The organism is Streptomyces virginiae (assembly GCF_040638905.1).
GTDB classification, from domain to species: Bacteria; Actinomycetota; Actinomycetes; order Streptomycetales; family Streptomycetaceae; genus Streptomyces; species Streptomyces virginiae_B.
In genome coordinates this window covers 1-55,617 of record NZ_JBEZYV010000014.1, presented here as the reverse complement: position 1 = coordinate 55,617, position 55,617 = coordinate 1, and the positions used below count along the sequence as shown (strand labels likewise).

The window sequence follows — 55,617 nt, the reverse complement described above, 5'->3', positions numbered from 1 at the left end:
CGCGGGGACCCGATCCCTACGCGCCGACGGTGCCGAAGGAGGCCCGTCCGGTCGGCCGGTAGGTGTGGATGGCCGTCCCGACGGGCGTCGTGCGGGAGGCCGTCAGCGCGTAGGCGGTCGGCAGCCCGCCGGTGGGGAACAGCCGGCGCCCGGCTCCCAGCACCACGGGGAAGACCAGCAGGTTGATCTCGTCGACGAGGTCCCGGGCGAGCAGCCACTGCGCGAGCTGCCCGCTGCCGTGCACCTGGAGCTCTCCGCCCCCGTCCAGCGCATCCTTGACCCGGACGATCTCGCTCTGCAGGTGCTCCCCGTCGATCACGGTGGCCGGCCCCCAGGCCGGCTCCTCGAGGGTGGTCGAGGCCACGTACTTCGGCAGCCGGTTCAGCCCGCCCGCCACGGGGTCGGCGGGGTCGTCGTGCTCCGGCCAGTAGCCCGCGAAGATCTCGTACGTCTTCCGCCCGAGCAGGAACGCCCCGGCCCGGCCGAACACCTCGGTGATGAACTCCCCCATCCCCTCGTCGACGTACGGCGCGGCCCACCCGCCGTACTCGAACCCGTCGCTCCGGTCCTCGTCCGGTCCGCCGGGCGCCTGCATCACGCCGTCCAGCGTCACGAAGGTGGTCAGTGTCAGCTCGGCCATACCTCTGCGCTCCTGTCTCAACGGTCTACGGGTTCAGACTCCCGCCCCCACCACAACTCATCGCGCCGCCACGCATGACCCCCACCCCGTTTGTGTGCCGGGGAGCGCCGGGTCGGATTCCTGCCAGCGGTGGAGGACTGGGGGCTATTTGATTGAACCGGCAACCAAACGATGCGAGGACGTGGAACATGGACAGGAACGCGGTGGCGCTGGTGACCGGGGGGAGCCGGGGGATCGGGGCGGCCGTCGCCGTGCGGCTCGCCGAGGACGGGGCGGATGTCGCTATCACGTACGTCAGCGATGCCGCGGCCGCGGCGCGGGTGGTCAAGGCGGTGGAAGCGCTCGGGCGGCGGGGCGTCGCGCTGCGGGCCGACGCGGGGGACGCGGCGGAGGTCGCGAACGCCGTCGGGGAGACCGTACGGCGGTTCGGGCGGCTCGACGTGCTCGTGAACAACGCCGGGGTCGGGGCCGTCGGACCCCTGGAGGCCGTCGAGTTGACCGATGTCGACCGGGTGCTGGGCGTCAATGTGCGGGGCGCGTTCCTCGCGGCCCAGGCCGCCGCGGCGCGCATGCGGGAGGGCGGGCGGATCATCACCATCGGCAGCTGCATGGCGCAGCGGGTGCCCGGGCCGGGCGGGGTGCTGTACGCGATGAGCAAGGCGGCGACGGTCGGGCTGACGAAGGCCCTGGCGCGGGAACTCGGCGGGCGCGGGATCACCGCGAACCTGGTGCATCCGGGGCCCGTCGACACCGACATGAATCCGGCCGACGGGCCGTACGCGGGCCCGCAGGCGGCGATGACGGCGCTGGGCCGGTTCGGTGAGGCGGGGGAGGTCGCGGACGTGGTGGCGTTCCTCGCGGGGCCGGGCGCGGGCTACGTCACGGGTGCGGAGTTCGCGGTGGACGGCGGCCACGCCGCGTAGCCCTCGCCGGGCGTGCGGGCGGATCCGGGCCGGGGGGTCCGGGGGGCCGGGGGGCCGGGGTGAAACCCCGGACCCGGGGCGAGCCCGGACCCCCGGGGTGATCCCCGGTCTCCGGGAGCCCGCACCGGGTGGTCCCCACACCCGGACACCTCGCGCCGGTGGGCCCTGAGCCCCTGAGCGGTCCCGGACCGCAAGGGTGCCCTCCCGGGCCAATGCAATTGCCTTGCGGCCGAGTCCCACAGCTACTGGGCTGTCTCGGTCAACCGCTGGCTCCGACGAAGTTCGTTCACCGCATCTGCCGCTTCCCTGCGGACCTCGGCATGGGGGTGGCGAAGGAACCGCTCGACGATCGGCAGTGCTGCCTGGTCGTGAGTCGAACCGAGGACTGCCAGGACGTAGGCCAGGAGCAAGGGTTCGAAGTTGTCCGCACCGACGGCGAGCGGCTCCACCACCCGGTAGGGAATCTCGTAGTGCGTGGAGGCGGTGCAGGCTGCGTGCAGCGCGGACTCCCGCACCGGGTAGCCCTCATCAGACAGCGCGACCGCGACCAGGCGCTCGACGGCCCCCTCGGCGTCATCCGGCGTCAGGCGGCCCGTCTCCAGGACGTCGCTGACGAGATCGAGGCAAAGGTCCCGACGGCCCGCATCGGAGCCGTTCAGCTCCGCCCAGGCCGATTCGACCAATGCCGTCAGGCCCTGGTTTCCGTCCACGGTCAGAGCATAGGAGACGGTCGCCACCCGGTCTCAGGAACAAATGACGGGTCAGGGCGGTGAAGCGGCCGCGACGTGCGGGCCCCGGGGGTGTCGGCCCCCGGGGCGGTCACGGTGCGGGTCAGCCGCCCAGTTCCTGGTGGCGGGCGGTCAGCGCGGCCGCGCCGGCCTCCGTCAGGGAACCGAAGAGGCGCAGGCGGGAGAAGCCGCCGTCCGGGTAGATGTCGATGCGCACGTGCGTGCCCACCGCCGGGGTGTCCAGCACGAACCGGTGGTTGGTGTCGGGCTGCAGGCGGGTGCGCGGCAGGAACTCCTGCCACTCGCCCTCCTCGCCCGTCTTCACCGACAGCGAGGCCCAGCCGGCCGAGTTGCCCTTGAGGTAGGCGGTGTCGATCTCGACGGCGCGGATCTCGGACTCGGTGACGAGCTGGTAGCGGATCCAGTCGTTGCCGTTGTCGCGGCGGCGGGCGGTCTCCCAGCCGTCGTCCATCTTGCGGGAGCGGCCCGGGTTGATGGTGTTGGTCGGCGGGGAGTAGAAGCGGTTGGAGGCGTCCTGGACGGAGCCGCCGTTCTCCAGGGCCACCACGTCGAAGGAGCCGAGCGCGGCGAGCCACTTGGGGTCGGGCAGGACCTCGCCGTGGACGCGCAGGCGGGCGATGCCGCCGTCGGGGTGCTGGTTGACGCGCAGGTGGGTGAAGCGCTGCTCGACGTCGACCTCGAAGCCGTTGGCGGCGTGGCCGCCGACCGCCGTGCGGGGTACGAGGGTCGTCCACTTCACGTCGTCGCCCTGGAGCTCCTCCGGGGTCGGCGCGAGCGCGCCCTCCCAGTTGGTGGCCTCGATGGAGACGGCCTGCGGCATGTTGCCGCGGAAGTGGGCGGTGTCGACGACGATGCCGCGGATGACGCCGGGGGCGCCGAGGCGTACGAGGGCCCAGTCGTGGTCCTCGGGGGTGGGCCAGGGCTGGGTGGCGCAGACGCCGCGGCGGCGGCGGGTCTCCCAGCCGTCCATGACCTTGCCCTTGTGGCCGAAGTCCTCGGGGTCGAAGTGCGCGGCCTCGGAGATCAGCAGGTTCTCCCGCTGGGCGAAGAACTCGTCGTTGGCGGCGATGACACCGGCGCCCAGCTCACGGGCGGCGAGGTTCGCGTACTGCGTGAAGGGGAAGTCCGCGGTGCGGTAGTCCGCGTACGGGTCGCCGCCCCCGTACGGGTTCGCGTTGCCGGTGAAGGATTCAATCGCCACTGGTCAGTTCTGCCTTTCGAGGAGGAGGCCCGTGGGCTCGGTCGGGGTGCCGTGGTCGGCGATCTGCGTGCCGCGCAGCCAGGTGGACTTCACGACGCCGTGCAGGGTCTTGCCCGCGTACGCCGTGACCTGGTTGCGGTGGTGGAGTTCGGCCGGGTCCACAGTGAACGTTTCTTCGGGGGCGAGTACGGCGAAGTCGGCGTCGCGGCCGGCCTCGATCGCGCCCTTCTGCCCCAGCCCGGCGAGGGCGGCCGGGGCGGCGGACATCCAGCGGACGACGTCCTCCAGCGTCCGGCCCCGGCGGCGCGCCTCGGTCCAGATGGCGGGCAGGCCCAGCTGGAGGGAGGAGATGCCGCCCCAGGCGGTGGAGAAGTCGCTGGTCTTCAGGTCCGCGGTGGAGGGCGAGTGGTCGGAGACGATGCAGTCGATGGTGCCGTCCGCGAGCGCGTCCCACAGGAGGTCCTGGTTGGCGGCCTCGCGGATGGGCGGGCAGCACTTGAACTCGCTCGCGCCGTCCGGCACTTCCTCCGCGGTGAGGGTGAGGTAGTGCGGGCAGGACTCGACGGTGATCTTGACGCCCTCGGCCTTGGCGGCGGCGATCAGCGGCAGCGCGTCCGAGGACGACAGGTGCAGTACGTGGACGCGCGCGTCCAGCCGCTTCGCCTGGGCGATCAGGTTGCCGATGGCGGTGTTCTCGGCGTCGCGCGGCCGGGAGGCCAGGAAGTCGGCGTACTTGGGGCCCGGGACCACGGGGGCGGCGTCGAGGTGGTGCGGGTCCTCGGCGTGCACGATCAGCAGGCCGCCGAAGCCGGTGATCTCGGCCAGCGAGGTGGCGAGCTGCTCCTGGTCGAGCTCGGGGAACTCGTCCACGCCCGAGGGCGAAAGGAAGCACTTGAAGCCGTAGACGCCCGCGTCGTGCAGCGGGGCCAGGTCCTTGACGTTGTCCGGGAGGGCGCCGCCCCAGAAGCCGACGTCCACGTGCGCCTTGGCACGGGCGACCTCCTGCTTGACGCGCAGGTTGTCGACGGTGGTGGTCGGCGGGAGGGAGTTGAGCGGCATGTCGAGGATGGTGGTGATGCCGCCGGCCGCGGCGGCGCGGGTCGCCGTCCAGAAGCCCTCCCACTCGGTGCGGCCCGGGTCGTTCACGTGGACGTGGGTGTCGACCAGTCCGGGGAGCAGGACGTCGTCGCCGAAGTCCTCCAGCCGGGCTCCGGCCGGTACCTCGGCGTCGTGTGCCAGCACAGCCGCGATCTTCCCGCCGGCGACGGCGACCGAGGCGGCGCGCGTCCCCTCGGGGGTGATGACGCGCGTCGAGCGCAGTACCAGTTCCACAGCCGCGTCGGCCACCGGAACCTCCCCATCTACTTCCACAGAGCGAAATTCAACGTTCTGTTGACGGAGTCTTCACGGCGATCCGTACCCAGTCAAGAGCGCCCGGACGGACCGCTGACACACCGCCACCGCAATTGGAGGTTTCCACAGGATGGAATTAAGATTTCGCCATACAGAATGTAACTACCACCACCGGGACGTGGGCGGATAACTTCCGGAGGACGTCCACCACCAGGACAAACCACCTCTGACCGGCGGCGACGGCCCCGACCCCAGCACTAGGGCCGACGCCGGCCGCCGGGTAGGCTGCTCCCTTGCCTGCCAGCACCGAAAGGACCGCGCCGTGCCGACGTCCAGCGCCAGCACCACCGACGCTTCCTCAAAGACCCCTGCCGCCAGCGGTGGCGTCCAGTCCCTTGAGCGCGCCTTCGATCTGCTCGAACGTATGGCCGACGCGGGGGGCGAGGTCGGCCTGAGCGAACTCTCCGCCGCCAGCGGTCTGCCTCTGCCCACGATCCACCGCCTGATGCGCACGCTGGTGGCCTGCGGGTACGTACGCCAGCAGCCCAACCGACGGTACTCCCTCGGCCCCCGCCTGATCCGCCTCGGCGAGTCCGCGTCGCGCCTCCTGGGGACCTGGGCCCGCCCCTACCTCGCCCGTCTGGTCGAGGAGACCGGCGAGACGGCGAACATGGCCCTGCTCGACGGGGACGAGATCGTCTACGTCGCCCAGGTGCCGTCGAAGCACTCGATGCGCATGTTCACCGAAGTCGGCCGCCGGGTGCTGCCGCACTCCACCGGTGTGGGCAAGGCCCTGCTCGCCCACACCCCGGCCGACGAGGTACGGGCCCTCCTCGCGCGCACCGGCATGCCGGCGGCGACCGAGAAGACCATCACCACGCCCGAGGGCTTCCTGGAGGCGCTGGAGCAGGTCCGCAGGGTGGGCTACGCGGTCGACGACAACGAGCAGGAGATAGGAGTCCGCTGCCTCGCCGTGTCGGTGCCGAACTCGCCGACCGCCGCCGCGATCTCCATCTCCGGCCCGGCCGGCCGCGTCACCGAGGCCGTGGCCGAGTCCTTCGTCCCGATCCTCAAGAACGTCGCCGACGAGCTGTCGGTGGCGCTGGCCAACCAGAGCCCGGCGTAGGCAGTACGACGCAAGCAGGCCAAAGGCACGAAAGGCCCCGGTGTCCCTCGGAGCGAGGGAGACCGGGGCCTTGCCGTGCCCGCGGCGGGCCTTCCCGTGCCCGCGGCGAAGCCTGGCCGTACCCGCGGCGGCCCTTGCCCGCCCGCCGATCAGGGCGTCCGCAGCACCCCCCGGGCCGTCAGCCGGCCGTCGGCCATCGTCACCGTACGGTCCATCCGCTCCAGGTGGGCGTGGTCGTGGGTGACCAGCACGGTGGCCGTGGACCGCTCGCGCGTCAGGGTGACCAGCAGGTCCAGCACGGCCGCGCCGCGCTCGTGGTCGAGGGCGCTGGTGGGCTCGTCGACCAGCAGTACGGCGGGCTCGTTCATCAGCGCCCGGGCGATGTTGACGCGCTGACGCTGGCCGCCGGATAGCTGGTGGGGACGCTTGTCGGCCTTGTCGGCCAGCCCCACCGCGTCCAGCAGCTCCAGCGCCCGCCGGCGCAGGGCCTTCGCGCGCCGGCCCGCGACGTGCGCCATGACCTGGAGCTGCTCGGCGGCGGTCAGCGAGGCCAGCAGGTTCGGCTGCTGGAAGACGATGCCGATCTTGTCCCGCCGCAGGGCCGACTTCTCTGCGGGGCCGAGCCGCGTGGTGTCCTCACCCGCGACGACGACCCGGCCCCGGTCCGGGGTGACGAGGGTGGCGGCCACCGCGAGCAGGGAGGACTTGCCGGAGCCGGAGGGGCCGATGACCGCCGTCAGGGTTCCGGCGGGCACCTCCAGGCCGACCGCGTCCAGGGCGGTGAGCCGGCCCTCCCCGTCGGGGTAGGTGAGCGTGGCGTCGTGGACGAGGAGGGTCATGGGGCGCTCCCGAGGGCGGTCAGGGGGTCGACGGCGGTGATCCGCCGGATGGACAGGGCCGCACCCAGCGCACCGAGCGCGATCATGATCGCGGCGGGGACGAGCACCGTGGCGGTGTCGAGGACGAAGGGCACGTCGCCGCCGATTCCGCCGCCGACCAGCGCGCCGAGGCCGGCGGCGAGCGCGGTGCCCAGCCCGGTGCCGATGGCGAGCATCACCACGGCCTGCCCGAGGGCGTCGCGCAGCAGGTACGGGGTGGAGGCGCCCAGGGCCTTCAGGACGGCGATGTCCGCGCTGCGCTGGATGGTCCACACCGTGAAGAAGGCCCCTATGACCAGGGCCGAGATGGCGAAGAGGAAGCCGCGCATCAGCTGGAGCGAGCCGTTCTCGGCCTGGTAGGAGCCTATGGCGCCCAAGGCCTCGTCGACGGTCTGCGCCCGGGTGGCCGCGGCCCGGTCGGCGGCGGCGAGGTCCAGGCCGCTGCCGGAGACGGCGACGACGGTGGCGAGGGTGTCGACGCCGGTGCCGGGGTTGCCGATGCGCTGCCAGTCGTCGAGGTCCATCCAGACGACCGGGGTGTGGCTGTGGGCGGCGGTGCCGGCGACGGCGGCGACGGTCAGCTCCAGCGGGCCGATCCTGAGCCCGGCTCCGGCGGTGAGCCCGCCCAGCTCCTTCGCCGCCTTCTCGGCGAGGACCACCCGGCCCTGTGCGAGGCCGGCGTCCCTCGGGGCGAGCCCGCCGGCCGGGTCCACGCCGAAGGCCGAGACCGCCGCGGTGCGCTCACCCGAGACGGCGTTGGTGGTGCGGATGCCGAGGGGCTCCGCCGACCGCACCCCGGGCTGCGCCCGCCAGGCCAGCCACGCGGACCGGGGCACCTGCGAGTCGGTGAAGGACACCTTCTGGTCCCCGGCGGGCGCGGCGAAGGCCAGGTGCGAGGCGGGCAGGCCGGTGACGGCCGAGACGTTCTCCCGGGCCAGGCCGGCGGTGAGCCCTGACAGCAGGCCGACCAGCAGCGTGATCAGCAGCACGACCGAGCCCATCAGGGCGAAGCGGCCCTTGGCGAACCGTAGATCTCTCCATGCGACGAACATGCCCCCACCTTGGTCTTTGCCGTGCACAGAGGGCATCGCGCCGCAGGATGGACCCTCGTGTCGAAGGGCGGACCCGGACATCGAACTTTCGATTGACCGGGGCCGTCCCGGACCGCTCTACGCTGGTCGGAACATGACTGCTGCCGCTCCCCCCGCCCCGCCCGGCTCCTGCGCGCCCCCTGCCCCGCCCGCCGCCGCCCGGTCCCTGACTCCCGTGTCGAAGGTCCTGAAGCTGTGCCTGCACGCCCTGTTCCTCGGGCTGCTCGCACTGTCCGCCGGCCGGGCCGTCGCCGATGCCGCGCCCCGGGCCGGCTGGGTGGTCGCCGCCTGCGCCCTGCTCGTAGCCGTGTACGCGGCCGGCGTACGGGCGCCCGCCGTGCACCGCTCGCAGCGGGCGGGCGCGCTGTGGCTGGCCGGGCTCGGCGCGGCCTGGGCCGGGCTGCTGGCGGTCTCCCCCGACGGGCTGTGGACCGCGTTCCCGCTGTATTTCCTGGAACTGCACCTGCTGCGGCTGCGCTGGGGTGTCGCGGCCGTCGCGGTGACGGCCTGCGCCGCCATCGGCGGCTTCCTGGCGCACAGCGGCGCGGTGACCCCGGGGGCCTTCCTGGGGCCGCTGCTGGGCGGGGCCGTGGCCGTCGCGACCGTTCTGGGCTACCAGGCGCTGTACCGCGAGAGCGAACGCCGCCGGGAGCTGATCGAGGAACTCATCACGACGCGGGCCGAGCTGGCCGCGGCCGAACGCGGCGCCGGGATCCTGGCCGAGCGGGAGCGCCTGGCCCGGGAGATCCACGACACGCTCGCGCAGGGCCTGTCCTCCATCCAGTTGCTGCTGCGGGCCGCCGAGCGGGCGCTGCCCGAGGGGGCCCCGGCCCTGCCGCACATCGCGCGGGCCCGGGAGGCCGCGCAGGACAACCTCGCCGAGGCGCGTCGCTTCGTACGGGCCCTCACGCCGCCGGACCTGGAGCACGGCTCGCTCGCCGCGGCGCTGGAGCGGCTGTGCGCGGCGGTGCCGGGGCCGCGGGTCCGGTTCTCGCTGAGCGGCCGGCCCCGGGTTCTGCCCACACCGTACGAGGTGGCGCTGCTGCGGATCGCCCAGTCGGCGCTGGCCAACGTGGTGCGGCACGCCCGGGCCGGGCGCGCCGAGATCACGCTGACCTTCATGGACGCCTCGGTGACACTGGACGTGGTCGACGACGGCGACGGCTTCGACCCGTCGTCGGGGGCGCCGGGTTCCGGCTCCGCCGACGGGGGCTTCGGGCTGCCGGCGATGCGCTCGCGCGCGGAGACGCTGGGCGGGCTGTTCACCGTGGAGTCCGGCCCGGGCCAGGGCACCGCCGTGGCCGTGACCCTGCCGCTGCCGCTGGAACACCTGGAGTACACGGAAGCCGTGGAGGCCCTGTGACCGTCCGTCTCCTGCTCGCCGACGACCACCCCGTGGTCCGGGCGGGCCTGCGCGCGGTGCTGGACACCGAAGCGGACTTCGCGGTGGTGGCCGAGGCGGCGACCGCCGAGCGGGCGGTGGAGCTGGCCGCCGAGGAACCGGTGGACGTGGTGCTGATGGACCTGCAGTTCGGGACCGGTATGCACGGCTCCGAGGCGACGGCCCTGATCACGGCCCGCACCGGCGCCCCCCGGGTGCTGGTACTGACCACCTACGACACGGACGCGGACATCCTCGCGGCGGTGGAGGCGGGCGCCTCGGGCTACCTGCTGAAGGACGCTCCGCCGGAGGAGCTGGCGGCGGCCGTGCGCACGGCCGCCGCGGGCCGGTCGGCACTGGCCCCGGCGGTGGCCCTGCGCCTGATGGACCGGATGCGGACGCCGGCGGAGGCGCTGACGAAGCGGGAGCTGGAGGTGCTGCAGCTGGTGGCGGACGGCCTGTCGAACCAGCAGATCGCCAAGCGGCTCTTCCTCAGCCAGGCCACGGTCAAGTCCCACCTGGTCCACGTCTACGCGAAGCTGGGCGTCGAATCCCGCACGGCGGCGGTGGCGGCGGCCGCCACCCGCCGCCTGATCCGTACGCCGTGACGCGGCCGGGGAGGCCTGACGTCCCGTGCCGGCGGGACGGCGCCGCCTCGGTGCTGGACACGGAGCACCGCGGTCCGCTCTTCGGGCTCCTGCCCGGGCCCGAGTACGGGACCGCGACCACGGACCTCCGCCCGGGTGACCTCCTGCTGCTCTACACGGACGGCATGGTGGAGCGCCGGGGCGAGGACATCGCCGACAGCGTCGACAGCTTGCGCAAGGTGCTGGCGCGGTGCGACGGGTTCGGTCCGCAGGACACCCTTGCTCGGATCCTGGACGCGTACGCGTACGCGTCCGACGAGCACGAGGACGACACCTGCCTGGTGGCCCTCGGCGTCGGCTGACAGGCCGGCCGCCGCGGGACCGGCGGGACGGGCGCCAAGGGCTGTCCCGGGACAGCCCTTGGGTCGTGTCGTCAAAGTCCCGCCTGGCGGGCGGGGCCTGGCACGCACGCCCCGCCCTTCGGGCGGCCGACGCCACTCCCTAGGCCACCCAGTACGGCCGGTCCACCGACGGGGGCAGCGGGACGCCGTCGTGGAAGGCGGTCGCGAGGCGGCGTACGCCCTCGTCCAGGCGGTCGGCGGGGAGGGTGTACGGGATGCGGAGGCGGTGTTCGAAGGTGCCCGGGTCCACGCCGAAGCGGGCGCCGCGGCCGATGTGCACTCCGGCGGCCGCGGCCCGTTCGGCCAGGGCGGAGCTGACCGGTTCCCCGAGGTCGACCCAGAGCGAGAGGCCGCCCGGCGGTATCTGCCAGGTCCATTCGGGCGTGTGCCGCTGGAGGGAGGCCACCAGGGCCGCGCGCCGGCTCCGCAGCTCGGCGAGCCGTGCGGGCAGGGTGCGTTCCATGCCGTCCAGCAGCGGGAGCGCGACGAGCTGGTCGAGGACGGAGCCGGTCATGTCGGCGGAGACCCGTACGGCCGTCAGCTCGGTGATCATCTTCGCGGTGGCACGGACCCAGCCGACGCGCAGGCCGCCCCAGTGGGTCTTGCTGAGCGAGCCGATGGTCACCACGTGGTCCGCGCCGCCGCGCGGGGCCAGGGATGCAAGGGGGGCGGGGGCGGGGACGTCCAGGGCTATGTCGGCGATGGTCTCGTCGACGACCAGCCAGGTTCCGGTGCGCCGGGTCGCCGCGAGCAGCCGCAGCCGCTCCTCGTCGGGCATGAGCGCGCCCGTCGGGTTGTGGAAGTCGGGGATCACGTACGCCAGCCTCGGCACGGTCTGGCGCAGTGTGGACTCGGCGATCTCCATGTCCCACCCGGTGTCGGAGACGGCGATCGACCCGGTGCGCAGGCGGGCGTGGCGCAGGGCGTCCAAGGCGTTGGCGTAGGTGGGGTTCTCGGTGACGACCCGGTCGCCGGCGCGGCAGAGCAGGCTGACGACCAGGGCGAAGGCCTGCTGGGCGCCGGAGGTGACGAGGATCTGCTCGGGGCGGGTGGGCAGGCCTCGCCGGGTGAAGCGTTCGGCGACGGCGGTGCGCAGGTCCGGCAGGCCGAACGGGTGGTAGCCGGGGGTGCGGGCGGCGTCGGGCAGCCGTGGTGCGGCCCAGGTGAGGGCGTCGGCGAGGGTGCCGTCGGGGGCGCCCATGGCGGCGATGGCCAGGTCGATGCCGGGATCGCCGTCGGCGCTGTAGCCGCCGGCGCCGAGGAGGGCGTGGGCGCCGACGGGGCGGTGGCCTTCGGGAAGCTCGGTCCAGGTGCCGGAGCCGCGCCGGCTGCGGACGTAGCCGCTCTCACGCAGCAGGTCGTAGGCGCCGGTGACGGTGGCCCGGCTGGCACCGACGGCTTCGGCGAGTTCGCGTTCGGCGGGCAGCCGCACGTGCAGGGCTATCCGGCCGTCGAGGATCAGGGTGCGGACGGCGTCGGCGAGCGCCCGGTAGCCGGGGCGGGCCAGCACCTCGGCAGGGAGCAGCGCGGCGAGCTGGCGGCTGCCGATGGTTCTGTCCGCTGTCTGGACCACTCGCCCGTTCGCCATGCCAACCTCCCCTGATTGGCTCTGACGGCCAGACCAATCGAGGACCAGACTCGCGGTATTGGCCCCCGATTGGCAAGGAGACGCCGAGATGCTGACCGACCGTGACGAACGTGCCCTGCTGGCCGCCGCCGAGAACCGGATCGCCCGTCCGCTGCGGATCGGGGCGGCGCTGGCCTCCGTACGGCGCACCCTGGCGCGGCGGCCGCAGGACCGCACGCAGGAGCGAGAATCGGTGGCATGCCGGCCAACACGCACTCCGACGACCCGCACTCCGATTCACCCGTGATCGCGGGACTGCTCCTGGCCGCCGGCGGCGGCCGCCGGCTGGGCGGCCGGCCCAAGGCACTGCTGCCCTACCGCGGCCGCCCGCTGGTGGAGAACGCCGTGCGGGTGCTGCGGGAGGCGGGCTGCGGTCCGGTGCACGTGGTCCTCGGCGCCTCGGCGGCCGAGGTCCGCGAGCGCGCCGATCTGAGCGGCTGCGTGGTCGTGGACAACCCGGACTGGGCTGAGGGGATGGGTTCCTCGCTGAGGGTCGGCCTCGCCTCCCTGGCCGGCACGGGCGCGGGTGCGGCCCTGGTCTCCCTGGTGGACCAACCGGGCATCGGCCCGGCGGCGGTGGCCCGGGTCCGGGAGGCCTACCGCTCCCGCGCGAGCCTGGTGGCGGCGGCGTACGGCGGGGAGCGCGGGCATCCGGTGCTGTTCGGCGCGGACCGGTGGGAGGACATCGCGGCGACGTCGACCGGCGACAAGGGCGCGCGGGTCCACCTGGCGCGCCACGCCGGAGAGCTCATGCTGGTGGAGTGCTCGGACGTCGCGGAGGCCTTCGACATCGACACGCCGCCCGACCTGGCACGACTCGTCTGAGCACCGCGTGACGGCAGTGGCACTGAGGGCCACCGAAAAGTGGAATCTGTCGACTCAGAGAATCTCGACGTCAACAAACCATTGAACTTCCACCATGAGGAAATTACTATCCACTGGTCAGAAGCGCCCTGAACCCACAGACGGCGCCCGCGACCGTATTTCGGAACTCTCCACACCCGACGGCACTGCGTGCCGTCTCGCGCGAGCATTCCCCGCGGCCGCCAGGCACCGCCGCTGAAGGAGTGACAGTTATGTCCGCACCAGCGCCGTCCCCGCTGGCCATCGTCGATGCCGAGCCCCTGCCGCGGCAGGACGAAGTCCTCACCGAAGCGGCCCTCGCCTTCGTGGCCGAGCTCCACCGGCGGTTCGCCCCCCGCCGCGCCGAGCTCCTCGCCCGCCGCGGCGAGCGCCGTGCCGAGATCGCCCGGACCTCCACCCTCGACTTCCTCCCGGACACCGCACAGGTCCGCGAGGGCGACTGGAAGGTGGCGCCGGCCCCGGCCGCGCTGAACGACCGCCGTGTGGAGATCACCGGTCCGACGGACCGGAAGATGACCATCAACGCCCTGAACTCGGGCGCCAAGGTCTGGCTCGCCGACTTCGAGGACGCCTCGGCTCCCACCTGGGAGAACGTCGTCCTCGGCCAGCTCAACCTGATCGACGCCTACGAGCGCCGCATCGACTTCACCGACGCCCGCACCGGCAAGTCGTACGCCCTCAAGGCCGCCGAGGAGCTCGCGACCGTCGTCATGCGCCCGCGCGGCTGGCACCTGGAGGAGCGCCACCTGCAGTTCGAGGGCGGCCCGGCCTCCGGCTCGCTCGTCGACTTCGGCCTGTACTTCTTCCACAACGCCAAGCGCCTGATCGACCTCGGCAAGGGCCCGTACTTCTACCTCCCGAAGACGGAGTCGCACCTGGAGGCGCGCCTCTGGAACGACATCTTCGTCTTCGCCCAGGACTACGTCGGCATCCCGCAGGGCAGCGTCCGCGCGACCGTCCTGATCGAGACGATCACCGCCGCGTACGAGATGGACGAGATCCTCTACGAGCTGCGCGACCACGCGGCGGGCCTGAACGCGGGCCGCTGGGACTACCTCTTCTCCATCGTGAAGAACTTCCGCGACGGCGGCGAGAAGTTCGTCCTGCCGGACCGCAACGCGGTGACGATGACCGCGCCCTTCATGCGGGCCTACACCGAACTGCTGGTCCGCACCTGCCACAAGCGCGGCGCCCACGCCATCGGCGGCATGGCGGCCTTCATCCCGTCCCGCAAGGACGCCGAGGCCAACAAGGTCGCCTTCGCGAAGGTCAAGGCCGACAAGGACCGCGAGGCGGGCGACGGCTTCGACGGCTCCTGGGTCGCCCACCCCGACCTCGTCCCGATCGCCATGGCCTCCTTCGACGCCGTCCTCGGCGACAAGCCCAACCAGAAGGACCGGCTGCGCGAGGACGTCTCGGTGGCCCCGGGCGAGCTCATCGCGATCGACTCCCTCGACGCGAAGCCGACGTACGAGGGCCTGCGCAACGCGGTCCAGGTCGGCATCCGCTACATCGAGGCCTGGCTGCGCGGCCTCGGCGCCGTCGGCATCTTCGGCCTGATGGAGGACGCGGCCACCGCCGAGATCTCCCGCTCTCAGATCTGGCAGTGGATCAACGCCGGCGTCGTCTTCGAGAACGGCGAGAGGGCCACCGCCGAGCTGACCCGCGAGATGGCGGCCGAGGAACTGACCGCCCTGCGCGCCGAGGTCGGCGAGGAGGCCTTCGCGGCCGGCAAGTGGCAGCAGGCCCACGACCTCTTCCTCAAGGTCTCCCTGGACGCCGACTACGCGGACTTCCTCACGCTCCCCGCATACGACCAGCTCGTCGGCTGACACCCCGGATCCGGCCGACACGCACAGCGGCCCGACCCGGCCGGCTCCGCCCCCGCTGCCCACGGCACGGGGGCGGAGCCGTGTCCGCCACCCCCGCCACCCTCACCACCCTCGCCACCCTCGGTCAGCGCTTGCGCTTCACACGCAGCCGCGCGTTCTCGATGAGCGCCCGGGCGTGATCCGGCGGCCGCCGGTTCGGGATCCAGCCCCGGTCGAGGGCGGCTTCGAGGGGCTCCAGCTGCGCGAGGGCTCCACCGCCCCGTCGTACTCCAGCAGTACGGCGCCCAGCAGAAGGCACGCCTCCAGCGTCTCCGGGGCCTGCGCGCCGAGCAGGTCCGTACGTCCGGCCACCACCCCGCGCAGCAGCGGGGCCGCCACCTCCCCGGTGCCTGCGCTCGCCCGGAAGAGTGGTCATCGTTCCACAGGGTGCACAATCTGCGGACTGCCCGTCAGCTGAGCGGCACAGAAGGCGAGTTGGCCTGCACACAAGGGGCTGGGGCCCGAACGACCGATCGGTTGTTACTGGTTCGTAACTTGCACGTACCTAGCGGTAACAAGCGGGCCCGTGTCACCTTTCCGATGCCACCGGCCGGCGGTACCCCCACTTCCCAGCCACACGAACGGCAACGCGGGCGATGCGCTCGTTGCCGACTTCGGCGTGGCCGAACGCAGGAGTTCCGCAGTGATCGGATTCCGCAACGTCAGCAAGGACCGGGACGCCAGCCGGGTGCGACGACTGGCCTGTGCCGCCGTGACCGTGCCGCTCGCCGCCGGCGCGCTGCTGGCCGGCGGCCCCGGGACCGCCGCCGCCGCCCCCGGGACCGGGCCCACCGCCGTGGTGTCCATGGGCGACAGCTACATCTCCGGTGAGGGCGGGCGCTGGAAGGGCAACAGCCTGACCAACACCGGCAGCCGCAACGGCACCGACCGGGGCTGGGTCAGCGGCAGCACCTACGACCCCGCCAAGGTCTACGGGGCCACGGCCGGAGGCTGCCACCGGTCCGACTCGGCCGAGGTGCGCAGCGCCGGGGCGATCGCCGACGTCGCAGTGAACCTCGCCTGTTCCGGGGCCGTCTCGCAGAATGTGTTCCGCGCCTCCAACGGCGGCGTCTCCTACAAGGGCGAAGCCCCACAGGCCGATCAGCTGGCCGCGGTGGCCGCGAGCCACAACGTCAAGGTCATCGCCCTGTCCATCGGCGGCAACGACCTGGGCTTCGCCGACATCATCAAGGACTGCGCCCTCGACTTCGTCATCTGGAACTCGTACTGCTACGACGACCAGCAGTACGGCGTCGACCAGAAGATCGACGCCGTCATGGCGGACGTCGGCAAGTCGGTCGACGAGGTCCGGGCCGTGATGCGTGCGGCCGGCTACGCCGACTCCTCCTACCGGATCGTGCTCCAGTCCTACCCGTCGCCGATCCCGCGCGGCGCCGAGAACCGGTACACGCAGAGCGACTGGAGCCGGCTCAACACGGGCGGCTGCCCCTTCTGGAACCGGGACTCGGACTGGGCGCGCGACTCCCTCGTGCCGCAGATCGCGAACCGCATCAAGGGGGTCGCCGCCGCCAAGGGCGTGCAGTTCCTGGACCTGCGGGACATGCTCCAGGGCCGCGAGGTGTGCGCGAAGTCGAGCAAGCTGGTGAGCTCCACCGTTCCTGCCTCGGCGACGACGAGCGAGTGGGCGCGCTGGATCGACAACAACGAGTCGCAGGGACTGGTCCAGGAGTCCATGCACCCCAACTACTACGGCCAGCTGGCCGCCGGCCGCTGCCTGGCCCTGGCCGTGGCGCAGCCCGCGGCCTCCGCCTCCAGCTGCAAGAACTCGGCGGGCGGCGATCACACCGGCATGTTCCTGACCTCCGCGCCCTGACCTCCGCGCTCTGAGGTCCGCGCCCTTGAGGTCCGCGCTCCAAGGGCCCGGCCGCGAAAACCGGATGATCGACAGCGGTACGGGCTGGCATGCTCTCGCGCATGGCAGCCCGCACCGTACGTCCCAGCCTCTACATCTCCGTCGACATCGAGGCCGACGGACCCATTCCAGGACCGTATTCGATGATCAGCTTCGGGGCCGCGGTCGCCGGCCGGCAGGACGGGCACGCGTATACCGCCGCCGACCCGGAAGAACTCACCTTCTACCGGGAGTTGCGGCCGATCAGCGACGCCTACGTGCCCGAGGCGCTGGCCGTCAGCGGGCTCGACCGCGACCGGCTGGTCCGGGAGGGCGCCGATCCGGTCGCGGCGATGGACGAGTTCCGGGCGTGGGTGCGGAAGGTGTCCGAGGGTGCCCAGCCGGTGATGTGCGGCTACCCGGCGTCCTTCGACTGGACGTTCCTGTACTGGTACCTCATCCGGTTCGGCGGGGACAGCCCCTTCGGCCACTCCGGCTGCCTCGACATGAAGACCCTCTACGCGACGAAGGCGCGGGTGCCGCTGCGGGCAGCCGTCAAGGGGCGGATGCCCCGTGAACTGCTGTCCCGGCGGCGCCACACGCACCACGCACTCGACGACGCGATCGAGCAGGCCGACCTGATGAGCAACCTGATGCTCTGGCGGCCCTGACCCGGCACGCCGTCACCGGACGTACGGGCGCACGGCGGTCCGCCCGTACCCGGACACGGCGGTGCGCTCGCCACACCCGCAGTGGGTGGCGAGCCACCGCCGTGCTCCCTCGGGCCGGTCAGTGCACCGGCACCGGTTCGGGTGCGGCCCCCGAGGCCGCGCCCTTCCTGGCTCCGAGGTGGTTGAAGGCCAGGTTCAGCACGATGGCCACCACGCAGCCGGTGCTGATGCCGGAGTCGAGGACGACCAGCAGGTCCTTCGGGAAGGCGTGGTAGAAGTCCGGCGCGGCGATCGGGATCAGGCCGATGCCCACGGAGGCGGCGACGATCAGGGCGTTCTCGCCCTTCTCCATGGCCGCCCCGGCCAGGGTCTGGATGCCGCTGGCGGCCACCGAACCGAACAGGACGATGCCGGCGCCGCCGAGGACGGGCAGCGGGACCACTCCGATGACGGAGGCCGCCATCGGACACAGGCCCAGCAGGATCAGGATGCCGCCGCCCGCGGCGACGACGAAGCGGCTGCGCACCTTGGTCATGGCGACCAGGCCGATGTTCTGGGCGAAGGCGCTGCACATGAACCCGTTGAAGAGCGGGCTGACCGCGCTGCCGAGGGTGTCGGCGCGCAGGCCTCCCGCGATGGCCTTCTCGTCCGCCGGCCGCCCGACGATCTTGCCCAGTGCCAGGATGTCCGCGGTGGACTCGGTCATGCAGACGAGCATGACGATGCACATGGAGATGATCGCGGCGACCTGGAACTGCGGGGCGCCGAAGTGGAACGGGGTGGGGAAGCCCACCAGGGACGCGTTCCTGACGGCGTCGAAGCTCGTCATGCCGAGCGGCAGGGCGATGAGCGTGCCCGCGACCAGGCCGAGCAGGATGGAGATCTGCTGGAGGAAGCCGCGCAGGAACTTGCGCATGAGCAGGACGATCACCAGGGTGACGGCGGCCATGCCGATGTTCTGCATCGAGCCGTAGTCGGCGGCGGTGCGGTTGCCGCCCTGCGACCAGTTGAAGGCGACGGGCAGGAGCGAGACGCCGATCAGGGTGATGACCGTGCCCGTGACGACGGGCGGGAAGAAGCGGACGAGCTTGCCGAAGTACGGGGCGGCCAGGAAGCCGATGACCCCGGCGACGATGATCGCCCCGAAGATGACGGGGAGGGCGTCCGCACCCTCCCCCTTCCCTATCGCGATCATCGGGGTCACTCCGGCGAAGGAAACGCCGTTCACGAAGGGGAGTTTGGCGCCGATCTTCCAGAAGCCGAGGGTCTGGAGGAGGGTGGCCAGGCCGGCCGTGAAGAGCGAGGCGCCCATCAGGAAGGCGGTCTCGGTGGCGGAGAGCCCCACGGCAGGGCCGACGATCATGGGCGGGGCGACGACACCCGCGTACATGGCGGCCACGTGCTGGAGACCGCTGGTGAACATTTTCAGCGGAGGCAGGGTCTCGTCGACCGGGTGTTTCTCCGCGGAGACCTGCGGTACTGCGACTGCGTCTTTGCGAAACCTGGGCATTGCGGCCACGGCTTCCTCCGGTCGGGTAACACGTCGGCAGGGACGTGGGTGTCTTGGAGGTGGTGCGAAAGGAGTGCAAGTCGAGCCTGTATGGAGTTGTGGGTGGTGCGACTGCATGTCCCAAGGGGTGCAGAAACGATTCGCCCAAAACCGGTTCCGCTGTGGTCCCAGCCGTGGGGCTGGAGGTGCAGTGGCCATGGCGCGATGCGCGCGGGAGCGCAGTGGCACGAGTCACCGCCCCCGGGGGCGCCCTCGGATCACCTCGGGCGCTACCCCGGGAACGGCTGCCGCGGACCCCGCTCGGGTCCGCGGCCGCCGGCCGGAGGCCGTCCCCCCCGGCCGGACTTCTGGGGCCCCTCCCAGCGGTGGTGGCTGGGCGGAGATCAGGCCTGCGCGGAGAGCCGCGCGAGGCGCTGGGCCTCTTCCCGCGTGGACACCGCGATGGCGTCCTCGTCGGCGAAGAGCAGCCGGTTGTTCTCCACGATCTGCTTGCCGTTGACGAACGAGGCCGTCACCGGGGCGGCCGCACCGAAGACCAGGGCGGTCACCGGGTCGGCGATCGAGGAGTGCAGGAAGGTGTTCAGGTTCCACAGGACCAGGTCGGCGCACTTGCCGACCTCCAGCGAACCGATGTTGTCGGCGCGGCCGAGGACCTGGGCGCCGCCGTAGGTGCCGAGGCGCAGGGCCTGGCGGGCGTTGAGCGCGGCCTCCCGGTGCACCGGGTTCAGACGGTTGATCAGCAGCGCGTTGCGCAGTTCGGTGTGGAGCTCACCGGACTCGTTGGAGGCGGTGCCGTCCACGCCGAGGCCGACCGGGACGCCGGCGGCCAGCATGTCCGGGACGCGGGCGATGCCGGCGGCCAGACGGGCGTTGGAGGACGGGCAGTGCGCGACACCGGTCCTGGTGCGGGCGAACGCGGCGATGTCGGAGTCGTTCATGTGGACGCTGTGCGCCATCCACACGTCCTCGCCGAGCCAGCCGGTCGACTCGAAGTAGTCGGTGGGGCCCATGCCGAAGAGCTCGTGGCAGAACTTCTCCTCCTCGACGGTCTCGCTGCCGTGGGTGTGCATGCGCACACCGAGGCGGCGGGCCAGCTCGGCGCCCTGCTTGAGCAGCTCGGTGGAGACCGAGAAGGGGGAGCAGGGGGCGACGGCGACCTGGGTCATCGAGTCGAAGGAGGCGTCGTGGAACTTCTTGACCGTCGCCTCGGTGTCGGCCAGCGCGCCTTCGAGGGTCTCGACGGCGTGGTCCGGCGGCAGGCCGCCGTCCTTCTCGCTGCGGTCCATGGAGCCCCGGGCGAGGGTGAAGCGGACGCCCATCTCGGACGCGGCGCGGATGATCGAGCCGGAGAGGTCGCCGGAGCCCTTGGGGAAGACGTAGTGGTGGTCCATCGCGGTGGTCACACCGCCCTTGGCCATCGCGGCGAGGGAGCCCTGCGCGGCCGTGTACGTCATCTGCTCGTCGATGCGCGCCCACGTCGGGTACAGGGCGACGAGCCAGTTGAAGAGGTTGTGGTCGGTGGCCAGGCCACGCGTGATCCACTGGTAGAAGTGGTGGTGCGTGTTGACCAGACCGGGGGTCACGAGGTGCCCGGTGCCGTCGATCCGGCGGACCACGTTCTCGAGGTTCTCGGGGGCCTTGCCCGCACCGATGAACTCGATTTTGTTGCCTGCGACGACGATGTGGCCCGAGGCGTACTCGGTGTCATTGGCGTCGACGGTCGCGATCGCACAGTTCTCGATGACGATGCGCTCGACGGCGCTGTCATGGGCTGCCGATGCTGCCATGGGACTTCCTCGTGCTTTCAGTGGCGGTGCGGGCACGGCAGGACCCAGGGGATTTGAGTGCCGGAGCCGGGGCCTTGGCAGCTGACAGTACTGCCGCCCCGTGTGGTGCGTCCGGGTGCCGATTCAGGAAGTTGGGTCGTGTCGCGCGGTCCCGGGGCCACTGCGGGGAGCCCCGGGACGCGCGTGCCGCGCTCTTAGAGGTTGGTCATGTCCACCGGGATGCGCGCGTCGGCGCCGTCCCGCAGGATCGTGGCCTCGATCAGACCGTACGGACGGTCCGCGGCGAAGTACACCTCGTTGTCGTTCTTGAGGCCGAAGGGCTCCAGGTCGACGAGGAAGTGGTGCTTGTTCGGGAGCGAGAAGCGGACCTCGTCGATCTCCGAACGGTGGTTGATGATGCGCGAACCCATCTGGTACAGCGTCTGCTGCAGCGACAGGGAGTAGGTCTCCGCGAAGGCCTGCAGCATGTGCTTGCGGGTCTCGGCGTAGGACTTCTCCCAGTTGGGCATCCGCTGCTCGTCGTCCGACCAGTTGAAGCGCCAGCGGCTCGACACCTGGGTGGCCAGGATGCGGTCGTAAGCCTCCTGCAGAGTCGTGTACTTGTCCTTCACGTAACCCCAGAACTCGGAGTTCGTGGAGTTCATGACGACCAGGTCCTTGAGGCCGGAGATGACCTCCCAGTTCTGGCCGTCGTACGTGATCTGGGTGACGCGGGTCTCCTGGCCCTGGCGGACGAAGGAGTGCTTCACCTCGTCGGCGCCGATGAACTTGGAGTTGGCGTCGGACGTGGCGATCCGGTCCCAGCCGTACTCCTCGATGCGGATGCGCGCGCGCTGGATCGGCTCCTGGCTGTTCACGAACCAGCGCGCCAGGTGGATGCCGAACTGCTCGGCGGACTCGATGCCGTACTCCTTGGCGAACGCGTACACCGTGTTCTTGGTGGTGTCCGTCGGCAGGACGTTGGCGTTCGAGCCGGAGTAGTGGACGTCGTCCATGTCGCCGGAGAGGGCGACCGAGACGTTCAGGTCCTTGATGTGGTGGGTGTCGCCGTCCCGCGTGATCTTGACGACGCGGTTCTCTGCTTTGCCGTACTGGTTCTGGCCCAGAATCGTGGCCATGCTAGCTCCCTCGGTAAACGGAGTAGCCGAACGGGTTGAGCAGCAGCGGTACGTGGTAGTGCTCGCCCGGGTGCACCGCGAACGTGATGGTGACCTCGGGGAAGAACGTAGCGCTGTCCCTTACGCGGGGGGCGTCCTGCTGCGCCTCGGCTTGCTTCTTTGAGAAGTACGTCTCGGTCTCGAAGTCGAGACGTACGTGGGTGGTGCCCTCCGGCAGCGCCGGCAGGTCCTTGCAGCGCCCGTCCGCATCGGTGGCGGATCCGCCCAGGGCCGCCCACTCCCCGTCGAGTCCCGCACGGGCCGACAGGGAGACGGCGACGCCCTCGGCGGGCTTGCCGATGCTGGTGTCCAGGATGTGCGTGGACACCGACGCGGTGGTCTCGGTGCTCATGGTCGGTCTCACTCTCCTTCTACGAGGCGGGTCAGGCGGATCCGGTTGATCTTGACGAGCTCGCCGCGGGCGGTTTCCCGCTCCTGCTCCGGCGAGTTGCCGATCCGGACCTTGACCGCGTCCCGCATGAACTCACCGGTCGCACCGGTGGCGCAGATGAGGAAGACGTGGCCGAACTTCTCCTGGTAGGCCAGGTTCAGTTCGAGGAGTTCGTTCTTGAGCTCCTCGGAGGCACCGGCCATACCGCGCTGCTCGCGGGCGGAGGTCGGGTCTCCCGGCTTCGGTCGGCCGATCGGCGCGTGGCCTGCCATCGCTTCGGCCAGGTCCTCCGCGGTGAGCTCCGCCATGGCGGTCTCGTTCGCGGCGAACAGGGATTCCGCGGTGGCGAAGGGGCGCTGGGCGAGCATCTTGCTCCCCCACGCCGAGCTGGCGCACACCTCGTGCAGTTCGGCCGTGGCCGCACGGTCTTCCAAGGTGTTGATCCGGGTGAGACCCGGGGTCGGACTCGAAGTCACGGTAGGCCTCCGTGGCCTGTTGTTGCTTTGACGGGCTGCGCATAGCTAACGCTCTCCACCACACGGCGTCAACACTTTGTTGAAACTTCCCGTACACAAAAGCCGCCGCCCGGGTGAATTGGGCGACGGCTCGTCACTGTGGGTCAGAAGATGTTTACGCTTGGCTGTTTTTGCTGGGATTTTCCCTGTTCAGGTAGTTGTAAACCGTGAAGCGGCTGACCCCCAGGGCGCCCGCGACCGTCTCCACACCGTGCCGGACGGAGAAGGCGCCGCGCGCCTCCAGTATCCGCACGACGTCCTGCTTGGACTTCCGGTCGAGCTGTGACAACGGTACGCCGTGCCGGCGCTCCAGCGCGGCGAGGATGTGGTCCAGCGAGTCCGAGAGTTGGGGCAGGCGCACCGCGAGCAGGTCCTGACCCTCCCAGCTGAGCACGACGTCGTCGGGCGTGGCCTGGGCCGGGTCCATCAGTTCGCCGCCCATGGCGTCCACGAGCGGCTTGACCGCGGTGACGAACGGGTGGTCGCGGGGCTCGGTCATGGCGTCTCCTCGCCGATCACGTTGACCTGGAGGGTGACGCGCGTGGCCCCGGCCTCCAGGGAGTCGCGCAGCAGCGCGGTCACCGCGGACAGCACCCGGTCGGCCTCACCCTCCGCCGTGTTGCCGAACGGGCCGACGTCCACCGCCTCCAGCTGGGCCTTCTGGATGACCTCGCGGGCCGCCACGGCGTGGTCGGGGGCCTCTTCGAGATCGAAGGGCTCGGTCGTGAACTCCACTCTCAATCGCACGCGGTCAAGCTACCGCGCTGTCTCGATTTTTCGGGAGTCCGCACTTGACATCCGCGCGGAACCCCATGCAGTCTTCCATCAAGCAGAAAATAACTTCCGCAATACGGAAGGAGCGCACACCCCTCATGGGATACACGGACCAGCGCTTCGATGTGAACCTGTCGATCCTCTTCACGGAACTCCCGCTCCTGGAGCGCCCCGCGGCCGCCGCCGCGGCGGGCTTCACGGCGGTCGAGCTGTGGTGGCCCTGGATCGAGACCCCCACCCCCGCTCAGGAGGAGCTCGACGCCCTCAAGAAAGCCCTTGAGGACGCCGGCACCCAGCTGGTGGGCCTGAACTTCTACGCCGGCCGGCTGCCGGGCCCGGACCGCGGCGCGGTCTCGGTACCCGGTGAGGAGTCGGACCGCTTCAACGCCAACATCAACGTGGCCGCGGACTTCGCCGCCTCGGTCGGCTGCAAGGCGCTGAACGCCCTCTACGGCAACCGCGTCGAAGGCGTGGACCCGGCCGTGCAGGACGAGCTGGCCCTCAAGAACCTGGTCGTGGCCGCACAGGCCGCCGACCGCGTGGGTGCGGTCCTCCTGATCGAGACCCTCAACAAGCCCGAGTCGCCGCTCTACCCGCTGGTGAGCGCCCCGGCCGGCATCGAGGTGGTGGACAAGGTGAACGAGGCCACCGGTCTCGGCAACGCCAAGTTCCTGCTCGACCTGTACCACCTGGCGATGAACGATGAGGACCTCTCCGAGGTCATCGAAAAGTACGCCGCCAAGACCGGGCACGTCCAGATCGCGGACAAGCCGGGACGAGGTGCCCCGGGGACCGGCGAGCTGCCCCTGGAGGAGCTGCTCGACCAGCTGAAGAAGGCCGGATACGAGGGCTACGTAGGCCTCGAGTACAAGGCCGCCGACGCTGCCGCCTCCTTCGCATGGCTGCCGGCCGAGGCCCGCGCCGCCAAGTAGGAGGACCAAGTCCGGGCGATCAGCCAGGCACCTCACGCACTTTTCGTACGAAGCATTAAGAGAAGGACCCTCATCATGAGCAACCCCGCTGCGCTCCCGAAGATTGCCTGGATCGGTCTCGGAATCATGGGCTCCCCCATGGCCGAGAACCTCCTGAAGGCCGGCTACTCGGTCACCGGCTTCACCCTGGAGCAGGACAAGCTTGACCGCCTGGCGGCCGCCGGCGGCAACGCGGCCAACTCGATCGCCGAGGCCGTCAAGGACGCCGACGTGATCATCACGATGGTGCCCGCCTCCCCCCAGGTCGAGGCCATCAACTACGGTCCCGAGGGCATCCTCGAGAACGCCAGGTCCGGCGCGCTGATCGTCGACATGTCCTCGATCACCCCGCAGACCTCCGTGGACCTGGCGAAGAACGCCGCCGAGAAGGGCATCCGCGTCCTCGACGCCCCGGTGTCCGGCGGCGAGGCCGGCGCCATCGAGGCCGTCCTGTCGATCATGGTGGGTGGCGAGAAGGCCGACTTCGACGCGGCCCTGCCGATCCTCGAGGCCCTCGGCAAGACCATCGTCCTGTGCGGCCCGCACGGCTCCGGCCAGACGGTGAAGGCCGCCAACCAGCTCATCGTCGCGGTGAACATCCAGGCGTGCGCCGAGGCCGTCGTCTTCCTCGAGAAGTCGGGCGTGGACCTCCAGGCCGCCCTCGACGTCCTCAATGGCGGTCTGGCCGGCTCCACGGTCCTGACCCGCAAGAAGGACAACTTCCTGAACCGCGACTTCAAGCCCGGCTTCCGGATCGACCTGCACCACAAGGACATGGGCATCGTCACCGACGCCGCCCGCAACGTCGGTGCGGCCCTCCCGGTCGGCGCGGTCGTCGCCCAGCTGGTCGCCTCCCTGCGCGCCCAGGGTGACGGCGGCCTGGACCACTCGGCCCTGCTGCGCGCCGTCGAGCGCCTCTCCGGCGCCCAGGTCTGAGTCCCCCCGCCGGGCCCTCGCAGGGCCCGGCCCGGCCCCTCCCCGAGGGGGCACTGAGTCTCCGGACGGTGCCGGTGCTGACACCTGTCCTGTCGCGCCCAAGCGCCGGCACCGTCCGGGTCATCTCTCCTCACAACTTCGTTCAACAAACTGTTGACGTTTAGTTCTCGCCGAATTTAGGCTGTTCCGCATGACGGAAGACGCTTTCCGTCAGCAGTTACCCGTACGGAAGGTCACCATGTCGAAGCGCACGCTGACGACCGAGTCCGGCGCCCCGGTCGCCGACAACCAGAACTCCGCCACCGCCGGCGTCGGTGGCCCGCTCCTGATCCAGGACCAGCAGCTCCTGGAGAAGCTCGCCCGCTTCAACCGCGAGCGCATCCCGGAGCGCGTGGTGCACGCCCGCGGCTCGGCCGCCTACGGCTACTTCGAGGTGACCGACGACGTCACCGCGTACACCAGCGCCGCCTTCCTGAACACGGTCGGCAAGAAGACCGAGACCTTCCTGCGGTTCTCCACCGTCGCCGACTCCCTCGGCGGCGCGGACGCGGTGCGCGACCCCCGCGGCTTCGCGCTGAAGTTCTACACCGAAGAGGGCAACTACGACCTCGTCGGCAACAACACCCCGGTGTTCTTCATCAAGGACCCGATCAAGTTCCCCGACTTCATCCACTCCCAGAAGCGCGACACCTTCACGGGCAAGCAGGAGCCGGACAACGTCTGGGACTTCTGGGCGCACGCCCCTGAGGCCACGCACCAGATCACCTGGCTGATGGGTGACCGCGGCATCCCGGCGTCGTACCGCCACATGAACGGCTACGGCTCGCACACCTACCAGTGGACGAACGAGCAGGGCGAGGCCTTCTTCGTCAAGTACCACTTCAAGACGAACCAGGGCATCCGCTGCCTGTCGAGCGAGCAGGCCGCCGAGCTCGTCGGCAAGGACGCCAACTCGCACCAGACCGACCTGCTCCAGGCGATCGAGCGCGGTGTGAACCCGAGCTGGACCCTCTACGTCCAGATCATGCCGGCCGCCGAGGCCGCGGACTACCGCTTCAACCCGTTCGACCTCACCAAGGTGTGGCCGCACGCCGACTACCCGCTGCAGCGCGTGGGCCGCCTGGTCCTCGACCGCAACCCGGACAACGTCTTCGCCGAGGTCGAGCAGTCCGCGTTCTCCCCGAACAACTTCGTCCCGGGCATCACCGCCTCGCCGGACAAGATGCTCCAGGGACGCCTGTTCGCCTACGCCGACGCGCAGCGCTACCGCCTCGGTGTGAACCACACCCAGCTGCCGGTCAACGCCCCGAAGGCGACGAAGGCGGACAACTACGGCCGCGACGGCGTCATGGCGCTGCGCAACGGCTCGCGCCACGACAAGAACTACGAGCCCAACTCGTACCAGGGCCCGGCCGAGACCGGTCTGGCGCTGGGCGCCCCGAAGGCCGTCTCCGGCTACACGGGCACCCACGAGGCCCCGGCCCACACCAAGGACGACGACTTCTTCCAGGCCGGTGAGCTCTACCGTCTGATGTCGGAGGCCGAGAAGCAGCGTCTGGTGGCGAACATCGCCGGCGGCCTGTCTCAGGTCACCCTCGAGGACGTCATCGAGAAGAACCTGGCTCACTTCCACGCCGCCGACGCCGACTACGGCCGTCGCGTCGAGGAGGCCGTCCGCGCCCTGCGCGACGCCTGAGCCGCACCGATGTACCGGGGGCCTGACGGGAGGTCAGGCCCCGGGTGCTGAGCCCGACCCGTGGACCCGGATGAGGGGTGGTACGCGGCGAGGGCAGACTGCGCCAGTCCATGCGGCTGGCGCCGCGTGAGGACCGTGGCGAGCGTGCGAGCCAGTGCGGTGGTAATGGGTTCCGAGGCCCGTCTCTTGACCTGAGGGAGACGATGCCGGAGTTCTCGTCGCCCGCCCGCCACGGTCCCCAGCCACTCCTCTTCTCACAGGGGCCACGCACAGAGTCCCCTGCGAGAAGAGGAGACTCCTCCCCACACACTCCGCCCGGCGGTGCGAACGTCCTGTCGCGCCAGCCTCGCACCGTCGGGCGGTAACAACCAGAGCGCCGAGTCACGGACGGTCCCGTGACTCGGCGCTTTGTCGTACCAGGCGGTCAGCGTGCCGGTGGAACGGAGGTGGGCCGCAGTGCGGGCGGCTGGTCGGACTCCCGCCCGAACACCTGGAGGGAAGCGCGCGATCAGCGCACCCTGCATGTGCAGACCATGCCGGGATCGGGCCGCCGACGCACGGAAACGGCCACCGCCGCGGTCCGGGCGTCGGGCACGTCCTCGCGGAAAGCGGGCAGACCGGCGCTCGGGGGGGCGCTGGCGACCTGGTCGGCCGGCTCGGGGGGCGCTGGCGACCTGGTCGGCCGGCTCGCGGCGCACGGCGAGCACCTCGTCGCGGGCGGGCCCCCATCTGTCGGTTCGGAGCCGGGTTCGGTGTCCAGGGCCTCGCGGTCGAACAGCAGGATGCCGAGGAAGAACAGCCCTCCCGGGACGAACAGCGCCAGCAGCGTCCGGGGCTGCGCGCAGACCGCGCCGCGGCCGGCAGTTCGAGGCCGCCGAGGTCGAAGGCTCTCTCCCGGCGGCCCGGCCGGAGGCGCACGGCCAGATGGACCACGGTCGTTGTCCCATGAATGAGGGCCGGCAGACGGCGACGCCGTGATCGGCTCCAGCAGTACCGCGCCGGGCAGCGCGACCGCCGCCACCGGCCCCGGCCCCGGCCGGTGGCGGCCGACGCACGGGAGGGAGCCCCGAACGGACGCGGCGGGCGGGCCCGTACGGCGGCGGAACGCGGAGCGACCCCCGCCCTCCTCGCGGAGGGACGGGGGTCGCTGCGTACGGCCGGGGCCGTGGATCAGACCTGCAGGGCCTTGATCGCGGTGGGGGCGTGACCGGGCTCGGTCGCGAGCTCCTCGAACTCGGTGACGTCGCTCATGTCGACGGTCTTGCTCATCGAGATGTTGGTGACGCGCTCCAGGATGGCCTCGACGACGACCGGGACCTGGAACTCCTGGGCCAGCTTCTTGGCCTGCTCGAAGGCGGCGCCCAGCTCGTTCGGGTCGGTGACGCGGATGGCCTTGACGCCCAGGCCCTCGGCGACCTTGACGTGGTCGACGCCGTAGACGCCGATCTCCGGGGTGTTGATGTTCTCGAATTCGAGGTTGACCTCGAAGTTGATGCCGAGGCCGCCCTGCGCCTGACGGATCAGGCCAAGGTAGGCGTTGTTCACGAGGACGTGGACGTAGGGGACCTTGTGCTGGGCGGCGACCGCCAGCTCCTCGATCATGAACTGGAAGTCGTAGTCGCCCGAGAGCGCGACGATCGGGGTCTCCGGGTCCGCGGTGGCGGCACCGATGGCGGCCGGGATGGTCCAGCCGAGCGGACCGGCCTGGCCGCAGTTGATCCAGTGGCGCGGCTTGTAGACGTGCAGCATCTGCGCGCCGGCGATCTGGGAGAGGCCGATGGTGGTGACGTAGCGGGTCTCGGGGCCGAACGCCTTGTTCATCTCCTCGTAGACGCGCTGCGGCTTCATGGGGATGTTGTCGAAGTGCGTGCGGCGCTGCAGGGTGGCCTTGCGCTCCTGGGCGGAGGCGGCCCAGGCGGAGAAGTCCGGCAGCTTGCCCTCGGCCTTGAGCTCCTTGGCGACCTCGATGAAGAGCTCCAGCGCGGCCTTGGCGTCGGAGGCGATGCCGAAGTCCGGGGCGAAGATCTTGCCGATCTGGGTGGGCTCGATGTCGACGTGGACGAACTTGCGGTCGCCCAGGTACGCGTCCAGGTTGTAACCGGTGTGACGGTTGGCCCAGCGGTTGCCGATGCCGAGGACGACGTCCGACTCCAGGAAGGTCGCGTTGCCGTAGCGGTGCGAGGTCTGGACGCCGACCATGCCGGCCGCCAGCTCGTGGTCGTCCGGGATGACGCCCCAGCCCATGAGGGTAGAGATGACCGGGATGTTGGTCAGCTCGGCGAACTCGACGAGCAGGTCTGAGGCGTCGGCGTTGATGATGCCGCCGCCGGCGACGATCAGCGGGCGCTCGGACTCCAGCAGGAAGCTCAGGGCCTTCTCGGCCTGGGCGCGGCTGGCCTGCGGCTTGTAGACCGGCAGCGGCTGGTAGGTCGCCGGGTCGAACTCGATCTCGGTCAGCTGGACGTCGATCGGCAGGTCGATGAGGACCGGGCCGGGGCGGCCGGAGCGCATGAGGTGGAACGCCTGCTGGAAGACGCCGGGAACCTGCGCCGCCTCCAGGACCGTAGTGGCGGCCTTGGTGACCGGCTTGGCGATCGAGGCGATGTCGACAGCCTGGAAGTCCTCCTTGTGGAGCTTCGAGACCGGAGCCTGACCGGTGATGCACAGGATCGGGATGGAGTCCGCGATGGCGGAGTACAGGCCGGTGATCATGTCGGTGCCGGCCGGGCCCGAGGTACCGATGCAGACGCCGATGTTGCCCGCCTTGGCGCGCGTGTACCCCTCGGCCATGTGCGAGGCGCCCTCGACGTGGCGGGCGAGCGTGTGGTTGATGCCGCCCACGTTCTTGAGCTCGCGGTAGAAGGGGTTGATCGCAGCACCGGGAACACCGAACGCTTGTTCGACACCCTCGAGCTTGAGGATCTCAACTGCAGCAGCGGCGGCTGTCATACGAGGCATCAGGTTCTCCTGCGGGTCTGGCGGTCAGGCTTTTCCGTAATCCGGAAGTTTTGTTCTGCTATACGGAACAAGCTAAGCGGCGTCTTCTTCGGCGTCAAGGCGGTTGCGGACCCCGGAAGCCACCAAAAGCGGCATCTCGCTCGGCGACTTGCACAAATCCCCGATCCGCCCGGCGGGAACGGGGCCGAAATGGCGCGCACCCTCGCCCCGGCGGTCGCCGGTGGTGGAGCATGGACCTACGCAGGGCGACGGAGGGGGTCAGGGGTCATGGCGGAAGCGGTACCGGTGCGCTGCCCGGCATGCCTGCGCGAGAACGGCTACACCGCGCCGGTCTTCCCCTGCGCCTGCGGGAGCCCGGTCAATCCCCCGCTGGACCTGTCGGCGCCACCGGTGCCGCTGACCCACCGCACCTGGTCGGACAGCTGGGTGGCGGTGCGGTGCACGACGTGCGGGCGGGAGAGCGAGTGGCCGCACCCCGAGCTGGGGTGCGGATCGTGCGGCACGGTGGTGCGGCTCCCGGTGCATCCGCCGGAGCGCTCGCAGGCACCGCAGGCCGGTACGGGGCCGGGCGCCGGGCCCGGTGCCGCGGCGGATCCGGCGGACCCGCGCGGCGATGCCCCGGCGGACGTCCGGGCCGATGCCCCGTCCGACGCACGGGCAGAGACTGCGGCGGACGACGCCCCGGACGATCTCCGGGGCGACGGGCGCACGGGCAGGCCCGGGAGCGGCCGCGGCCCGGCGGCGGCGCGGCCCGAGGTGAACCCGGCGCACGTACCGCTGCCGCCGACCGCGGCGGTGCCCCGGCCCGCGTTCCGGCCGGTGACCATCCGTACGGCCCGGGACGCGGTGGCCACCGCCGCGCTGTACCTGCGCTGGCTCGGCTTCCAGGACGTACGCCAGCCCGACGGCCGGCCGATCCCGTCGGCGGCGGTGGACCTGCGGGCTCCGGGGCTGGTGGCGCAGGTGGACCCGACCACCGCGCCGGCCGGGCTGCGGGCGGTGGAGTGCGTCTGGCTCAACGGACTCACCGCTTCCGCGACCAGCGTCTACTTCTCCCTCGCCGGGTACACGGCGGACGCCCGCAACCGCGCGGACGATCTCGGGATACCGCTGTTCGTCATGGACCTCACCGGCATGCCGCAGCCGGTCAACGACCCGGCGGACGAACTGGTCGGATCGGGGGCCTGACCGGCGGGGCACCCCCTGACCACCCTTTAGGCTCGTGGCACTACCCGCTGCCTGCCGAGGAGAGTCCCGTGAGCCTGTACGACATCCCGCTGACCACCCTGTCCGACGAGCCCACCAGCCTGGCGGTGCACAAGGGCAAGGCGATCCTCCTGGTGAACACCGCGTCGCAGTGCGGGCTCACCCCGCAGTACTCGGGACTGGCCCGCCTGCAGTTCAAGTACGAGGAGAAGGGCTTCACGGTCATCGGCGTGCCCTGCAACCAGTTCGGCGGTCAGGAGCCCGGCAACGCCGACGACATCCAGACCTTCTGCGCGGCGGGCTTCGGCGTCACCTTCCCGATGCTGGAGAAGTCCGAGGTCAACGGCGAAAACCGGCACGCCCTGTACCAGGAGCTGGTGAAGACCCCCGACGCGGAGGGCGAGGCGGGGGACATCCAGTGGAACTTCGAGAAGTTCCTGATCTCCCCCGCCGGTGAGGTCGTGGCACGCTTCCGTCCGCGCACCGAGCCGGAGGCGCCGGAGGTCATCGCCGCGATCGAGGCGCACCTGCCCGCGCAAGACGCGTAAGGAGCCGGGCGGGCGCGGGGCGGGCGCGGGGGCGGGCGGCCCGGGGCGGGTGCGGGAGCGCGCGTACGGGCGCCGCGCAGGCCGGCCCCGCCGGCCGGCCGCCTCAGCCCAGGTCGGCCTCCCGGTATTCGGCGGCGGAGCCCGCCGCCGTGAGCTCCCGTAGCTCCACCCGCCGGATCTTGCCGGACACTGTCTTCGGCAGCTCGGCGAACTCGATGCACCGGATCCTCTTGTACGGGGACAGCACGGCGCGGGCGTGCTCGAACAGCACCCGGGCGGTCTCCGGCCCGGGATCCCATCCGGCCGCGAGGGTGACGTACGCCTTCGGTACCGCCAGCCGCAGCTCGTCCGGGGCGGGGACGACGGCGGCCTCGGCGACCGCGTCGTGCTCCAGCAGGGCGCTCTCCAGCTCGAACGGACTGATCTTGTAGTCGGAGGCCTTGAAGACGTCGTCGGAGCGCCCGACGTAGGTGAGGTACCCGTCGGCGTCCCGGGCGGCGATGTCGCCGGTCCGGTAGAGCCCCTCCGCCATGGCCTCGGCGGTGCGCCCCGGGTCGTCCCGGTAGCCGGTCATCACCCCGGCCGGCCGGACGCGCAGGTCCACGCACAGTTCGCCCTCGTCGGCGGACTCCTTGCCGGTGACCGGGTCCAGCAGGACGATCTCGTAGCCGGGCGCCGGCCGGCCCATGGAGCCCGGCTTGACGGGGACACCGGGGAAGTTGCCGACCTGGAGAGTGGTCTCGGTCTGGCCGAAACCGTCGCGGACGGTGACGCCCCAGGCCTCTCGGACCTTCTCGATGACCTCGGGATTGAGCGGCTCGCCGGCGGCGACGGCCTCCCGCGGGGGCCTGGCCAGCCGGGTGAGATCGGACTGGATGAGCATCCGCCACACGGTGGGCGGGGCGCAGAAGGTGGTCACGCCGTGCCGGTCCATCTCGGCCATCAGCCGCTCGGCGTCGAAGCGGGCGTAGTTGTGGACGAAGACGGTCGCGCCGGCATTCCAGGGAGCGAAGAGGTTGGACCAGGCGTGCTTGGCCCAGCCGGGCGAGGCGATGTTGAGGTGCACGTCGCCGGGGCGCAGTCCGAGCCAGTACATGGTGGAGAGGTGCCCGATGGGATACGAGGCGTGGGTGTGCTCGACGAGCTTGGGGCGGTCGGTGGTGCCGGAGGTGAAGTAGAGCATCAGGGGGTCGGTGGCGAGGGTCTCCCCGTCGGGGGTGAAGCCGCCGACGGCGTCCGGGGCGTCGGCGAGCCGCAGCCAGCCGGAGGGGACCTGGTCGACCTGGTCCCCGGCGGCGATCCGGGTGTAGTCGCCCGGCACCTCGTCGAACTTGGCCGTGTCCTCGATCCGCGCGACGACGTGGCGCACGTGGCCGCGCTCGACGCGGTCGCGCAGGTCGGCCGGGCCGAGGAGGGGGGTGGCGGGGATGACGACGGCGCGCAGTTTCATCGCGCCGAGCATCACCTCCCACAGTTCGCGCTGGTTGCCGAGCATGACGAGGATCCGGTCGCCGGGCGCGACGCCCTGGCCGCGCAGCCAGGTGGCGGTCGCGTCGGACCGTACGGCGAGCTGTGCGAAGGAGAGGGCCTCGCTGGTGCCGTCCTCCTCGACGATGCGCAGGGCGTCGGCGTCGTTGCCGGCGGCGATGTGGTCGAACCAGTCGAGGGCCCAGTTGAAGCGGTGGGGGCGGGGCCAGGTGAATCCGGTGCGGGCGGCTTCGTAGTCACCGCGCCGCTCCAGCAGGAAGTCGCGCGCGGCGAGGAACTGGGCGGTGGGGTCGGCGGCGTCGCCGGGGGCGCTGCTGCGGGGGCTTTCGGTCGTCATGGCAGGTATCGTGCCGCGTTCGGTGTACGGACCACCAGGGTGACGTCAGCCGCGAGTTGACCGTTTGCGGGGCCGGGCTGCGGGGCTTGCCCGCGGGTCGGCGGCCCGGCGCGGCTCAGCGGCGGATCGGCGCGAACCGTACGGCGGACTCGGCGGACTCGGCGGACTCGGCAGTCTCGGCGGGCAGCCCGCCCATGTCGGCGATCAGCTTCTCCCCCTCGGCGACGATCTCCTCCCGCGCCGCCTTCGGCACGCTGCCGAACAGCTCCACGGTGAGCACCCCGCCCTCCAGCCTCCACAGCCCGGCCAGGAACCCGTCGACGAGCAGGGTGCAGTGGGCCTGGTTCCCCGTCCAGCTGCGCCCCTTGACCTCGGGCGGGACCACGCGGGTGCGGTCGGCGTGCGACAGCAGGAGGTTGTCGAACTCCGGGAGGAAGCGGGGCGGCGCGGGGGTGCCGGCATCGGGACGGGGCGCGTCGGGCAGGTCGAAGAGCTCCACGCCGTTCTCGTCGCGAAAGACGGCGAGCCCCGGCCGCAGCCGTTCGAAGGCCTCGCGCAGCCGGGTCACCCCGGCCCAGGTCTGCATGTCCTTGACGGAGGCGGGTCCGAACGCGGCGAGGTAGCGCAGCACCACGTCGTCCACGGGCTGCGCCGCCCCGACGGGCTCCCCGAGCCAGTTCTCGACGGTGGTGAGACGTACCTGCCCACTGCGTCCCCACACCCCGCGCGGCGTGACCTGGACCAGCGGCAACAGGCAGCGCGCCGCGACGGAAAGGGACTGCGGGTCGGCGTCGGGCCACTGCTGGAGCAGGTCCTCGCGGATCTCGGCCATGGTGCGCGGCTCGCCCTCGACGAAGGCGCGGGCCCGCTGCGCCAGCCGGTCGAGGTCCACGCCGGCGAGACCCTTGCGGAAATAGTTGACCTCGCGGTCCCGGGCGGGCTGGACGAGGGGACGCAGGGTGAGGGCGTCGTGCGCGGTGTGCGTGTGGATCGTCGACCGCATGGTGACCATCCGTACGACCTCGCGGGACTCCATGAGCCCGGCCAGTTCGGCGGGCTCGAAGCCGGCGAGGCGGGCGTGCAGCTGGAAGTACGGGGGCTTGACGTTCTGCGCCTGCAGCCCGAGGAGATGGGCGACGGCGTCCCCCGCGGACATCTCGGCGCGGCTCAGCAGCAGCTGGCGGGCGAGCGTGGCACGGTTCAGTGCGCGGGTGTCGAGTACGGGATGTGTCGTCCTGGAGGCCATGACAGCAAGCTAGCCCTCCTTGCGGACACCCTCTGTCCGCAACTCCACACCGAAGGTCGGCGGGAACTCGACCGCGCCCGCACCCGTCGCCTTTTCCCCCTATATCCTGCCCCTTGCCCGTAAACACACGTTCGACCGGGAGCTGACCTGCGATGCCGGAGCACCCTCACCGCCGCCCCTCGCCGCCGTCCGGCGCGAAGCGCTCGGGATGGCGGCGCCCCGCCTCCCCGGCCGCGGCGCCGCCCTCCCTACCGCCGTCCGCACCGCGGCCGGCTCCGGCCGCCCCCAACCCCCCGGACCACCGCAGCGTGATCGACTCGGCCGTCTACCGCGACGGCCGCCGGGTCGCCTCCCCGGCCACCCTGGCCGAGACCTTCCGGCAGCTGCGCGAGGAGCCCGACGGGATGGCCTGGATCGGCCTGCACCGGCCGACGGAGCCCGAACTGCACTCTCTCGCGACCGAGTTCAACCTCCACGAACTCGCCGTCGAGGACGCCCTCGAAGCCCACCAGCGCCCCAAGCTGGAGCGCTACGGCGACACCCTCTTCGTCGTCCTGCGCGCCGCCCGCTACCTGGACGCCCAGGAGGAGGTCGAGTTCGCCGAGCTCCACGTCTTCGTCGGCCCCGACTTCCTCATCACGGTCCGCCACGGCAGCGCCCCGGACCTCTCGGCGGTACGCCGCCGCATGGAGGCGAACCCGGGACTGCTCTCCCTGGGCCCGGAGGCCGCCCTGTACGCCATCCTCGACGCGGTGGTCGACGGCTACGCCCCGGTCGTGGAAGGCGTCCAGACGGACATCGACGAGATCGAGACGGAGGTCTTCCGCGGCGACCCGGCGGTCTCCCGCCGCATCTACGAACTCTCCCGCGAGATGGTCGAGTTCCAACGCGCGACCCGCCCCCTGGTCGGCATGCTCCACGGCCTGATGGCGGGCTTCGCGAAGTACGGCACGGACGAGGAACTCCAGCGCTACCTCCGTGACGTGGCGGACCACGTCACGCACACGAGCGAACGCGTCGACGGCTTCCGCCAGGCCCTGACCGAAATCCTCACGGTGAACGCCACCCTGGTCTCCCAGCAACAGAACGCGGAAATGCGCGCCCTGGCCGAAGCCGGCTTCGAGCAGAACGAGGAGATCAAGAAGATCTCCTCCTGGGCCGCCATCCTCTTCGCCCCCACCCTGGTCGGCACGATCTACGGCATGAACTTCGAAACCATGCCGGAACTGAAGTGGGCCGCCGGCTACCCCTTCGCGATCCTCCTCATGGCGGTGGTCTGCACCAGCCTCTATGTGATCTTCAAGAAGCGCGACTGGCTGTAAGCCGGCCTTCGGTCAAGATCAACGCTGGGCTGTCCGCGGTCATTTGTGGGGGATTGCATGGACATAGACATCAAGACGTACGACAAGGTGCGGGTGGTGCCCGCTCGGCCGCCGGCGCGGCGCTGGAGAACCTTCGCCGGTCCCTCGATTCGAGTGACGCGGCAGCCGACGGCCACCATGGCTGGGCCTCCGCGGCAGCGCTGAAGCGGTGCGCGACCGCCTGGGAGGACCACATGGTCGACCTGGGGAAGCAGATGAACACCATGGCCGACAACCTGCACACCACGACGAACGCGTACGACACCACGGACGCCCGAGGGACGCCTTGAACCGGCTCCAGAGCGGCCTCGCCGACTTCGGGAGGAACTGACCCGTGGTCACCTACCACGACCTGTACGCCTCCCGCGTGGACCAGTGGCTGCTCGCGCGGCGGCTGCGCGCCCGGTACGGCCTCCGGCTCGGGGAGACCTGGCCGGGCCTGCTCGCCGGCACCACCGTGTGGTTCAGCGTCCTGGCGATTCCGACGATGGAGCTGATCCAGCTGTACGTCGTCCCCTCGGCCGCCGCGTCGGGGATCAACCTCGGCGACGGGTGTTGACCGAGAGCCGCACCGGGCGGTGTCAGAGCTTGCGGAGGGCGGGGAGCAGGGTCGACTGGGCCCAGGTGAGGAAGGGCCGCTGTTGGTCGCCGCCTATCTGGATCAGGGCGACCTCGGTGAAGCCGGCGTCCGCGTAGCCGCGGACCGCTTCGGTGACGGCCGCCACGTCGTCGCCGCACGGCACGGTTTCCGCGACGTCCTCCGGCCGGACGTGCCGGGTCGCCTCGGCGAACGCGGCCGTATTCGGGAGCTCGGCGTTGACGTGCCAGCCGCCCAGTGCCCAGCGGAACTGTTCGTGCGCCCTGCGTACTGCCGTCTCCCGGTCGGGGTCGTAGCTGATGGGCAGTTGTCCGATGCACGGCTTCCCGGAGCCGCCGTGTTCGCCGAACGCGGTCACCAGGTCGGCTTCCGGCGCGACCGCGACGAGGGCGTCGCCGAGGCGGCCGGCCAGTGCGCAGGAGGCGGGGCCCGACGCCGCGATGCCGATCGGCGGCGGCACGTCGGGCAGGTCCCACAGTCTGGCGTCCTCGACGTCGAAGTGGGTGCCGTGGTGGTTGACGCGGTCGCCGGCCAGGAGGGAGCGGACGATGCCCACCGCCTCTTCGAGCCGTTCCAGGCGTACGTGGGCGGCCGGCCAGCCCGGGCCGACGACGTGCTCGTTCAGGTTCTCGCCGGAGCCGAGCCCGAGCCGGAACCGCCCCTGCGACAGGAGCTGCACCGTGGCGGCCTTCTGCGCGACCACCGCGGGGTGGTAGCGGAACGTCGGGCACGTCACGTACGTCATCAGCGGGATCCGGGTGGTGGCCTGCGCGGCGGCGCCCAGCACGCTCCACGCGTAGGGGGCGTGGCCCTGGGAGTCCAGCCAGGGGAAGTAGTGGTCCGAGACGACAGAGAAGTCGAACCCCGCACGCTCGGCCCCGACCACGTGGTCCACCAGGTCCCGGGGGCCCGCCTGCTCGGTCATCATCGTGTATCCGATGCGCACCATGTCCCGGCGCCTAACCGCTGCCGCCGCGCCGAAACCTGCCGGCTCACGGCGGGCAGGCATGCGGCCGGCGTTCCGGGGGAGCCGCACCGTAGGAAGGCGGTGAGCTGCCATGGCACACGTGAGCGTGGAGGGGGCCGAGGTCGTCGTGCGGCTGGGGCTGCGCGAGGGCCTGGCCGCGCGGCGGCGGCAGGTACGCGTACCCGTGTCGGCGCTGCGGGAGGTACGCGTGGAGAAGAGCTGGTGGCGCGTGCTGCGCGGCCGGGCCGGTCACGGCACGTGGTCCCCGGGACGGTGTTCGGGGATTCGCAGCAGGCCCGACGGCGAGGACTTCGTCGCGGTGAAGGCCAAGAGCACCGTGCTCTGCCTGGAGCTGGACGACGGGGCGCCCTACCGCCGGGTGGCGGTGTCCGTGCCCGATCCGGAGCGGGCCGAGCGGGCGGTGCGCGCGGCCATGCCCGCGGGCGGGCCTGACGAGCCGCCCGACCCGCCGGATCCGCCGGACCCGGCCGACTCCCCGCAGCACCGGCCGCCGCTCCAGCACGAGGGCGGTACGGCCGACGACCACGGCAGGCTCCCGGGAGTCACCTCCCGGACCGGGAGCGGGCCGGGGCAACCGCCGCTCGACGACGAACGGGCACTGCGTGCCAATGCGGACCGGGTGCGGCGGGAGCACGTCGTCCGCCGCCACCGGCCGGACGGCCGCGAAGACGCGTAGTTCACGCCGCCCGGGACGGAGAGGCCAGGGCCTCGGCCAGTTCGGCGCGGGTCATGGTGGAGCGGCCGGGGATGCCGGCGGCCGTCGCCCGCTCGTACAGCTGGGCCTTGGTCAGCGAGTCCAGGGAGTCCTGCGAGTCCCGGGAGTCCTGCGAGTCCAGGGAGTCCCGCGCCTCGCCGGACGTCGGGCCTGCCTTGCGCCGGCCGCCCCCGCGGGCCCGTTCGACGCTCGCCCGCAGGGCCTCCGTGAGGTCGACGACGTTCGTGGCCTCCGCCGCGGGCTCGGCCTTCTCCACGGTCTCCCCCGCCCCCTTGGCCTTGATCAGGGCGGACACCTTGTCCTGGTAGGTGTCGTGGAAGTCCTCGGGCTCCCAGCGCATGCCGAGCGCCGTGATCAGCTGCTCGGCCATCTTCATCTCCTTCGCCCCGGCCCTCGTGCCCGACGCGGCCGGCAGGTCGGGTATCTCCTCGCGCGGGTTCCGGATCTCGTCGGCCCAGTGCAGGGTGTGGAGGGTCAGGATGCCGTCCTCCGCCTTGAGGGCGACGAGGTACTCGCGGCCGCGCATGACGAAGGTGGCGACGCCGGCCCGTTCCGCCTTCGCGAGGGCCCTCTCCAGCAGGGCGTAGACCTTGGTGTACTCCTTGCCCTTGGGACCGACGTAGTAGGTGCGGTCGAAGAAGATCGGGGCGATCTCGGCGAGGTCCACGAAGCCGCTGATCTCCAGGGACTTCGAGCGGCCCGGTGCGATGTCGTCCAGCTCGGCAGGTTCGACCAGGACGTACTCCTCGCCGGTGTCATAGGCCTTGACGATGTCGTCGAGGGCCACCTCCTCGCCGGTGCGCTCGTTGACGCGCCGGTTGCGGATCCGGTCGGAGGTGCCGCGCTGCAGCTGGTGGAAGTGGATGGTGTGGCTGTCGGTCGCGGTGTAGATGCCGATGGGGATGCTCACCAGCCCGAAGCTCAGTACGCCGGTCCACACCGGTCTGGCCATGCTGATCACCGCCTCGGCGCGCCTGGTCCCCCGTCGCCCCCGGGCGCCTGCCCGCAGGGCAGCGCCGGAAACGGCCGCCGCCGCGGCGGCGGCGACCTGCGCGTTTGGGCGGCTCCGGAGGGGTAGCCGCAAGGGCAGGACCGGCACGCACGGAAGGAGTGTGAACGGTCATGATGGGCGGCAGCACAAGGGACGAAGGCATGCAGGACGCGGGCCGTACACCGGGCAGGGAGCGCGACGAGCGCATCCGCGGCCGGTCGCCGGACCCGGAGCGGATGAGGACGGGCGGCCGCCCGCGCACGCCCGACGAGATCGCGCACGAGCGGGGCCGGGAGGACGCGACCATGCGGGACGTGATGCGGGACCTGGACGAGCAGGACCTGGACGACATGCGCGACGACCGCTGACCGTTGCGCCCACGCGGCCCCCGGACCGCGTGGGCGGGCCGTCAGCAGATGCGCGGCAGCTGCTCGCCGATCGGCAGGTCGACGACGCGGGTGCCGCCGAGGGCCGTACGGGCGACCACCAGGCCCGGGTGGGCGTCCACGGCCTCGCCGATCACCGTCGCGCCCCGGCCCAGCGGGTGGGCGCGCATGGCATCCAGTACGGCGTCGGCGTGCTCGCGCGGGACGAACGCGACCAGCTTGCCCTCGTTCGCGACGTACAGCGGGTCGAGGCCGAGGATCGCGCAGGCGTTGGCGACGGCCGCGGGGACCGGGACGCTGCGCTCGTGGATGACGACTCCGGTGCCCGAGGCGGCCGCGATCTCGTTCAGCGAGGCCGCGAGGCCGCCCCGGGTGGGATCGCGCAGGACGTGCAGGTCGGGGGTGACGGCGAGCATGGTCTGTACGAGACCGCCGAGGGCCGCGCAGTCGCTCTCGACGTCCACGCCGAACTCCAGGCCCTCCCGGACGCTCATGATCGCCACTCCGTGGAGTCCGATCCCACCGCTGACGATCACGACGTCGCCCGGCACGACCCGCTGCGGGCGCAGGTCCACTCCGTCGGGGATGATCCCGATGCCGGCCGTGTTGATGTAGACGCCGTCACCGTGGCCCGACTCCACGACCTTGGTGTCGCCGGTCGCGATCTCCACGCCCGCCGTGCGTGCGGCGGCGCCCATGGTCTCGGCGACGCGCGCCACCACGGACATCTCGACGCCCTCCTCCAGGATGAAGCCGCAGGACAGGTACGCCGCGCACGCCCCGCTCATGGCCAGGTCGTTCACGGTGCCGTTGACCGCCAGGTCGCCGATGCCGCCGCCCGGGAAGAACAGCGGGCGCACCACGTAGGAGTCGGTGGAGAAGGCCAGCCGGACGCCGCCGAGGGAGACGGCCGCCGAGTCCCCCAGCTGGGCCAGCACCTCACCGCCGAAGGCCGGGGCGAACAGGTGCTGGACCAGCTCGGCGGAGAGTGCGCCACCGCCTCCGTGGCCCATCACCACGCGCGGGCGGTCGCGCAGCGGCGCCGGGCAGGTCCAGCCCGTGATGTCGAGGGTGGTACCGGCGTCAGACAACGGGGCTCGCCTCCTGCGGGGTGGTCGCGGCGGGTACGGTCTTCAGCTCCAGCCGCCGGTAGAGGTAGTACGCGGCGCAGGCCCCCTCGCTGGAGACCATGGTGGCGCCGAGCGGGCTGCGCGGGGTGCACAGGGTGCCGAAGGCCTCGCACTCGTGCGGTTTCAGCAGCCCCTGGAGCACCTCGCCGCTACGGCACTCCGCGGGCTCCCGGGTGTTGATGCCGCTGACCGAGAAGCGGTGTTCGGCGTCGAAGTCGCGGTAGCGGGCGGACAGCCGCCACCCGCTGTCCGGGATGACGCCGATGCCGCGCCAGGCCCGGTCGGTGACCTCGAAGACGTCCTCCAGCATGGCGAGGGCCGCCGGGTTGCCCTCCGGGCGGACGGCGCGCGCGTAGGCGTTGTCGACGGTGTGCTCGCCGCGTTCCAGCTGCCGCACGGCCCGGCGTACGCCCTCCAGGATGTCCAGCGGTTCGAATCCCGTGACGACGATGGGTACGCGGTGGCGCGCGGCCAGCTCGGGGTACTCGCTCACGCCCATCACGCTGCACACGTGCCCGGCGGCCAGGAAGCCCTGGACGCGGCAGCTCGGCGACCGCATGATCGCCTCGATCGCCGGGGGCACCCGGACGTGGGAGACCAGCAGGCTGAAGTTGTGGATGCCGAGCTTCTTCGCCTGGTGGACGGTCATGGCGTTGGGCGGGGCGGTGGTCTCGAAGCCGATGCCGAAGAACACCACCTGGCGCTGCGGGTTCTCCTGGGCGATCCGCAGGGCGTCGAGCGGGGAGTAGACGACGCGTACGTCGCCGCCCTCGCTGCGCACCTGGAACAGGTCCCGGCCGGTGCCGGGCACCCGCAGCATGTCTCCGAAGGAGCAGAAGATCACGTCGGGGCGGGAGGCGATCTCCAGTGCCTTGTCGATGACCTCCAGCGGGGTGACGCACACCGGGCAGCCCGGCCCGTGGATCAATTCAACCTGTTCGGGGAGGAGTTGGTCGATGCCGTGCCGGATGATCGTGTGGGTCTGGCCGCCGCACACCTCCATCAGCGCCCACGGGCGGGTGACGGTGGCGTGGATGTCGTCGAGCAGCCTGCGCGCGAGGGCGGGGTCCTGGAACTCTTCGATGTACTTCACTGCCGGCCTTCCTGGGCTGTCCGGGCTTCCTGGGGTGCGGTGGCCTCTCCCGCGTCCGGCCCGTCGGCGAACGGCCCGTCGGCGAAGGGCCACGGGGAGTCGGCGCCGGCCTGGGCGGCCGCCTGCTCCCACGGATCGCCGAACTCCTCTTGGAGCATGCCGAGTTCCTCGAAGAGCGCGAGGGTCTGGCGGGCCGACTCCTCGTCGAGGCGCTGGAGGGCGAAACCGACGTGGACGATGGCGTACTCGCCGACCTGGAGGTCCGGCAGGTACTCCAGGCACACCTCCTTCTGCACGCCGCCGAAGTCGACGGTAGCCATGCGGGTGCCGTCCTTCTCCCCGATGTCAAGCACTCTGCCGGGTACCGCCAGGCACATGGGCTTCTCCTTGCTGTGGGTGGTGCTCCGGGGTGGCGGCCGCCGCCACCATGAGCTGGCCGAGGGACAGCCCGCCGTCGTTCGGGGGGACCCGGCCGTGACGCAGGACGGTGAACCCGGCCGCCCGCAGGGTGCGGGCGCACGCCGAGGACAGCAGGGTGTTGGCGAAGACGCCGCCGGTCAGCGCGACGGTGTCCAGGCCGTGCCGCTCTCGCGCGAGCCCGCAGAGCTCAGCGACGAGGGCGGCGACGCAGGTGTGGAAGCCGGCGGCGATCAGCCCCGGGTCGGTGCCCGCGCGTACGTCGGCCACGACGGCCGCGAGCAGCGGCGCCGGATCGGCGACGACCGGTGCGGAGGCGGCCGGTCCTGCGGCGGACGGGCCGGCGGCGGGGTGCGGCGGGACGCGCAGCCCGAAGGCGTAGTCGGGACCGGTTCCGCCCGCGCGGAGGGCCGCCGCCTCCAGTTCGATCGCCGCCTGGGCCTCGTAGCCGGCGTGGTGGCAGACGCCCGCCAGCGAGGAGACGGCGTCGAAGAGCCGCCCCATGCTGGAGGTCGGGACGCAGTTCAGGCCGCGCTCCAATTGCCTCTCCAGGACGCGCAGTTCATCTGCCGGGCAAACTGCGACGCAGGGCAGGTCCGGGGTCCGGTCCAGACCGGCCGCCCGCAGATGGGCCAGGGCCATCCGGTACGGGCGGTGCACGGCGGCGTCACCGCCGGGCAGCGGTACGTAGCCGAGGTGGGCGAACCGGGTGTACCCGGCGTAGTCGGCGAGGAGGACCTCGCCGCCCCACACCGCGCCGTCGTCGCCGTAGCCGGTGCCGTCGAAGGCGACGCCGATCACCGGGCGTTCGCCGTCCAGGCCGTGTTCCGCCATGGCGGAGGCGATGTGCGCGTGGTGGTGCTGGACGCGGACGAGCGGCCGGGATCCGGCGGCGCGCCGCGCCCACTGGGCGGAGCGGTAGCCCGGGTGCCGGTCCGCCGCGAGCAGTCCGGGGCTGACACCGGTGACGGACTCCAGCTGCCGCTCGGCGCGTTCGAGGGCGTACTGGGTGGCGAGGTCGTCCATGTCGCCGATGTGGGCGGACAGCCAGGCCCGGCGGCCCTCGCCGAGGCAGAAGGTGTTCTTCAGGTCGCCGCCCGCGGCGAGGGTCGCGGGGACCGGTACGGGCAGGGTGATCGGCAGCGGGGCGTAGCCGCGGGCGCGGCGTACGGTCAGCGTCTCGCCGTCGCAGACCCGCACCACGGAGTCGTCGCACGGCACGTGGATGGGGCGGTCGTGGGTGAGCCAGGCGTCGGCGAGGCCGGCGAGCCGCTCCAGGGCCTCGTCGTCGTCGGTGACGATGGGCTCTCCCGCGAGGTTCCCGCTGGTCATGACGAGCAGCCGGGGGCCGGGCGGGTCGCCGGGCAGCCCGAGGAGCAGGTGGTGGACGGGGGTGTACGGGAGCATCACGCCGAGGTCGGGACAGCGCGGGGCCACACCGTCGGCGAGTACGGCGCCGGGCGCGCCGGCGGCGGCCGCGGGGGCCGTCCCGTCACGGCCGTCGCGGCGGCGCAGCAGCACGATGGGCCGTACGCCGCACTGCAGCAGGGCGCGTTCCTCGGGGCCGATGTGCGCGAGCCGCTCGGCGTCGCCGATACCGCGGGCCATCAGGGCGAAGGGCTTGTCGCCGCGGGCCTTGCGGCGGCGCAGCTCGGCCACGGCGCCCGGGTGCGTGGCGTCGCAGGCCAGGTGGTAGCCGCCGAGGCCCTTGACGGCGAGGATCGCCCCGGCCGCCAGGAGCCGGCGGGCCGCGGCGATCGGGTCGGTGCCGCCGTCCGGGGTCTCGCGGGGCGGCCGCCCGGTGAGCAGGGCCAGCCGGGGGCCGCAGGCCGGGCAGGCGACCGGCTGCGCGTGGAAGCGCCGGTCTGCGGGATCGGCGTACTCGCGGGCGCAGTCGGGGCACATGGGGAAGCGGGCCATGGTGGTGTGTGCTCGGTCGTACGGCAGCCCGGTGACGATGGTGAACCGCGGTCCGCAGTGGGTGCAGGTGATGAAGGGGTGCCGGTGGCGCCGGTCGGCCGGGTCCGCGAGTTCGGCGAGGCAGTCGGCGCAGGTCGCCACGTCCGGGGAGACGAGCGTCCGGGCGGGGCCGCCGCCCCGCGATGCGGTGATCGTGAATCCGGCGCCGCCCGCGACGGGGACCTCGTGGTGGTCGACGGCGTCCACGACGGCCAGCGGCGGTGCGTCCGCCGCGAGGTGCTCGCAGAACCGCGATACGGCGGCCGGGGCGCCCTCGACCTCGGCGACGACTCCCTCGGGGGTGTTGGTGACGTGCCCGGCGAGGCCGAGTCCGGTGGCGCGCGTGTAGACGTAGGGGCGGAAGCCGACGCCCTGGACCACGCCGCGGACGGTGACCCGGCGGCGCTGCACCGGCTCCATCAGCGGGTCTGGGCGGCGGGCCGGACCTGCGGGTGCCCGTCGTCGTGCCGGTGATCGTGGTCGTGCCGGTGATCGTGGTCGTGATCGGCGCCGTGGGCAGGGGTGTGGTCGCGGGTGTGGCCGGGCCCGTGGTGGTGGTCGGACCCGTGATCGCAACCGTGGTCGTGGCCGTGCAGGTGCCCGTGGCCGTGGTCGTGGCCGTGCACGGATCCGTGGTCGTGGCCGGTCACCTGCTGCCGGCGGGCCATCACCGGGGTGTGCGTCCCGCCTCCCGCCCCCGCCGCCAGCGCCCGGTCCAGCAGGAGGCCCAGGCCCTCGCCTTTGCGGGCCGAGGTCATGACGATCTCCACACCGGGGTTGACCCGTTCGACGTTGGCGCGGAAGGCGGCCTCGTCGAACTCGACGGCCTGCGCGATGTCGGTCTTGGTGACGACCACCAGCTGCGCCAGTCCGAAGGCGGACGGGTACTTGAGCGGCTTGTCCTCGCCCTCGGTCACCGAGGCGAGCACCACCCGCAGCGACTCCCCCAGGTCGTAGCCGGCCGGGCAGACCAGGTTGCCCACGTTCTCCACGAAGAGCAGCCGGGTGTCCTCGGGCAGCCAGCCGTCCAGGTGCCGGCCGAGCATCCCGGCCTCCAGGTGGCACAGCCCGTCCGTGAGCACCTGCTTGACGGGTACGCCCGAACGGGCCAGCCGCAGCGCGTCGTTCTCGGTGGCCAGGTCCGCCGTGAGCGCGGCGACCGGTACCGATCGTTCGCGTGCCAGGAGCAGCTCGCGCTCCAGGAGCGCCGTCTTCCCGCTGCCGGGGCTGGAGAGCAGGTTGACCACCGTCGTCCCGCGGGCGGTGAGTTCCTCGCGCAGGGCTTGGGCGACGCCGTCGTTCTTGGCGAGTACCGCCTGCCGCAGATCGACCACTCGGCACATGGTTCAGGCCTCCTCGGGAATCGGTTCGCGGGTACGGGCGCCGGCGGGGCCGTCTTCCCAGCGGACGCTGAGGATCTCCAGCTCGCGGCCCGACAGCAGTTCCACGTCCGTGGCCCTGCCGCAGGCCGGGCAGCACAGCTCGGGGGGCATCCCGACGGCCCAGGTGCCGGGGCAGGTCCCGCAGCGGGCGCGGGCGGCCAGGGTTTCGGTGACGAGCTCCGCGCCGTCGAGTACGGTCCCGGCACAGGCCAGTTCGAAGCAGAAGGCCAGCGCGTCGGGCACCACGCCCGCCAGCTCTCCCACTTGGAGCCGTACGGACGTGACGGCGTGCGCGCCGCCCGCCCTGGCGGCTTCTTCCACCTGGCCCACGACGGCCATGGCGATCGACATCTCGTGCATCGGACTCCGTCCTGCCGGGGCTCATTACACCGGCGGGACGGGGGTGCGGCGGTCGGGCACGCCGGTGCGCCGCATCCCCCGTACGCCGTTCGGCGGGGGGTGCGGCGGCAGCGGGGTCACATCCGGCGCATGCGCAGGTAGCGCCTGATGTCGGGGGCGACCATGAGCATGACGGCGGTGAGGGCGGCGACGGCGGCCCCGCCGATGATGGCTTTCTTCATGGGGTTCTCCTCAGTTCGCGGCGGGGTGCGCCGGCTTCGTCGGTGGCCGGACGTTCGAGCAGGTCCAGGGCCATGCGGACGGCTTCGGGTACGGCGGCGGCGACGGGGGCGCTCAGTCCGATCCCCTCCTCGACGCAGGCCGGTTCGCAGCCGAGGACCAGCGTGCGCCGCGGCGGGGTGGCGCCGGTTCCGGCGCACAGGGCGTCCAGGAGCGCGAGCACGGTGTCGGGCGACATGTGGTGGCCGTCCAGCACGGGGCCCTCACCGGGGCCGGCGGCGGTCTGTGGGCCGGCGCCCGCACCCGCGGCCGCGCCCGACTCCGCCTCGATGAGGTAGAGCGTGCCCGGTGCGCCGCCGCGGGCGGTGGCGTCGACCAGCACGAGCGTGTCGTAGCCGTCGAGGAGCTGGTAGGCGAGGTGGACCCCGCGCACGCCGAAGTCCACCACCTCGACCCCGTCGGGCAACCGGTGCGCGGACAGGGCCCGTACGGTCTCCACGCCGAAGCCGTCGTCACCGAGAAAGACGTTGCCGATGCCCGCGATCAGGACCTTGGGGTTCACGCGCCCTCCAGCAGGGTGACCTCGTCGGGCTGGAAGTAGAGGAAGCGGCCCTGTTCCCGCCGGATGTCCGCGCCGGGGTCGTCGTCCACCGTGACCGCGAGGTGCACTCCCCCGTCGACGTCGTGGAGCACGGCTTCGACCAGGGCCGCGCGGCCGTGGAGGAAGAGGTCCTGGGCGTCGGTGCGGCGCGGCCCGGGGCGGAGCAGGACGCGACTGCCCGGGCCGACGGGGGCGCCGTCGATGGTGATCCGGTCGCGGGCCGGATCGGCGGTGTCCGCGCCGGCGGGGTCCCACCAGGGTGTGTCCGGCCTGAACACCGCTTCTTCGTCCGGGATTTCGAGGATCTGCTCCGGCCCCTCCGGGCCGGTGACCTCCCGCAGGGAGCGTACGGCGCCGTGCAGGCGCTCCAGCACCTCGGGAGGCAGGGAGTCGGCGAGGTCGATGACGGCGGCCGCCCGGGCGTCGGTGCCGCGCGCCTCGCGCTTCTCCTGGTCGGTCAGGGCCGCCGTGCGCAGGGCGAGGATCTCGTCGATCTCGGTGGCGTCGTACATGGCGCCCGCACTCTCGGGCGCGATGGCCGGGTGGTCCTCCAGGATGATCGGGGAGGACAGGACCACGTCGGCGCGGCCCGCCTCGCCTGCGAGCACCGGCCAGGTGTGGAGGTTCTGGCAGGCGGCGACGGCCTCCCTGCCCCACTCTGGCGGGTCGGTCATGGACAGGAAGGAGCCGGAGTCGAGGCCCAGCAGGAGGTGGGCGGCGACCAGAGAACGGGGCAGGGCCGCCTCCCGGTCGGCGGGGACGGCGTCGGTTACGGGTCCGGCGTCGGCGTCGGCTCCGGGGGCCCACGGGCTGGTGTTCTCCACGACGGCCGTGAGCCTGAACACCCGGTAGGCGCCGTCGAGTTCCACGGCCCGCAGCCGCAACACTCCCTCGATCTCCTCGGTGCGGCGGACCAGCCGGCCCGCCGTCCGCCCGTCGGCGCCGAGGACGGTCTCGATGTCGTCGCGGGCGGGGCGGGTGAACGGGACGGTGATGCCATCACCCGTCAACTCGGCCACCGAAACCTTCAGTTCGACATGCTCCTCGGTCCCTTCGTCCCAGGGGACGAGGACCCGGTCGGCCAGGTGCAGCTCGTCGACCTCGGCGAAGCCCCCGCCGTCCAGGGCCTGCTGGACCGTACGCCGCTGCGCGTGCAGGAAGCGCAGCTCCAGGGCGAGGCTCGCGTCGCCCTTCGGCTCCATCAGGACCTCGGTCTGCTGGAAGGCGTGCTCGCCGTGGGCGGGCCCCCACGCGGGGGGTACCAGGACCCCGAACTGCCAGCGCAGCCGGTTCTTGGCCGCGGAGGCGCGGTACGGGTAGAGGACGTACCCCTCCAGGAGGACGGCGTCCGCCACCTGCCGGGCGGCGGCGAAACGCGGGTCCGCGGTGGCCGTCGCCGCCACGCAGCCGTCGGTCGTGGTCACGGGGCCGTCCTCTCGGTGAGGCGCGGGCGCAGGGCACCCGGCCGGACGGCTCCGGGCGGGGGCGGCTGCGCGGGATCGGACGCGTCCAGCAGGGCGCGTACGGTCGCCTCCCAGGAGGCGAGCGCGTGGCGGGAGCGGTAGGCGAGCAGCTCGGCCATGGTGGCCCGGGGCAGCCGCAGCCAGCCGCAGCCGGGGAAGTGCTGCTCGACCATCTCGCGCCAGACGGCCACGGGCATCCGGTACGAGGCTTCGCGGTCCCAGGGCACCGGCTCGACCCGGAAGCCGGCTTCACCGGTGAAGGCGGTGCCGGAGAACAGCATCAGCAGCGGGACTTCGCCGTCCTCCAGGGCTTCGAAGTAGCGGGTCGCGGCGATGTCCATGTCGTAGGTGCAGGGCACGGCCAAATCCGTCTCGGTCTCCCCGGTGAAGCCGGGCACCATGACCGACACCTGGGCGAACTGCACGGGTTGGAGCGTGGTGCCCCACCGGGAGCGCTCGCCGAACAGGTCCGCGAGGCCCTCCGCCTCGGCGGGGCCGTAAGCACGGCGGGCCGGTTCGATGCGGATCTGGCAGCGCAGGGCGAGGGCGTGCACGCGGGTGTCCGGGTCGGCGGTGACGCGCAGCCGGAAGACGAGGGTGGGGCCGGCGGCGTACGGGTCGGCCCGCACGCCGGTGCAGGTGAAGTCGAAGCCCGTCATGACCGGTCCCCCGTGGGCGCGAGGGGCCTGGCCCGCCGTTCGACATCGTCGAAGAAGGCGCCGAGCGCGGCCCGCGCCTCGGCCCCTCCGTCGAAGCCCTGCCACAGCATCCGCATCCGGCCCACCAGTTCGTAGCAGGCGTCGATCGGCACGAGGTAGCAGCCGGAGCGGCCCTCCCAGCGGTGCACGAGCAGGGCTTCGGTGTCGGGTTCGAGCAGGGCGGCCAACGGCCCGCCGTCGAGGACCTGCTGCCATGTCTGCGGATCGAGTTCGCTCTCCGTCGCCCCGGCCGGGCTGGGGTAGAGCGCGACCAGCCGGTCCAGGGCGGCGTTGCGGAAGAAGAAGGCGACGCCGACGGGGATTTGGAGCCGTTCCCACACCCCGTCGTCGAGCCGGTGCTCCGGGTCGGTCAGGTAGCGGTCGGGGACGGCCCGGTAGCGGCCGGTCCGGGCGCCGGGGCGGTCGAACAGCAGGGAGCAGGCGGTGCAGGCGCAGACCAGCGTCCGCTTCTCGGTCTCCACGAGGTGGCGGTGCCCGGCGGGCACCACCACCCCGCACAGCTCGCAGGTCTCGGGCCGGGGCGGGCGCGGCCCGGCGAACCGGCGCAGCCCGCGCGGGCCCTGCGTACGGGCGGCGGGCCGGCTCACGACACCCGTGCCGGGCTGTGCGGCCGGGTGCCGATCTGCAGCAGCGCGGGCTGCGGGTCCGTGGCGGGCTCCATCTCCACGCTCGTCACCTCGGGGGCGAAGCAGGTCAGGGTGTCCTCCAGCGTGCGCCGGGCGGTTTCCGCCCCGCCGGGCCCGCAGCCGCAGCCGGTGGGGGCGGCCGCGGGGCGCAGCCGCAGGACACCGGTGGCCTCGTCGAAGCCGAGCAGCTCCACCGGGTCGGGGGCGGCGGCCAGGGCGCGGGCGATCCGGGTGTGCACGTCCTCGGGGTGCAGGCCGTGCAGGGAGAGCAGGCTCGCCACGAGCTCGTCGTCCGCGGCCGCCGCCAGCGGGCCGTGCCCCAGCTTCGCCGCGATCCGGGCGAGCCCGGCACCGTAGAACTCCATGAGCACCCGCACGAGTTCCTCGGCGGCCTCGCACGCGGCGCGGTCCCCGGTGGCGGCCAGCCGGTCGAGCACCTCCTCGACGCGGCGGCCCGCCTCCCGGGCGTCGACGGCCGCGCTCATCCGCCCAGTCCGCTCAGGCCGGTGGGGACGTGCATCGTCTTCACGGTCCTGCCGCCGCCGACGTACATGTGGACGCCGCAAGGCAGACAGGGGTCGAAGCTGCGCACGGCGCGCATGATGTCGATGCCCTTGAAGTTCTCCGGGGTGTTCTCCTCGAAGATCGGGGTGTTCTGCACGGCGTCCTCGTACGGTCCGGGCGTGCCGAAGGTGTCGCGGGTGCTGGCGTTCCACGGAGTCGGCGGGTAGGGGTGGTAGTTGGCGATCCTTCCGTCGCGGATGACCATGTGGTGCGAGAGGACGCCCCGTACGGCCTCGGTGAAGCCGACGCCGATGGACTCGTCCGGCACCTCGAACTTCTCCCAGGTCTGGGTGCGGCCCGCGCGGACCTCGGCGAGGCCCTTCTCGGCGCAGTGCAAGGCGATGGCGGCCGCGTACGCCTGGAAGTAGGTGCGGGCGCGGTTGCGTTCCAGCGCGTTGCTCCACTTCGGGATCTTCCACTCGAAGCGGGTCTCGGGTTTGGTCATGGTGCGGGGCAGGTTGATGACGACGCTGTGGCCGGTGGCCTGGACGTAGTCGGTGTGGACGAGGCCGGACAGGGCGGTGGACCACAGGCGGGCGATGGGGCCGCCGCCGGTGTCGAGGGCGAGGTGGTCCTTGCCGTCGAACCAGCGGGGGGACATCACCCAGCTGTACTTGTCGTCGAAGTTGCGCTTCTGCGGGGCGGGGATGGTGTGCTGGTTCCAGGGGTGGCGGGGGTCGACCGGGTTGCCGAGCGGGTCGTGCGTGACGAACTGCTCCTGGCCCTGCCAGTCGTCGTAGTACGAGCTGCCCAGCAGGATGCGGATGCCGAGGTTGATCTCGGTGAGGTCGTTGGTGACCAGCTTGCCGTCCACGATCACGCCCGGGGTGACGAACATCTTCCGTCCCCAGTCGGTCATGTTGGCGTACGTGAAGTCGCAGTACTCGGGGTCGTTGAGCGCGCCCCAGCAGCCCAGCAGCACCCGGCGGCGGCCGACCTCCTCGTACCCGGGCAGGGCCTCGTAGAAGAAGTCGAAGAGGTCGTCGTGGAGCGGGACGACGCGCTTCATGAACTCGACGTACCGCATGAGGCGGCTCATGTAGTCCGTGAAGAGCTGGACGGAGGCGATGGTGCCGACGCCGCCCGGGTAGAGGGTGGAGGGGTGCACGTGGCGGCCCTCCATCAGGCAGAACATCTCGCGCGTGTAGCGGCTGACCTGGAGGGCCTCGCGGTAGAACTCGCCCTCGATGGGGTTCAGGGAGCGCATGATGTCGGCGATGGTCTTGTAGCCGTGGTCACCGGCGTGCGGGGCCTCGGTGCGCTCGGCGAGTTCCAGGACCCCGGGGTTGGTCTCGCGGACCATCTTCTCGCAGTAGTCGACCCCGACCAGGTTCTCCTGGAAGATGTTGTGGTCGAACATGTACTCCGCCGACTCGCCGAGGTTGATGATCCACTCGGCGAGGTGGGGCGGCTTCACCCCGTAGGCCATGTTCTGCGTGTAAACGGAGCAGGTGGCGTGGTTGTCGCCGCAGATCCCGCAGATGCGGCTGGTGATGAAGTGCGCGTCGCGGGGGTCCTTGCCGCGCATGAAGACGCTGTAGCCGCGGAAGACCGACGAGGTGCTGTAGCACTCCGCGACGCGCTTCTGCTTGAAGTCGATCTTCGTGTGGATGCCGAGACTGCCGACGATCCGGGTGATCGGATCCCAGGCCATCTCCACCAGGCCGCTGCCGTCGCCGGCCGCCTTCGTGTTCGGTGCCATCGTGTCTGCCGTGACCCTTCTTCGGTGCGTTCGGTGCGTTCGGGGCGTGTCTGCCGGGGTGTGGGAGGAACGGGGCCGTCACCAGGGCGGGCGGTAGCCCGTGGTCAGGCTGCGGCCGGTCCGCCGCCACTTCGGCTCCTCGTCCACGGTGTGGGCGGTGACCGACCGGAGCTTGCGGACCAGCGCCCCGTACGCTCCGCTGGCGGTGGTGGAGACCTTCGCGCCGGGGGGTTCGTCCATGAAGGGCATGAACTTGTCGGGGAACCCGGGCATGGTGCAGGCGATGCAGATGCCGCCGACGTTGGGACAGCCGCCGATGCCGTTCATCCAGCCGCGCTTGGGGACGTTGCACTTCACGACGGGGCCCCAGCAGCCCAGCTTGACCAGGCACTTCGGGGAGTCGTAGGTGTGGGCGAACTGGCCCTGCTCGTAGTAGCCGGCGCGGTCGCAGCCCTCGTGGACGGTCGCGCCGAACAGCCAGGTAGGGCGCAGCTTGTCGTCGAGGGGGATCATCGGGGCCGATCCCGCCGCCTGGTAGAGCAGGTAGGTGAGGGTCTCCGAGAAGTTGTCCGGCTGGATGGGGCAGCCCGGCACGCACACGATGGGGATGCCGGCCTGCGACTTCCAGTCCCAGCCCAGGTAGTCGGGCACGCCCATGGCACCGGTCGGGTTGCCCTCCATGGCGTGGATGCCGCCGTACGTGGCGCAGGTGCCGATGGCGACGACGGCGAGGGCCTTGGGGGCCAGCCGGTCGATCCACTCGCTGGTGGTGATGGGCTGGCCGGTCGCCGGGTCGTCGCCGAACCCGCACCAGTAGCCCTCGGGCTTGATCGACTCGTTGGGGATCGAGCCCTCGACGACCAGGACGAAGGGGTCGATCTCGCCGCGCTCGCCCTTGAAGAACCACTCGATGAAGGTGTCCGAGCCGCCGACCGGGCCGCATTCGAAGTCGATCAGGGGCCAGTGCACGGCGATCTTGGGGAGACCGGGCAGGGTGCCGGTGACGATCTCCTCGATGCTCGGCTGCATCGCCGCCGTCAGGGACACGGAGTCGCCGTCGCAGCTCAGACCCGCGTTGATCCAGAGGATGTGGATCACGGGGTCTTCGACCGGGTCCTTCGTCACTGCGGCCATGCGCTGCCTCCTCGGGGAGGGGATCAGGGGTGTGGAGGGGGTGGGGAGGCGGTCTGCCTCGGCCCCACGTTTCTTGCTAACAGCTGCCGGGGCCCGGCGCCGCGTCTGGTACGGCCAGTCCAGTGACGCAGCGCCGGTTCGCGGCGGCGCGGGTGAGATGGGGCGGGGTGGCCGCGGGGCGCTCCTTGCGCACGAAGGCGCGGCGCAGGGCGTGGTAGGAGGCGTCCGGATCGAAGAAGGTCCGCCGCATCCGCGCCAGCTCGGCGGCCCGGTAGGCGGCCAGCGGCCGGCGCCCTTCGTGGAGCTCGCGGGTGGCCTTCTTCGCGGCGGTCCGGGACGCGGTGGCCGGCAGGGCGGCGAGCCGGACCGCGAGGCGCTGCGTCTCGTCGGCGAAGTCCCCGGGCGCGCACGGGACCGTACGGTCGACCAGCCCCAGCCGGTGCGCGGCGGCGGCTCCCAGCGGCAGCGCCTCGGAGGTGAGGCGCACCGCCAGGCCGGAGCCGACGCGCAGGGGCAGGGTGTACGTCCAGTACTCGGAGCCGTACAGCCCCATCAGGCGGTAGTGCGGGTTCAGGACGACGCCGGAGCGGCACCAGACCTCGTCGGCGGCGAGGGCCAGCATGGCGCCGCCGGCGGCGGCGTTGCCGCCGAGGGCGCTGACCACGAGGCGGTCGGTGGTGGTGAGCACGGCCTCGACGAGGTCGTCCATGGCGTTGATGTTGGCCCAGGACTCCTCGGCGGGGTCGTCGGCGGCCTCGATGACGCCCAGGTGGATGCCGTTGGAGAAGAAGTCGCGGCCGCCGCCCAGGACGAGGACGGTGGTGGGGCGGGCGCAGGCGGTCCGGTAGGCGTCGAGCAGGCGGCGGCACTGCGAGGTGCTCATCGCGCCGCCGGGGAAGGAGAATGTCAGGAAGCCGGTCCGGCCTTCTTCGTGGTAGCCGATGTCGGACCAGGCGGGGCGGTAGGGGCCGCTGTCGGGCGGGGCGGGGAGTTCGGGCAGCGGGGGCAGCCGGTCCGCGAGGGCGAGGGTCGCGGGGAGCCTGGGCGTGGGCGGTGCGTCCGGGGCGCGGGGGGCGCGCAGCTCCGGGATCCAGACGGCCCCGTCGGTCGTGGCGCGGCAGACGGCGCCGGCCCGGGTGGCGAGCAGTTCGCCGGGGTGGCCGCGCAGGTCGTCCTCGCGGCGGCCGCCGTGCAGGAACCAGTCCGTGCCGAGAAGGTGGTCGCGTACGCCGGGCTGCGAGTCGGCGGCGCGCAGGACGCGCAGGACGCGCTCGGTGCTGTCCGCCGACCAGTCGATGCGGCGCTCGTCCTGGCGAAGCAGCGGCCGGGCCAGGCCGCCTTCCTGGGGGCGCGGGACGTACGTACCGGAGGCGAAGCGCTCCACGGCGAGCAGGACGGCCTCCAGCGCGGCGTCGGCGATCTCGCCGCGGTAGAAGTCGCTCTTGCCGACGGGTGGCACCGGGCAGTCGGCGGTGGCCCAGACGTCCCCGGCGTCCATCTCGGCGTTGGCCTGCAGGACCGTGACCCCCCATCGGGTCTCGCCGTCCTGGACGGCGCGGTCGAGGGAGGAGGGGCCGCGGTCGCCGACCGGTCCCGGGTGGACGACGAGGCAGGGGTACGCGGCCCAGACGTCCTCGGGGATGGCGGTGCGCAGCATCGGCGCGAGGACGAGGTCGGGGTGGTGGCGGCGTACGGTGTCGGCCAGCGGGGTGTCGGGCGCGGCCAGTTCGACCGCCACCCGGTGGCCGTGGTCGCGCAGCTCGGCGTGGACTCGCTGGGTGAGGCTGTTGAACGCGCTCGCGACGAGCAGGATGTACACGTGGTCTCCCGGCGGCGGCCCGGAGCCGCCGCGGTCGCGGTGCCCGGCCTGGTCGGCCGGCTGGTGACCGGAGCACGACCGGCCGCCTGCGATGCTCGGCCACGGCGGGGCGGCTGCGGCCGAGGCCGTGCGGCGTTGTCACTCGAAAGCGCAGCGGGGGCGCCCGCTCGGCCCATCCCCTCGCCGGGGGAGCGGGCGGCTCCGGATCGCCCTGCGACCTCCCTCAGCGGGGCGGGCAGGTTCGGACGTCCGGCGGACCGGTTCGCAGGGTCGGGATCCGGGCGCGGCGCCCTTCCTTCGACGGGGCGGGCGGGTTCGGATCGTGATGCGGACCAGTCCGTGAATCGGGATGCGGGCGCGGTGCGGGCCGGTCCGCGGGGCCGGGCAGGGGTGTCTCCTCGGCTCGGCGCGTGCGAGCCATCGCGGCTGTACCCGGGGGTCGCGCGCTCGTCCTGCGGGGACACCCCTCCCCGCCCCCGCTCCCCAAGCGTCGGGTCCCGCTCCGGGGAACCGCCCAGTCGGCCCGGGGGCGTCTTCGGGGCACTGTCGGAGCCCTGCTGTGGGGCGGGGACACGGCGGAGTGTCCCCGCAGGACGAGGCGCGACCACCGGGTACCACCGCGACATGCCCGCGGGCGCCGAGCCGAGGAGACACT

General features: G+C 72.0%; 54 protein-coding genes. 19 read left to right on the top strand and 35 right to left on the bottom strand.

Annotation, left to right across the window (positions count from 1 at the left end):
• Positions 1-16: 16 nt before the first annotated feature.
• Positions 17-640 (bottom strand): dihydrofolate reductase family protein, encoded by a 624-nt coding sequence (locus tag AB0F82_RS20840; protein WP_356811107.1) that lies wholly within the window; start codon positions 638-640, stop codon positions 17-19.
• Positions 641-828: 188 nt separating this feature from the next.
• Here AB0F82_RS20840 and AB0F82_RS20835 point away from each other — a divergent pair, with 188 nt between their 5' ends.
• Complete coding sequence (locus AB0F82_RS20835) at positions 829-1,563, top strand: SDR family oxidoreductase (protein WP_362629795.1); 735 nt, start codon at positions 829-831, stop codon at positions 1,561-1,563.
• Positions 1,564-1,805: 242 nt separating this feature from the next.
• Here AB0F82_RS20835 and AB0F82_RS20830 read toward each other — a convergent pair whose 3' ends face one another.
• From AB0F82_RS20830 to allB, 3 genes are all read right to left on the bottom strand, one after another.
• Entirely contained in the window at positions 1,806-2,273 is a 468-nt protein-coding gene (locus AB0F82_RS20830; RefSeq protein WP_362629793.1) for a hypothetical protein, read from the bottom strand.
• Between the two features lie 121 nt (positions 2,274-2,394).
• On the bottom strand, positions 2,395-3,513 hold the full coding sequence (gene alc / locus AB0F82_RS20825) for an allantoicase (protein WP_362629790.1): 1,119 nt from the start codon (positions 3,511-3,513) through the stop codon (positions 2,395-2,397).
• A gap of 3 nt (positions 3,514-3,516) precedes the next feature.
• Complete coding sequence (gene allB / locus AB0F82_RS20820; RefSeq protein WP_362629787.1) at positions 3,517-4,860, bottom strand: allantoinase AllB; 1,344 nt, start codon at positions 4,858-4,860, stop codon at positions 3,517-3,519.
• 328 nt (positions 4,861-5,188) lie between these two features.
• Between allB and AB0F82_RS20815 the strand changes: the two genes are divergently transcribed.
• Entirely contained in the window at positions 5,189-5,992 is an 804-nt protein-coding gene (locus AB0F82_RS20815; protein ID WP_356815611.1) for an IclR family transcriptional regulator, read from the top strand.
• Between the two features lie 149 nt (positions 5,993-6,141).
• Here AB0F82_RS20815 and AB0F82_RS20810 read toward each other — a convergent pair whose 3' ends face one another.
• Both AB0F82_RS20810 and AB0F82_RS20805 read right to left on the bottom strand, forming a co-directional pair.
• Complete coding sequence (locus tag AB0F82_RS20810) at positions 6,142-6,831, bottom strand: ABC transporter ATP-binding protein (RefSeq protein WP_362629784.1); 690 nt, start codon at positions 6,829-6,831, stop codon at positions 6,142-6,144.
• A complete protein-coding gene (locus AB0F82_RS20805; RefSeq protein WP_362629781.1) occupies positions 6,828-7,922 on the bottom strand; it encodes an ABC transporter permease in 1,095 nt (364 codons plus the stop codon). Before AB0F82_RS20805 ends, AB0F82_RS20810 begins: the two co-directional genes overlap by 4 nt.
• Before the next feature lie 133 nt (positions 7,923-8,055).
• Here AB0F82_RS20805 and AB0F82_RS20800 point away from each other — a divergent pair, with 133 nt between their 5' ends.
• The 3 genes from AB0F82_RS20800 to AB0F82_RS20790 are packed head-to-tail and all read left to right on the top strand — an operon-like array spanning position 8,056 to position 10,291.
• A complete protein-coding gene (locus tag AB0F82_RS20800) occupies positions 8,056-9,324 on the top strand; it encodes a sensor histidine kinase (protein ID WP_362629778.1) in 1,269 nt (422 codons plus the stop codon).
• Positions 9,321-9,950 (top strand): response regulator transcription factor, encoded by a 630-nt coding sequence (locus AB0F82_RS20795; protein WP_362629775.1) that lies wholly within the window; start codon positions 9,321-9,323, stop codon positions 9,948-9,950. The genes AB0F82_RS20800 and AB0F82_RS20795 overlap by 4 nt, the downstream gene beginning before the upstream one ends.
• Positions 9,951-10,000: 50 nt before the next feature.
• Entirely contained in the window at positions 10,001-10,291 is a 291-nt protein-coding gene (locus AB0F82_RS20790) for a SpoIIE family protein phosphatase (RefSeq protein ID WP_436842121.1), read from the top strand.
• 139 nt (positions 10,292-10,430) lie between these two features.
• On the opposite strand, the gene AB0F82_RS20785 is transcribed toward AB0F82_RS20790, so the two are convergent.
• Complete coding sequence (locus AB0F82_RS20785) at positions 10,431-11,918, bottom strand: PLP-dependent aminotransferase family protein (protein WP_356815601.1); 1,488 nt, start codon at positions 11,916-11,918, stop codon at positions 10,431-10,433.
• 88 nt (positions 11,919-12,006) lie between these two features.
• On the opposite strand from AB0F82_RS20785, the gene AB0F82_RS20780 reads away from it, so the two are divergent.
• The 3 genes from AB0F82_RS20780 (at position 12,007) to aceB (ending at position 14,653) form a co-directional block, all read left to right on the top strand.
• Entirely contained in the window at positions 12,007-12,204 is a 198-nt protein-coding gene (locus AB0F82_RS20780) for a hypothetical protein (RefSeq protein WP_362629769.1), read from the top strand.
• Positions 12,156-12,782, top strand: a complete 627-nt coding sequence (locus AB0F82_RS20775) for a nucleotidyltransferase family protein (protein ID WP_362629766.1) — start codon at positions 12,156-12,158, stop codon at positions 12,780-12,782. The genes AB0F82_RS20780 and AB0F82_RS20775 overlap by 49 nt, the downstream gene beginning before the upstream one ends.
• A gap of 251 nt (positions 12,783-13,033) precedes the next feature.
• Positions 13,034-14,653: a malate synthase A gene (aceB, locus tag AB0F82_RS20770; RefSeq protein ID WP_362629763.1), complete on the top strand. Its 1,620-nt coding sequence runs from the start codon at positions 13,034-13,036 to the stop codon at positions 14,651-14,653.
• A gap of 138 nt (positions 14,654-14,791) precedes the next feature.
• Here aceB and AB0F82_RS20765 read toward each other — a convergent pair whose 3' ends face one another.
• Positions 14,792-15,031 carry a hypothetical protein gene (locus AB0F82_RS20765; protein ID WP_362629760.1) on the bottom strand — a complete coding sequence of 80 codons (240 nt, stop codon included), beginning with the start codon at positions 15,029-15,031 and terminating at the stop codon, positions 14,792-14,794.
• Between the two features lie 304 nt (positions 15,032-15,335).
• Between AB0F82_RS20765 and AB0F82_RS20760 the strand changes: the two genes are divergently transcribed.
• The gene (locus AB0F82_RS20760; RefSeq protein ID WP_362629758.1) at positions 15,336-16,526 is read left to right on the top strand and encodes a hypothetical protein; all 1,191 of its coding nucleotides are present in this window, start codon (positions 15,336-15,338) and stop codon (positions 16,524-16,526) included.
• 101 nt (positions 16,527-16,627) lie between these two features.
• The gene (locus AB0F82_RS20755; RefSeq protein ID WP_356816003.1) at positions 16,628-17,215 is read left to right on the top strand and encodes a 3'-5' exonuclease; all 588 of its coding nucleotides are present in this window, start codon (positions 16,628-16,630) and stop codon (positions 17,213-17,215) included.
• Between the two features lie 118 nt (positions 17,216-17,333).
• Here AB0F82_RS20755 and AB0F82_RS20750 read toward each other — a convergent pair whose 3' ends face one another.
• The 7 genes from AB0F82_RS20750 to AB0F82_RS20720 all read right to left on the bottom strand — a co-directional run bounded on the left by AB0F82_RS20750 (position 17,334) and on the right by AB0F82_RS20720 (position 23,322).
• On the bottom strand, positions 17,334-18,734 hold the full coding sequence (locus AB0F82_RS20750; RefSeq protein WP_436842120.1) for a nucleobase:cation symporter-2 family protein: 1,401 nt from the start codon (positions 18,732-18,734) through the stop codon (positions 17,334-17,336).
• A 374-nt stretch (positions 18,735-19,108) separates the two neighbouring features.
• Positions 19,109-20,512 (bottom strand): 8-oxoguanine deaminase, encoded by a 1,404-nt coding sequence (locus AB0F82_RS20745; RefSeq protein WP_362629752.1) that lies wholly within the window; start codon positions 20,510-20,512, stop codon positions 19,109-19,111.
• Positions 20,513-20,706: 194 nt separating this feature from the next.
• Positions 20,707-21,630 carry a factor-independent urate hydroxylase gene (pucL, locus tag AB0F82_RS20740; RefSeq protein WP_030822359.1) on the bottom strand — a complete coding sequence of 308 codons (924 nt, stop codon included), beginning with the start codon at positions 21,628-21,630 and terminating at the stop codon, positions 20,707-20,709.
• A gap of 1 nt (position 21,631) precedes the next feature.
• Positions 21,632-22,021, bottom strand: coding sequence for a hydroxyisourate hydrolase (uraH, locus tag AB0F82_RS20735; RefSeq protein ID WP_356813832.1), 390 nt, complete (start codon positions 22,019-22,021; stop codon positions 21,632-21,634).
• Between the two features lie 8 nt (positions 22,022-22,029).
• A complete protein-coding gene (gene uraD, locus AB0F82_RS20730) occupies positions 22,030-22,536 on the bottom strand; it encodes a 2-oxo-4-hydroxy-4-carboxy-5-ureidoimidazoline decarboxylase (RefSeq protein WP_362629748.1) in 507 nt (168 codons plus the stop codon).
• Between the two features lie 154 nt (positions 22,537-22,690).
• Positions 22,691-23,074 (bottom strand): helix-turn-helix domain-containing protein, encoded by a 384-nt coding sequence (locus AB0F82_RS20725; protein WP_030822351.1) that lies wholly within the window; start codon positions 23,072-23,074, stop codon positions 22,691-22,693.
• Positions 23,071-23,322, bottom strand: coding sequence for a thiamine-binding protein (locus tag AB0F82_RS20720; RefSeq protein ID WP_078848537.1), 252 nt, complete (start codon positions 23,320-23,322; stop codon positions 23,071-23,073). Before AB0F82_RS20720 ends, AB0F82_RS20725 begins: the two co-directional genes overlap by 4 nt.
• 125 nt (positions 23,323-23,447) lie before the next feature.
• Between AB0F82_RS20720 and AB0F82_RS20715 the strand changes: the two genes are divergently transcribed.
• From AB0F82_RS20715 to AB0F82_RS20705, 3 genes are all read left to right on the top strand, one after another.
• The gene (locus tag AB0F82_RS20715) at positions 23,448-24,281 is read left to right on the top strand and encodes a TIM barrel protein (RefSeq protein WP_362629744.1); all 834 of its coding nucleotides are present in this window, start codon (positions 23,448-23,450) and stop codon (positions 24,279-24,281) included.
• 75 nt (positions 24,282-24,356) lie between these two features.
• Complete coding sequence (locus AB0F82_RS20710; protein ID WP_362629741.1) at positions 24,357-25,256, top strand: 2-hydroxy-3-oxopropionate reductase; 900 nt, start codon at positions 24,357-24,359, stop codon at positions 25,254-25,256.
• Positions 25,257-25,494: 238 nt separating this feature from the next.
• On the top strand, positions 25,495-26,952 hold the full coding sequence (locus AB0F82_RS20705; RefSeq protein WP_362630037.1) for a catalase: 1,458 nt from the start codon (positions 25,495-25,497) through the stop codon (positions 26,950-26,952).
• A 1,170-nt stretch (positions 26,953-28,122) separates the two neighbouring features.
• Here the strand turns inward: AB0F82_RS20705 and gcl are convergent.
• A complete protein-coding gene (gcl, locus tag AB0F82_RS20700) occupies positions 28,123-29,910 on the bottom strand; it encodes a glyoxylate carboligase (RefSeq protein ID WP_030656709.1) in 1,788 nt (595 codons plus the stop codon).
• A 267-nt stretch (positions 29,911-30,177) separates the two neighbouring features.
• Here gcl and AB0F82_RS20695 point away from each other — a divergent pair, with 267 nt between their 5' ends.
• Together AB0F82_RS20695 and AB0F82_RS20690 are read left to right on the top strand one after the other, a co-directional pair.
• Positions 30,178-31,098: a hypothetical protein gene (locus tag AB0F82_RS20695; RefSeq protein ID WP_362629738.1), complete on the top strand. Its 921-nt coding sequence runs from the start codon at positions 30,178-30,180 to the stop codon at positions 31,096-31,098.
• A 68-nt stretch (positions 31,099-31,166) separates the two neighbouring features.
• Positions 31,167-31,664, top strand: a complete 498-nt coding sequence (locus AB0F82_RS20690) for a glutathione peroxidase (protein WP_362629735.1) — start codon at positions 31,167-31,169, stop codon at positions 31,662-31,664.
• Between the two features lie 103 nt (positions 31,665-31,767).
• Here AB0F82_RS20690 and AB0F82_RS20685 read toward each other — a convergent pair whose 3' ends face one another.
• On the bottom strand, positions 31,768-33,489 hold the full coding sequence (locus AB0F82_RS20685; RefSeq protein WP_356813841.1) for an AMP-binding protein: 1,722 nt from the start codon (positions 33,487-33,489) through the stop codon (positions 31,768-31,770).
• Between the two features lie 115 nt (positions 33,490-33,604).
• Positions 33,605-34,735 (bottom strand): winged helix DNA-binding domain-containing protein, encoded by a 1,131-nt coding sequence (locus AB0F82_RS20680; RefSeq protein ID WP_362629731.1) that lies wholly within the window; start codon positions 34,733-34,735, stop codon positions 33,605-33,607.
• Between the two features lie 152 nt (positions 34,736-34,887).
• On the opposite strand from AB0F82_RS20680, the gene AB0F82_RS20675 reads away from it, so the two are divergent.
• The gene (locus tag AB0F82_RS20675) at positions 34,888-36,057 is read left to right on the top strand and encodes a magnesium and cobalt transport protein CorA (protein ID WP_362629728.1); all 1,170 of its coding nucleotides are present in this window, start codon (positions 34,888-34,890) and stop codon (positions 36,055-36,057) included.
• A gap of 373 nt (positions 36,058-36,430) precedes the next feature.
• Entirely contained in the window at positions 36,431-36,655 is a 225-nt protein-coding gene (locus tag AB0F82_RS20670; RefSeq protein WP_362629725.1) for a hypothetical protein, read from the top strand.
• Positions 36,656-36,677: 22 nt separating this feature from the next.
• Here the strand turns inward: AB0F82_RS20670 and AB0F82_RS20665 are convergent, their stop codons facing one another.
• Complete coding sequence (locus AB0F82_RS20665) at positions 36,678-37,643, bottom strand: LLM class F420-dependent oxidoreductase (protein WP_362629722.1); 966 nt, start codon at positions 37,641-37,643, stop codon at positions 36,678-36,680.
• 109 nt (positions 37,644-37,752) lie between these two features.
• Between AB0F82_RS20665 and AB0F82_RS20660 the strand changes: the two genes are divergently transcribed.
• Positions 37,753-38,358: a hypothetical protein gene (locus tag AB0F82_RS20660; protein ID WP_362629719.1), complete on the top strand. Its 606-nt coding sequence runs from the start codon at positions 37,753-37,755 to the stop codon at positions 38,356-38,358.
• 1 nt (position 38,359) lies between these two features.
• On the opposite strand, the gene AB0F82_RS20655 is transcribed toward AB0F82_RS20660, so the two are convergent.
• Entirely contained in the window at positions 38,360-39,349 is a 990-nt protein-coding gene (locus AB0F82_RS20655; RefSeq protein ID WP_362629716.1) for a Ku protein, read from the bottom strand.
• 170 nt (positions 39,350-39,519) lie between these two features.
• Between AB0F82_RS20655 and AB0F82_RS20650 the strand changes: the two genes are divergently transcribed.
• The gene (locus tag AB0F82_RS20650) at positions 39,520-39,756 is read left to right on the top strand and encodes a hypothetical protein (RefSeq protein WP_362629713.1); all 237 of its coding nucleotides are present in this window, start codon (positions 39,520-39,522) and stop codon (positions 39,754-39,756) included.
• A gap of 41 nt (positions 39,757-39,797) precedes the next feature.
• Here the strand turns inward: AB0F82_RS20650 and hypE are convergent, their stop codons facing one another.
• From hypE to AB0F82_RS20580, 15 genes are all read right to left on the bottom strand, one after another.
• The gene (hypE, locus tag AB0F82_RS20645; RefSeq protein ID WP_362630034.1) at positions 39,798-40,787 is read right to left on the bottom strand and encodes a hydrogenase expression/formation protein HypE; all 990 of its coding nucleotides are present in this window, start codon (positions 40,785-40,787) and stop codon (positions 39,798-39,800) included.
• A 70-nt stretch (positions 40,788-40,857) separates the two neighbouring features.
• Positions 40,858-41,997, bottom strand: coding sequence for a hydrogenase formation protein HypD (hypD, locus tag AB0F82_RS20640; RefSeq protein WP_356813854.1), 1,140 nt, complete (start codon positions 41,995-41,997; stop codon positions 40,858-40,860).
• Positions 41,994-42,374, bottom strand: a complete 381-nt coding sequence (locus AB0F82_RS20635) for a HypC/HybG/HupF family hydrogenase formation chaperone (protein WP_356813855.1) — start codon at positions 42,372-42,374, stop codon at positions 41,994-41,996. Before AB0F82_RS20635 ends, hypD begins: the two co-directional genes overlap by 4 nt.
• A complete protein-coding gene (hypF, locus tag AB0F82_RS20630; RefSeq protein WP_362629708.1) occupies positions 42,343-44,793 on the bottom strand; it encodes a carbamoyltransferase HypF in 2,451 nt (816 codons plus the stop codon). The genes AB0F82_RS20635 and hypF overlap by 32 nt, the downstream gene beginning before the upstream one ends.
• Entirely contained in the window at positions 44,793-45,716 is a 924-nt protein-coding gene (gene hypB, locus AB0F82_RS20625; protein ID WP_362629705.1) for a hydrogenase nickel incorporation protein HypB, read from the bottom strand. Before hypB ends, hypF begins: the two co-directional genes overlap by 1 nt.
• A 3-nt stretch (positions 45,717-45,719) precedes the next feature.
• Positions 45,720-46,115, bottom strand: a complete 396-nt coding sequence (locus AB0F82_RS20620; RefSeq protein WP_362629702.1) for a hydrogenase maturation nickel metallochaperone HypA — start codon at positions 46,113-46,115, stop codon at positions 45,720-45,722.
• 116 nt (positions 46,116-46,231) lie between these two features.
• Positions 46,232-46,336, bottom strand: coding sequence for a DUF6893 family small protein (locus AB0F82_RS38725; protein ID WP_390073813.1), 105 nt, complete (start codon positions 46,334-46,336; stop codon positions 46,232-46,234).
• Positions 46,333-46,896 carry a hydrogenase maturation protease gene (locus tag AB0F82_RS20615; protein ID WP_356813861.1) on the bottom strand — a complete coding sequence of 188 codons (564 nt, stop codon included), beginning with the start codon at positions 46,894-46,896 and terminating at the stop codon, positions 46,333-46,335. The genes AB0F82_RS38725 and AB0F82_RS20615 overlap by 4 nt, the downstream gene beginning before the upstream one ends.
• Positions 46,893-48,338, bottom strand: a complete 1,446-nt coding sequence (locus AB0F82_RS20610) for a hypothetical protein (RefSeq protein ID WP_436842124.1) — start codon at positions 48,336-48,338, stop codon at positions 46,893-46,895. The genes AB0F82_RS20615 and AB0F82_RS20610 overlap by 4 nt, the downstream gene beginning before the upstream one ends.
• Before the next feature lie 17 nt (positions 48,339-48,355).
• The gene (locus AB0F82_RS20605) at positions 48,356-49,057 is read right to left on the bottom strand and encodes a DUF6084 family protein (protein ID WP_356813864.1); all 702 of its coding nucleotides are present in this window, start codon (positions 49,055-49,057) and stop codon (positions 48,356-48,358) included.
• Entirely contained in the window at positions 49,054-49,704 is a 651-nt protein-coding gene (locus AB0F82_RS20600) for a DUF5947 family protein (RefSeq protein ID WP_362629696.1), read from the bottom strand. Before AB0F82_RS20600 ends, AB0F82_RS20605 begins: the two co-directional genes overlap by 4 nt.
• Positions 49,701-50,228 (bottom strand): hypothetical protein, encoded by a 528-nt coding sequence (locus AB0F82_RS20595; protein ID WP_362629693.1) that lies wholly within the window; start codon positions 50,226-50,228, stop codon positions 49,701-49,703. Before AB0F82_RS20595 ends, AB0F82_RS20600 begins: the two co-directional genes overlap by 4 nt.
• A complete protein-coding gene (locus tag AB0F82_RS20590; protein WP_362629690.1) occupies positions 50,225-52,009 on the bottom strand; it encodes a nickel-dependent hydrogenase large subunit in 1,785 nt (594 codons plus the stop codon). The genes AB0F82_RS20595 and AB0F82_RS20590 overlap by 4 nt, the downstream gene beginning before the upstream one ends.
• Before the next feature lie 78 nt (positions 52,010-52,087).
• Complete coding sequence (locus tag AB0F82_RS20585; protein WP_362629687.1) at positions 52,088-53,143, bottom strand: hydrogenase expression protein HypE; 1,056 nt, start codon at positions 53,141-53,143, stop codon at positions 52,088-52,090.
• Positions 53,144-53,219: 76 nt separating this feature from the next.
• A complete protein-coding gene (locus AB0F82_RS20580) occupies positions 53,220-54,962 on the bottom strand; it encodes an enoyl-CoA hydratase-related protein (RefSeq protein ID WP_362629684.1) in 1,743 nt (580 codons plus the stop codon).
• Positions 54,963-55,617: the final 655 nt, after the last annotated feature.

Bases quoted from the DNA above. Each gene is read 5' to 3' on its own strand.
- AB0F82_RS20785 (WP_356815601.1), bottom strand. From the start codon at position 11,918: ATGGCGAACGGGCGAGTGGTCCAGACAGCGGACAGAACCATCGGCAGC.
- AB0F82_RS20745 (WP_362629752.1), bottom strand. From the start codon at position 20,512: ATGGCAGCATCGGCAGCCCATGACAGCGCCGTCGAGCGCATCGTCATC.
- AB0F82_RS20715 (WP_362629744.1), top strand. From the start codon at position 23,448: ATGGGATACACGGACCAGCGCTTCGATGTGAACCTGTCGATCCTCTTC.
- gcl (WP_030656709.1), bottom strand. From the start codon at position 29,910: ATGCCTCGTATGACAGCCGCCGCTGCTGCAGTTGAGATCCTCAAGCTC.
- AB0F82_RS20835 (WP_362629795.1), top strand. From the start codon at position 829: ATGGACAGGAACGCGGTGGCGCTGGTGACCGGGGGGAGCCGGGGGATC.
- AB0F82_RS20680 (WP_362629731.1), bottom strand. From the start codon at position 34,735: ATGGCCTCCAGGACGACACATCCCGTACTCGACACCCGCGCACTGAAC.
- hypE (WP_362630034.1), bottom strand. From the start codon at position 40,787: ATGGGCCACGGAGGCGGTGGCGCACTCTCCGCCGAGCTGGTCCAGCAC.
- AB0F82_RS20595 (WP_362629693.1), bottom strand. From the start codon at position 50,228: ATGAGCGCGGCCGTCGACGCCCGGGAGGCGGGCCGCCGCGTCGAGGAG.
- hypF (WP_362629708.1), bottom strand. From the start codon at position 44,793: ATGGAGCCGGTGCAGCGCCGCCGGGTCACCGTCCGCGGCGTGGTCCAG.
- AB0F82_RS20840 (WP_356811107.1), bottom strand. From the start codon at position 640: ATGGCCGAGCTGACACTGACCACCTTCGTGACGCTGGACGGCGTGATG.
- AB0F82_RS20805 (WP_362629781.1), bottom strand. From the start codon at position 7,922: ATGTTCGTCGCATGGAGAGATCTACGGTTCGCCAAGGGCCGCTTCGCC.
- hypB (WP_362629705.1), bottom strand. From the start codon at position 45,716: ATGTGCCGAGTGGTCGATCTGCGGCAGGCGGTACTCGCCAAGAACGAC.
- uraH (WP_356813832.1), bottom strand. From the start codon at position 22,021: ATGAGCACCGAGACCACCGCGTCGGTGTCCACGCACATCCTGGACACC.
- AB0F82_RS20635 (WP_356813855.1), bottom strand. From the start codon at position 42,374: ATGTGCCTGGCGGTACCCGGCAGAGTGCTTGACATCGGGGAGAAGGAC.
- AB0F82_RS20590 (WP_362629690.1), bottom strand. From the start codon at position 52,009: ATGGCACCGAACACGAAGGCGGCCGGCGACGGCAGCGGCCTGGTGGAG.
- AB0F82_RS20800 (WP_362629778.1), top strand. From the start codon at position 8,056: ATGACTGCTGCCGCTCCCCCCGCCCCGCCCGGCTCCTGCGCGCCCCCT.
- AB0F82_RS20660 (WP_362629719.1), top strand. From the start codon at position 37,753: ATGGCACACGTGAGCGTGGAGGGGGCCGAGGTCGTCGTGCGGCTGGGG.
- AB0F82_RS20665 (WP_362629722.1), bottom strand. From the start codon at position 37,643: ATGGTGCGCATCGGATACACGATGATGACCGAGCAGGCGGGCCCCCGG.
- AB0F82_RS20655 (WP_362629716.1), bottom strand. From the start codon at position 39,349: ATGGCCAGACCGGTGTGGACCGGCGTACTGAGCTTCGGGCTGGTGAGC.
- AB0F82_RS20775 (WP_362629766.1), top strand. From the start codon at position 12,156: ATGCCGGCCAACACGCACTCCGACGACCCGCACTCCGATTCACCCGTG.
- AB0F82_RS20620 (WP_362629702.1), bottom strand. From the start codon at position 46,115: ATGCACGAGATGTCGATCGCCATGGCCGTCGTGGGCCAGGTGGAAGAA.
- AB0F82_RS20810 (WP_362629784.1), bottom strand. From the start codon at position 6,831: ATGACCCTCCTCGTCCACGACGCCACGCTCACCTACCCCGACGGGGAG.
- AB0F82_RS20705 (WP_362630037.1), top strand. From the start codon at position 25,495: ATGTCGAAGCGCACGCTGACGACCGAGTCCGGCGCCCCGGTCGCCGAC.
- AB0F82_RS20755 (WP_356816003.1), top strand. From the start codon at position 16,628: ATGGCAGCCCGCACCGTACGTCCCAGCCTCTACATCTCCGTCGACATC.
- AB0F82_RS20585 (WP_362629687.1), bottom strand. From the start codon at position 53,143: ATGGCCGCAGTGACGAAGGACCCGGTCGAAGACCCCGTGATCCACATC.
- AB0F82_RS20650 (WP_362629713.1), top strand. From the start codon at position 39,520: ATGATGGGCGGCAGCACAAGGGACGAAGGCATGCAGGACGCGGGCCGT.
- AB0F82_RS20675 (WP_362629728.1), top strand. From the start codon at position 34,888: ATGCCGGAGCACCCTCACCGCCGCCCCTCGCCGCCGTCCGGCGCGAAG.
- AB0F82_RS20710 (WP_362629741.1), top strand. From the start codon at position 24,357: ATGAGCAACCCCGCTGCGCTCCCGAAGATTGCCTGGATCGGTCTCGGA.
- AB0F82_RS20695 (WP_362629738.1), top strand. From the start codon at position 30,178: ATGGCGGAAGCGGTACCGGTGCGCTGCCCGGCATGCCTGCGCGAGAAC.
- AB0F82_RS20780 (WP_362629769.1), top strand. From the start codon at position 12,007: ATGCTGACCGACCGTGACGAACGTGCCCTGCTGGCCGCCGCCGAGAAC.
- aceB (WP_362629763.1), top strand. From the start codon at position 13,034: ATGTCCGCACCAGCGCCGTCCCCGCTGGCCATCGTCGATGCCGAGCCC.
- AB0F82_RS20685 (WP_356813841.1), bottom strand. From the start codon at position 33,489: ATGACGACCGAAAGCCCCCGCAGCAGCGCCCCCGGCGACGCCGCCGAC.
- pucL (WP_030822359.1), bottom strand. From the start codon at position 21,630: ATGGCCACGATTCTGGGCCAGAACCAGTACGGCAAAGCAGAGAACCGC.
- AB0F82_RS20605 (WP_356813864.1), bottom strand. From the start codon at position 49,057: ATGACGGGCTTCGACTTCACCTGCACCGGCGTGCGGGCCGACCCGTAC.
- AB0F82_RS38725 (WP_390073813.1), bottom strand. From the start codon at position 46,336: ATGAAGAAAGCCATCATCGGCGGGGCCGCCGTCGCCGCCCTCACCGCC.
- AB0F82_RS20725 (WP_030822351.1), bottom strand. From the start codon at position 23,074: ATGACCGAGCCCCGCGACCACCCGTTCGTCACCGCGGTCAAGCCGCTC.